The organism is Methylacidiphilum sp. Yel, assembly GCF_004421185.1.
In the GTDB taxonomy this organism is placed as follows: domain Bacteria; phylum Verrucomicrobiota; class Verrucomicrobiia; order Methylacidiphilales; family Methylacidiphilaceae; genus Methylacidiphilum.
Genome location: NZ_LXQB01000067.1, coordinates 1 through 57,671, shown reverse-complemented (window position 1 = coordinate 57,671; position 57,671 = coordinate 1). Strand labels below are relative to the sequence as shown.

Annotated in this window: 51 protein-coding genes and 3 tRNA genes (1 of these 54 running past the window's edge); 40 read left to right on the top strand and 14 right to left on the bottom strand. The window is 38.6% G+C overall.

Annotated elements, in window-relative coordinates:
- Positions 1 to 195, bottom strand: the beginning of a protein-coding gene (locus A7Q09_RS09170; protein ID WP_134391151.1) for a CHASE2 domain-containing protein. Its footprint begins 1,155 nt before the window's first position; only the first 195 of its 1,350 coding nucleotides appear in the window; its start codon is at positions 193 to 195; its stop codon lies off the left edge, out of view.
- A 135-nt stretch (positions 196 to 330) separates the two neighbouring features.
- Positions 331 to 1,275: a hypothetical protein gene (locus A7Q09_RS09165; RefSeq protein ID WP_134391150.1), complete on the bottom strand. Its 945-nt coding sequence runs from the start codon at positions 1,273 to 1,275 to the stop codon at positions 331 to 333.
- A 171-nt stretch (positions 1,276 to 1,446) separates the two neighbouring features.
- On the opposite strand from A7Q09_RS09165, the gene A7Q09_RS09160 reads away from it, so the two are divergent.
- From A7Q09_RS09160 to A7Q09_RS09120, 9 genes are all read left to right on the top strand, one after another.
- Entirely contained in the window at positions 1,447 to 2,181 is a 735-nt protein-coding gene (locus A7Q09_RS09160) for a MotA/TolQ/ExbB proton channel family protein (protein ID WP_134391149.1), read from the top strand.
- Between the two features lie 22 nt (positions 2,182 to 2,203).
- A complete protein-coding gene (locus tag A7Q09_RS09155; protein ID WP_134391148.1) occupies positions 2,204 to 2,620 on the top strand; it encodes a biopolymer transporter ExbD in 417 nt (138 codons plus the stop codon).
- A 334-nt stretch (positions 2,621 to 2,954) separates the two neighbouring features.
- Positions 2,955 to 3,527, top strand: a complete 573-nt coding sequence (locus A7Q09_RS09150; protein WP_208526731.1) for a TonB family protein — start codon at positions 2,955 to 2,957, stop codon at positions 3,525 to 3,527.
- Positions 3,528 to 3,585: 58 nt separating this feature from the next.
- Positions 3,586 to 3,918 (top strand): hypothetical protein, encoded by a 333-nt coding sequence (locus A7Q09_RS09145; RefSeq protein ID WP_134391146.1) that lies wholly within the window; start codon positions 3,586 to 3,588, stop codon positions 3,916 to 3,918.
- A 77-nt stretch (positions 3,919 to 3,995) separates the two neighbouring features.
- Positions 3,996 to 5,141: a DPP IV N-terminal domain-containing protein gene (locus tag A7Q09_RS09140; RefSeq protein ID WP_134391145.1), complete on the top strand. Its 1,146-nt coding sequence runs from the start codon at positions 3,996 to 3,998 to the stop codon at positions 5,139 to 5,141.
- 118 nt (positions 5,142 to 5,259) lie between these two features.
- Positions 5,260 to 5,799 (top strand): OmpA family protein, encoded by a 540-nt coding sequence (locus A7Q09_RS09135; protein ID WP_134391144.1) that lies wholly within the window; start codon positions 5,260 to 5,262, stop codon positions 5,797 to 5,799.
- Between the two features lie 66 nt (positions 5,800 to 5,865).
- Complete coding sequence (locus A7Q09_RS09130; protein ID WP_134391167.1) at positions 5,866 to 7,236, top strand: replication-associated recombination protein A; 1,371 nt, start codon at positions 5,866 to 5,868, stop codon at positions 7,234 to 7,236.
- A gap of 69 nt (positions 7,237 to 7,305) precedes the next feature.
- Positions 7,306 to 9,069 carry a VWA domain-containing protein gene (locus A7Q09_RS11045; RefSeq protein WP_244228635.1) on the top strand — a complete coding sequence of 588 codons (1,764 nt, stop codon included), beginning with the start codon at positions 7,306 to 7,308 and terminating at the stop codon, positions 9,067 to 9,069.
- Complete coding sequence (locus A7Q09_RS09120) at positions 9,029 to 11,749, top strand: BatD family protein (RefSeq protein ID WP_244228639.1); 2,721 nt, start codon at positions 9,029 to 9,031, stop codon at positions 11,747 to 11,749. The genes A7Q09_RS11045 and A7Q09_RS09120 overlap by 41 nt, the downstream gene beginning before the upstream one ends.
- Here the strand turns inward: A7Q09_RS09120 and A7Q09_RS09115 are convergent.
- Both A7Q09_RS09115 and A7Q09_RS09110 read right to left on the bottom strand, forming a co-directional pair.
- Positions 11,746 to 12,912 carry a glycosyltransferase gene (locus A7Q09_RS09115; protein WP_134391143.1) on the bottom strand — a complete coding sequence of 389 codons (1,167 nt, stop codon included), beginning with the start codon at positions 12,910 to 12,912 and terminating at the stop codon, positions 11,746 to 11,748. The two genes, A7Q09_RS09120 and A7Q09_RS09115, sit on opposite strands and share 4 nt — an antisense overlap.
- A gap of 38 nt (positions 12,913 to 12,950) precedes the next feature.
- Positions 12,951 to 13,259 carry a non-heme iron oxygenase ferredoxin subunit gene (locus A7Q09_RS09110; RefSeq protein WP_134391142.1) on the bottom strand — a complete coding sequence of 103 codons (309 nt, stop codon included), beginning with the start codon at positions 13,257 to 13,259 and terminating at the stop codon, positions 12,951 to 12,953.
- A 356-nt stretch (positions 13,260 to 13,615) separates the two neighbouring features.
- On the opposite strand from A7Q09_RS09110, the gene A7Q09_RS09105 reads away from it, so the two are divergent.
- Positions 13,616 to 14,653, top strand: a complete 1,038-nt coding sequence (locus tag A7Q09_RS09105) for a L,D-transpeptidase (RefSeq protein ID WP_134391141.1) — start codon at positions 13,616 to 13,618, stop codon at positions 14,651 to 14,653.
- 105 nt (positions 14,654 to 14,758) lie between these two features.
- Positions 14,759 to 14,914 (top strand): hypothetical protein, encoded by a 156-nt coding sequence (locus A7Q09_RS10560; protein WP_166791972.1) that lies wholly within the window; start codon positions 14,759 to 14,761, stop codon positions 14,912 to 14,914.
- Between the two features lie 147 nt (positions 14,915 to 15,061).
- Here A7Q09_RS10560 and A7Q09_RS09100 read toward each other — a convergent pair.
- Positions 15,062 to 15,139, bottom strand: a tRNA-Pro gene (locus A7Q09_RS09100).
- 353 nt (positions 15,140 to 15,492) lie between these two features.
- Between A7Q09_RS09100 and sufC the strand changes: the two genes are divergently transcribed.
- From sufC to sufT, 4 genes are read left to right on the top strand one after another with little or no spacing between them, the layout of a single operon-like run.
- Positions 15,493 to 16,251: a Fe-S cluster assembly ATPase SufC gene (gene sufC / locus A7Q09_RS09095; protein ID WP_134391140.1), complete on the top strand. Its 759-nt coding sequence runs from the start codon at positions 15,493 to 15,495 to the stop codon at positions 16,249 to 16,251.
- Positions 16,252 to 16,293: 42 nt separating this feature from the next.
- Entirely contained in the window at positions 16,294 to 17,718 is a 1,425-nt protein-coding gene (sufB, locus tag A7Q09_RS09090; protein WP_134391139.1) for a Fe-S cluster assembly protein SufB, read from the top strand.
- A gap of 56 nt (positions 17,719 to 17,774) precedes the next feature.
- Positions 17,775 to 19,058 carry a SufD family Fe-S cluster assembly protein gene (locus A7Q09_RS09085; protein WP_244228634.1) on the top strand — a complete coding sequence of 428 codons (1,284 nt, stop codon included), beginning with the start codon at positions 17,775 to 17,777 and terminating at the stop codon, positions 19,056 to 19,058.
- Positions 19,059 to 19,091: 33 nt separating this feature from the next.
- Positions 19,092 to 19,646 carry a putative Fe-S cluster assembly protein SufT gene (sufT, locus tag A7Q09_RS09080; RefSeq protein WP_134391137.1) on the top strand — a complete coding sequence of 185 codons (555 nt, stop codon included), beginning with the start codon at positions 19,092 to 19,094 and terminating at the stop codon, positions 19,644 to 19,646.
- A gap of 22 nt (positions 19,647 to 19,668) precedes the next feature.
- Here the strand turns inward: sufT and A7Q09_RS09075 are convergent, their stop codons facing one another.
- The gene (locus tag A7Q09_RS09075; RefSeq protein ID WP_134391136.1) at positions 19,669 to 20,955 is read right to left on the bottom strand and encodes an N-acetylmuramoyl-L-alanine amidase; all 1,287 of its coding nucleotides are present in this window, start codon (positions 20,953 to 20,955) and stop codon (positions 19,669 to 19,671) included.
- A gap of 28 nt (positions 20,956 to 20,983) precedes the next feature.
- On the bottom strand, positions 20,984 to 21,562 hold the full coding sequence (locus A7Q09_RS09070; RefSeq protein ID WP_134391135.1) for a hypothetical protein: 579 nt from the start codon (positions 21,560 to 21,562) through the stop codon (positions 20,984 to 20,986).
- An 86-nt stretch (positions 21,563 to 21,648) separates the two neighbouring features.
- Here A7Q09_RS09070 and A7Q09_RS09065 point away from each other — a divergent pair, with 86 nt between their 5' ends.
- Positions 21,649 to 22,824, top strand: a complete 1,176-nt coding sequence (locus A7Q09_RS09065) for a complex I NDUFA9 subunit family protein (protein WP_244228633.1) — start codon at positions 21,649 to 21,651, stop codon at positions 22,822 to 22,824.
- A gap of 5 nt (positions 22,825 to 22,829) precedes the next feature.
- Here the strand turns inward: A7Q09_RS09065 and A7Q09_RS09060 are convergent, their stop codons facing one another.
- Together A7Q09_RS09060 and epsC are read right to left on the bottom strand one after the other, a co-directional pair.
- A complete protein-coding gene (locus A7Q09_RS09060; RefSeq protein WP_134391134.1) occupies positions 22,830 to 23,966 on the bottom strand; it encodes a cysteine desulfurase family protein in 1,137 nt (378 codons plus the stop codon).
- Positions 23,967 to 23,981: 15 nt separating this feature from the next.
- Positions 23,982 to 24,854, bottom strand: a complete 873-nt coding sequence (epsC, locus tag A7Q09_RS09055; RefSeq protein WP_134391133.1) for a serine O-acetyltransferase EpsC — start codon at positions 24,852 to 24,854, stop codon at positions 23,982 to 23,984.
- A 138-nt stretch (positions 24,855 to 24,992) separates the two neighbouring features.
- Here epsC and aroE point away from each other — a divergent pair, with 138 nt between their 5' ends.
- The 7 genes from aroE (at position 24,993) to A7Q09_RS09020 (ending at position 31,453) form a co-directional block, all read left to right on the top strand.
- Entirely contained in the window at positions 24,993 to 25,880 is an 888-nt protein-coding gene (gene aroE, locus A7Q09_RS09050) for a shikimate dehydrogenase (RefSeq protein ID WP_134391132.1), read from the top strand.
- A 325-nt stretch (positions 25,881 to 26,205) separates the two neighbouring features.
- Positions 26,206 to 27,561: a chromosomal replication initiator protein DnaA gene (gene dnaA, locus A7Q09_RS09045; RefSeq protein ID WP_134391131.1), complete on the top strand. Its 1,356-nt coding sequence runs from the start codon at positions 26,206 to 26,208 to the stop codon at positions 27,559 to 27,561.
- A 209-nt stretch (positions 27,562 to 27,770) separates the two neighbouring features.
- Positions 27,771 to 28,886: a DNA polymerase III subunit beta gene (gene dnaN, locus A7Q09_RS09040; RefSeq protein ID WP_134391130.1), complete on the top strand. Its 1,116-nt coding sequence runs from the start codon at positions 27,771 to 27,773 to the stop codon at positions 28,884 to 28,886.
- 12 nt (positions 28,887 to 28,898) lie between these two features.
- Positions 28,899 to 29,285, top strand: a complete 387-nt coding sequence (locus A7Q09_RS09035; protein ID WP_134391129.1) for a hypothetical protein — start codon at positions 28,899 to 28,901, stop codon at positions 29,283 to 29,285.
- Positions 29,286 to 29,319: 34 nt separating this feature from the next.
- Complete coding sequence (gene lspA / locus A7Q09_RS09030) at positions 29,320 to 29,871, top strand: signal peptidase II (RefSeq protein ID WP_134391128.1); 552 nt, start codon at positions 29,320 to 29,322, stop codon at positions 29,869 to 29,871.
- Positions 29,872 to 29,879: 8 nt separating this feature from the next.
- Positions 29,880 to 30,806: a quinolinate synthase NadA gene (gene nadA / locus A7Q09_RS09025; protein ID WP_134391127.1), complete on the top strand. Its 927-nt coding sequence runs from the start codon at positions 29,880 to 29,882 to the stop codon at positions 30,804 to 30,806.
- Between the two features lie 38 nt (positions 30,807 to 30,844).
- Positions 30,845 to 31,453 (top strand): RNA ligase partner protein, encoded by a 609-nt coding sequence (locus tag A7Q09_RS09020; RefSeq protein WP_134391126.1) that lies wholly within the window; start codon positions 30,845 to 30,847, stop codon positions 31,451 to 31,453.
- Here A7Q09_RS09020 and A7Q09_RS09015 read toward each other — a convergent pair.
- Entirely contained in the window at positions 31,415 to 32,515 is a 1,101-nt protein-coding gene (locus A7Q09_RS09015) for an RNA ligase (RefSeq protein ID WP_134391125.1), read from the bottom strand. The two genes, A7Q09_RS09020 and A7Q09_RS09015, sit on opposite strands and share 39 nt — an antisense overlap.
- Positions 32,516 to 32,815: 300 nt before the next feature.
- Between A7Q09_RS09015 and A7Q09_RS09010 the strand changes: the two genes are divergently transcribed.
- From A7Q09_RS09010 to A7Q09_RS08960, 11 genes are all read left to right on the top strand, one after another.
- Positions 32,816 to 34,105: a UDP-glucose/GDP-mannose dehydrogenase family protein gene (locus A7Q09_RS09010; protein WP_134391124.1), complete on the top strand. Its 1,290-nt coding sequence runs from the start codon at positions 32,816 to 32,818 to the stop codon at positions 34,103 to 34,105.
- Between the two features lie 10 nt (positions 34,106 to 34,115).
- Positions 34,116 to 35,384, top strand: a complete 1,269-nt coding sequence (locus A7Q09_RS09005) for an adenylosuccinate synthase (RefSeq protein WP_208526730.1) — start codon at positions 34,116 to 34,118, stop codon at positions 35,382 to 35,384.
- Between the two features lie 140 nt (positions 35,385 to 35,524).
- Complete coding sequence (locus A7Q09_RS09000) at positions 35,525 to 36,319, top strand: isoprenyl transferase (RefSeq protein ID WP_134391122.1); 795 nt, start codon at positions 35,525 to 35,527, stop codon at positions 36,317 to 36,319.
- A 49-nt stretch (positions 36,320 to 36,368) separates the two neighbouring features.
- Positions 36,369 to 37,259 carry a phosphatidate cytidylyltransferase gene (locus tag A7Q09_RS08995; protein WP_134391121.1) on the top strand — a complete coding sequence of 297 codons (891 nt, stop codon included), beginning with the start codon at positions 36,369 to 36,371 and terminating at the stop codon, positions 37,257 to 37,259.
- Between the two features lie 30 nt (positions 37,260 to 37,289).
- Positions 37,290 to 37,937, top strand: a complete 648-nt coding sequence (locus A7Q09_RS08990; RefSeq protein WP_134391120.1) for a phosphatidylserine decarboxylase family protein — start codon at positions 37,290 to 37,292, stop codon at positions 37,935 to 37,937.
- Positions 37,934 to 38,833 carry a CDP-diacylglycerol--serine O-phosphatidyltransferase gene (gene pssA / locus A7Q09_RS08985; protein WP_244228632.1) on the top strand — a complete coding sequence of 300 codons (900 nt, stop codon included), beginning with the start codon at positions 37,934 to 37,936 and terminating at the stop codon, positions 38,831 to 38,833. Before A7Q09_RS08990 ends, pssA begins: the two co-directional genes overlap by 4 nt.
- 68 nt (positions 38,834 to 38,901) lie before the next feature.
- Positions 38,902 to 38,984 (top strand) — tRNA-Tyr (locus A7Q09_RS08980).
- A gap of 134 nt (positions 38,985 to 39,118) precedes the next feature.
- Positions 39,119 to 40,252: a KamA family radical SAM protein gene (locus tag A7Q09_RS08975; protein WP_134391164.1), complete on the top strand. Its 1,134-nt coding sequence runs from the start codon at positions 39,119 to 39,121 to the stop codon at positions 40,250 to 40,252.
- 29 nt (positions 40,253 to 40,281) lie between these two features.
- On the top strand, positions 40,282 to 41,475 hold the full coding sequence (locus tag A7Q09_RS08970; RefSeq protein ID WP_134391118.1) for a class I SAM-dependent rRNA methyltransferase: 1,194 nt from the start codon (positions 40,282 to 40,284) through the stop codon (positions 41,473 to 41,475).
- A 221-nt stretch (positions 41,476 to 41,696) separates the two neighbouring features.
- Positions 41,697 to 44,135 carry a phosphoenolpyruvate synthase gene (ppsA, locus tag A7Q09_RS08965; protein ID WP_134391117.1) on the top strand — a complete coding sequence of 813 codons (2,439 nt, stop codon included), beginning with the start codon at positions 41,697 to 41,699 and terminating at the stop codon, positions 44,133 to 44,135.
- Positions 44,107 to 46,899 carry a bifunctional acetate--CoA ligase family protein/GNAT family N-acetyltransferase gene (locus A7Q09_RS08960; protein WP_244228631.1) on the top strand — a complete coding sequence of 931 codons (2,793 nt, stop codon included), beginning with the start codon at positions 44,107 to 44,109 and terminating at the stop codon, positions 46,897 to 46,899. The genes ppsA and A7Q09_RS08960 overlap by 29 nt, the downstream gene beginning before the upstream one ends.
- Positions 46,900 to 46,903: 4 nt before the next feature.
- Here A7Q09_RS08960 and A7Q09_RS08955 read toward each other — a convergent pair.
- Positions 46,904 to 46,975 (bottom strand) — tRNA-Val (locus A7Q09_RS08955).
- Positions 46,976 to 47,133: 158 nt separating this feature from the next.
- On the opposite strand from A7Q09_RS08955, the gene A7Q09_RS08950 reads away from it, so the two are divergent.
- Positions 47,134 to 48,012 (top strand): ParB/RepB/Spo0J family partition protein, encoded by an 879-nt coding sequence (locus A7Q09_RS08950; RefSeq protein WP_134391115.1) that lies wholly within the window; start codon positions 47,134 to 47,136, stop codon positions 48,010 to 48,012.
- Here A7Q09_RS08950 and A7Q09_RS08945 read toward each other — a convergent pair.
- Positions 47,963 to 48,565, bottom strand: a complete 603-nt coding sequence (locus tag A7Q09_RS08945; protein WP_166791971.1) for a CAP domain-containing protein — start codon at positions 48,563 to 48,565, stop codon at positions 47,963 to 47,965. The two genes, A7Q09_RS08950 and A7Q09_RS08945, sit on opposite strands and share 50 nt — an antisense overlap.
- Positions 48,566 to 48,639: 74 nt before the next feature.
- Between A7Q09_RS08945 and mutL the strand changes: the two genes are divergently transcribed.
- The gene (gene mutL, locus A7Q09_RS08940; RefSeq protein WP_134391113.1) at positions 48,640 to 50,433 is read left to right on the top strand and encodes a DNA mismatch repair endonuclease MutL; all 1,794 of its coding nucleotides are present in this window, start codon (positions 48,640 to 48,642) and stop codon (positions 50,431 to 50,433) included.
- Between the two features lie 9 nt (positions 50,434 to 50,442).
- Here mutL and ychF read toward each other — a convergent pair whose 3' ends face one another.
- Positions 50,443 to 51,543: a redox-regulated ATPase YchF gene (gene ychF, locus A7Q09_RS08935; protein ID WP_134391112.1), complete on the bottom strand. Its 1,101-nt coding sequence runs from the start codon at positions 51,541 to 51,543 to the stop codon at positions 50,443 to 50,445.
- Between the two features lie 152 nt (positions 51,544 to 51,695).
- Between ychF and A7Q09_RS08930 the strand changes: the two genes are divergently transcribed.
- The 4 genes from A7Q09_RS08930 (at position 51,696) to A7Q09_RS08915 (ending at position 57,129) form a co-directional block, all read left to right on the top strand.
- On the top strand, positions 51,696 to 52,247 hold the full coding sequence (locus A7Q09_RS08930) for a transcription termination/antitermination NusG family protein (RefSeq protein ID WP_134391111.1): 552 nt from the start codon (positions 51,696 to 51,698) through the stop codon (positions 52,245 to 52,247).
- A gap of 142 nt (positions 52,248 to 52,389) precedes the next feature.
- Positions 52,390 to 53,295, top strand: a complete 906-nt coding sequence (locus tag A7Q09_RS08925) for a sugar nucleotide-binding protein (protein ID WP_134391110.1) — start codon at positions 52,390 to 52,392, stop codon at positions 53,293 to 53,295.
- A 16-nt stretch (positions 53,296 to 53,311) separates the two neighbouring features.
- Entirely contained in the window at positions 53,312 to 54,553 is a 1,242-nt protein-coding gene (locus tag A7Q09_RS08920) for a DegT/DnrJ/EryC1/StrS aminotransferase family protein (protein WP_134391109.1), read from the top strand.
- 68 nt (positions 54,554 to 54,621) lie between these two features.
- Positions 54,622 to 57,129: an LPS-assembly protein LptD gene (locus A7Q09_RS08915; protein WP_244228630.1), complete on the top strand. Its 2,508-nt coding sequence runs from the start codon at positions 54,622 to 54,624 to the stop codon at positions 57,127 to 57,129.
- Between the two features lie 307 nt (positions 57,130 to 57,436).
- Here A7Q09_RS08915 and A7Q09_RS11540 read toward each other — a convergent pair whose 3' ends face one another.
- Positions 57,437 to 57,655 carry a zinc ribbon domain-containing protein gene (locus A7Q09_RS11540; RefSeq protein ID WP_394346631.1) on the bottom strand — a complete coding sequence of 73 codons (219 nt, stop codon included), beginning with the start codon at positions 57,653 to 57,655 and terminating at the stop codon, positions 57,437 to 57,439.
- Positions 57,656 to 57,671: the final 16 nt, after the last annotated feature.

Sequence of the window (57,671 nt, the reverse complement as noted above, 5' to 3'; positions counted from 1 at the left end):
TTCTACTAAAACGAACTGTGCGTCTTTGGCAGGAGTGGGTAAGTATTCCTCTAAATGAACAATCTTTTCTTCTATAGCATTGAAGAGCCCTACCCAACAAAATGTGCCAATGGCAGAACCCCAGAAAAATCCTAAAATAGAAGCAAGTAAAAGCCTTTTTTCTATTTCGATAGGAACTCTATTTAATACAGCCATTTAATAATGAAACCACATTGAAAAAACAGTTTTCTAAGAGTTTTGACCTGTTTCTTTCTGTTTACTTAGGAAACCACCAAGTGATTTAATTTGAATAATTAGAACCAAAATGTCCAGAAAATAACGAGCTAATCTTTATTTTTTCTTTGAGAGTTTTTTCTTACTACGCTTCTTCTTTGTTTTATTTTTAAGAAGGAGGCGATTGGCTTCTAACTTCCAACCCCTCATTTTATCATTCAATCTGTTAAATTCTTTGTTCTTTTCCTTTATCTTTTCATTGATCCAAATTTTTATTTTTCGAATATACTGCCTGTCGATTTGGCACAGAGAAAATCCCCAAGCTGGATGGCCCAAACATCCTTCCAATTCTTTCTTTTTTTTTTGAAGCGTTTTATCCAATACGACAATTCTTTTTTGAATGATAGCGATTGGGAGAGCCTCGGGTTGCTTTTCTTCCAAGTAACAGAGAGATTCTAGTAATTCTAAATCTTTTGCTTTGTAGGCCATCTGAGCAGCATACCACCTTTCCATTTTCTCTGGAGAAACGGAGTTGTTAGCGTCAGGATGAAGAAGCCGAGCTATCGTCCTAAATGCTGCTTTAATCTTGGAGTCGTGAGAATTTCTTTTCCAATTATTGTCTGGGATCTCATCTGTTTTTTCGTTGTTTGGAAGACTATCTGCACAAGCAACATGTGAGACTATATTGGGTAATTTCTTATTTTTTTTCTGCAAAAGAAAATGATACGAAATAGCTACACTGCGGTTATGCAACAAACTATCCAGTTCCACTTCAAATATAAATTGTTTTAAGTCATTTATTTTTAGTTCGATATCTTTTAATTTGGCTGTTTCTTTGGGAAAGGTCGACTCTAGCCAAATGGTATATTGGGGCTTTTCAACAGATAGAAACTTTTGCAGTTTGCTTTGGACAGTCTCCAGTTCTTTCTGGAGATACAAATATCTGATTTGCCAATTTTGCCTGATATTTTGGTCGTCTATAGCAACAAGAGAAAAAGAGCCTTTATTTTTATTTACACTCAGATGGTAGAATGGATAAATGATTGGTTTTTTCCCTTTCATCAAAGGAGATTTAAAACAATCTCCGAGGCAAAAAGATTAAAATGTTTTAAAAAAAAAGCAATCAAACAATTAAAAATCTACCAAAGTAATTCATGTCTTGAGAAAAGAAGGATCTTTGCTTTATTTTTTAAAAACCTTTCTCTCTTTGACTACCCACTTGCAACAAAAAGAATGAACGCGGTTTTTTTTCAAACCTCTGGTTTGGTTTTTGCTTTTGAAAAAGCAACCATAGCAACTAAGCTCATTCTCCTATTCCTTTTGGGTGTTTCCTCTATTAGCTGGACCGTACTTTTAATAAAACTTTGGCAAATCCACTCGGCCAAAAAACAGAGTCGAAAATTTTTGCGTAAGTTGAAAGTCTCCTCAAAATGGCTAGGCATTTTTTTAAGTAAAGAAAGTTATCCAGGCTCTCCCCATCACGCCATATATATGAGTGGATGTAAAGAATTGTTTAACCTATACCATGGACTATCTGATCCCATAGAGGGATATTCTGAAAAATCTCTTTTAAAAATAAAAATTCCAGAAAAATCTCTCAAATTAATTCAAGGAGCTATTGAAAGAGAAATTGGCAATCAGCTACTCCAGTTAGAAGACCAAATGATTCTACTTGCTACTGCAGCCAGTGGGGCCCCCTTTATAGGCTTATTAGGAACAGTGTGGGGAGTAATGGACGCGTTCGGCGATCTAGCTCTTTCTGGGAAAGCCACTTTGGCTACGATGGCTCCTGGGGTTTCAGGCTCTCTATTGTCTACTGTAATGGGTCTTTTAGTTGCTATCCCTGCACTTTTCGGATATAACTTCATTGTCGCTACTATCAAAGCCCTGACTATCGATTTGGAAAATTTCGGAACGGAAGTCTTAAGTGAAATAGAAAAAAGATTTGTGGCGGAGGACTCCATCTGATCTTGTAAGAGAGCCAGATAAGATGAAAAAATTCTCAAGTAAATGGCGCTATACTGGATTTTCAGAACTGAATGTTACCCCAATGCTTGATTTTGCCTTTACCTTAATGATTATCTTTCTTATTACTACTCCGTTACTCGAACAAAATCTCGACATTTCTCTGCCATCTCTCAACTCCAAAAAAGAATCCACTTTTTCTAAAAATCCCTTAGTTTTAGAAATAAACAAAAATGGGAAAATAGTATGTAATAATATCCCAGTGGATAAGCATAATCTAGAGAAGATACTTTTGGAAAGAATACAAAAAGATCCTGAGTTGACTGTATCTCTTAAAATGGACAAGGATCTAAAGTATGAAGAATTTTTGCCTTTTGTAGAAATACTTGAAAAAGCTGGAATAAAAAGAATAGGCCTTGTTCACAATGTCGATGAAAAGTAAACAATCCGATAGTAGAGAAAAAAACTACCATTTGGGTTCTACTCTGTTGGCCTATATTGTAGTCTTATACATTGCTCTCTTTTGTTTCTTTACCTAATAGCCTATGTATGTAACGCATAGTCAAAAAAATAAAAATTTGCACAAAAGACACCATTTTTGGAAAATATTTCTCCTAGTTGCTAGTCTTCATCTTGCTATCATTTTTTGTTTTTTTTTACTCCATGCTTTTAAAAAACCTACTCAACCAAAAACTTCCTATTTCCAATTCATGCCTTCTTCTTCTTCCCATGAGCCCTCAGATGTAAAATTGCATGCAGACAATATCCCAAAAGAAATGACTAAAAAAGCAGAAAAAACCAACGCTTCTTCTTTTGGAATCGCAGAAGAGAGTCATTCCAAATTTTCATCTAACAGAAACCCTATCAAAAGTTCTCAACGGAAACATTCCGTTGCCGACAAAGAATTAAAAAGATCCGATTCTTTGCCTCAACTGAAGCATACAGTTGTGCCCGATCTAACCGAAGTCACGAGAAAAATCCCAACCCATCCTAAAACTAGTTCACTGGAAGAAAAAGGAAACAAAAACCAGAATTTAGCTAAGAATGAATCGGTAACGCCCGGCTCCGAATCAGGGGATTATGAACGATATTATTTGCTTATTCGTGAAAAATTATATTCTCTATGGGACCAACCAGTAGAGTTTTTGGGACTTGGACTTTCTGCTACTATTGAAATGATAGTGGAGAGCAATGGGAAGGTTCGACAGTTTAAGCTTCTTCAAAGTTCCGGAAACGAAAAATTTGATCAAAGCGCCCTAGAGGCAGTAAAAAAACTCGAAAGCATAGGCGAACCAAGGCCCTCTTCTATACCAGAAGTAATCACTGTCAAATTCCAAATGGCAGAATGAATCTTTTCCTTACTTGGGGCTCATCGCCTATCGTCTCATCCTACATAGGATAGTTGAAATGCGCTTGACAAACTGGAAGGAGGATATAAAAAAACTAAAGAAAGCTATTCAGGGTATCAGTCAACACTTGACATTAATAAACACTCAGTTCTTTCTCCTTTTCTACCGATTTCTTAAAGTGGAAATGTCTAAAAGAAAACGCATTCCTCCAATTAGAGGACAAGACTTAGTGCATGACTGTAGAAATTGTTCTATACTGCCAAGAGTGTTTTTTCAAACTCAAGCAGAAGGGATTTTTCTTATCGAATCAAACATCTTTGGAAGGCATACCTTTCCAAGAAAGAGAATCAACTCCCAACTCTATAGACAACAGCCTATCAATCCATGGTAAGCATACGAAAGAACAAAGGGTTTACGCAATGGAAAGCCTATTTTAGGCCACATAAAAATAAGGATCTTTTTTTAAAAATGACCCCACTTTTTTTAATTTTTTATTTTTTTATTATCCTTTTTGGTAAGCTCTATGCGCAGGTTGAAGTAACCGGTGGCAAAGTTAAACTATCCTTGGGATCATTCGTTGGGAAAGAGGCTGAAGCCTGTCAAAAAATAATCTCAAAAGACCTGCTTCAGACCATGCTTATAGATGTTAGTACTGCGGGTAACGAACGCTATATAGTTTCAGGGAGAATTTCTGGTAATGTTCTTGAAGGCATCCTTCTAGATAGAACCAAAAAAGAGGAACTCATTCATAAAACTTTTGCTGGAGGAGATATTAGGCAATCTTCCCATCTATTCTCAGATTCCATTTTAGAAGCATTAACCGGGGTTAAAGGCTTTGCTAACTGTAAAATAGCCTTTATATCATCTGATACTGGATTTAAAGAGCTCTACTTGATGGACATGGATGGAGCAAGTCTACAGCGGCTAACCTCTGATAAAACCATTAGCGCTCATCCGCGATGGAGTCATGATCGTACGATGATCGCCTATACTTCCTATAAAAGCGGTTATCCTGACGTCTACTTAATCAAACTTTCTAAGCATTCCAGGGTTCGATTCGCCTTTTTCCCTGGAGTCAATTCCGGTGCTTCCTTTTCCCCAGATGATAAAAATTTGGCTTTAACCCTGAGCAAAGATGGCAATCCAGAAATTTATATCATGTCCATAGAGGGAGGTACTCCAAGACAACTTACTCGGAATAGAGCCACAAACACATCCCCCTGCTGGTCTCCAGATGGGAGTCAGATCGTTTATACCTCTGATGAAAGAGGAAGTATTCAGCTTTTCATAATTCCATCAGAAGGAGGAACCCCAAGACGACTGATTACAGGCAACACCTACAGTTCAGAGCCAGACTGGTCAAGGGATGGGAAAAAAATTGCTTTTAGTGCAAGGATTGGAGGTCAGTTTCAGATTGGAGTTTATGATTTAAACAAACAGGAAGCGTCGATTCTTACAACGCAAGGGGGAGAAGATCCATCATGGACTCCAAATTCACGCCATCTTGTTTATGAATCACATGGCTCTTTGTATTTATTGGATACAGTCAGCCGACAAACTCTAAAAATTGATTGTGAACTGAAAAATTGTTATCAGCCGGCGGTCTCTCCATAATTTTCAAAAAGTCTACTCTTTTTGCCTTTACAAGGTTTAGTGATTAGCCATAAAAATCATAAAAAATTTGAAAATACACCCCTTTATCCTCTCTCTTTTTTATTCCTCAGGCAGTATTATGAAAAGACTTCTCCGTTTTGCTAAAAGCAACCCTTCTTTTCTTTTTTTCTTGTTTGCTTGTCTTTTTGTTATCAGCTGGACAGGATGCGCCAAACACCCTAAAGGAAAAGAAAAACCAACAGCAGAAGAAGAATTTCTTGAAAGTTCTCCTTTACCAACTCGAGGAGCATTCAATCCCGATTTTGATGTTGATTATTCACCATTTAAAGACCAAACGATCTATTTTGCCTTCGACAGTTCTGCTATTCCTGCTACCGAGAGAGGAAAAATTGAAAAAATAGCCCAATGGATGAATGAGCATCCAGGAGATTCAATTCTTCTTGCTGGACATTGTGATGAAAGAGGAACAGAAGAATATAACCGTGGACTAGGGGAAAGAAGAGCCATTGCCGTTAGGGAATATCTAGTGGGACTAGGAGTGGCTCCGGAAAGAATACATACCATATCTTATGGGAAAGATCGGCCTGCAGCCATTGGACATACGGAAGCCGATTATGCCAAAAACCGCCGAGTCGAAACTGGAGTGATTCGCAAATAGGCTTTTTTTGTCTGCTCAAGAAATTCTTTTTTGCATATTCTATTTTCTTTGATTCTATTTCGATTAATGCAAGAATTGTTTGACTGGCAGGAAAACGAAGAGAGACATTCCATTAGTCCGACAGCTCCTCTAGCAACAAAAATGCGTCCTCGGTCATTAGAAGAGCTTGTTGGCCAGGAAGAGATTCTTTTGCCCGGGAAGCCCCTTCGAAGACTAATAGATGCAGACAGGATTCAATCGATCATTTTATTTGGCCCCCCGGGAACAGGAAAAACGACACTGGCAGAAATTATCACTAAAAAAACGAAATGTTTTTTTGAAAGACTCAACGCGGTGGAATCTGGGGTAGCTGATTTAAGAAAAATTCTAAACAAAGCCTCGACACGCTGGAAAGAACAAAAAAGGGGGACACTGCTTTTTATCGATGAGATTCATCGATTTAACAAATCGCAACAAGATGTTCTCCTTCCAGATTTGGAAACAGGCATCATTAAACTAATAGGAGCAACTACTCATAATCCAAGTTTTTACTTAACAGCCCCATTGCTTTCCCGTTCCCAACTTTTCGAATTTAAAGCTCTATCAAAAAAATCGCTAGAAATTCTCCTAAACCTTGCTCTCACTGATAAAGAGAGAGGACTTGGCAACTATGAAGCTAAAATTGATAAAGCAGCCCAAGAATTATTATTGGATATTTGTGAGGGAGACGCAAGATGCCTACTTAACTACATTGAGGTGGCTGTTCTCTCCTCTTTTCAAGAAAATAAACAACCCTTAATCATTGGTATTGATGTCATTGAAAATCTAATCCAGAAAAAAACTCCACGCTATGATCACGGCGAAGATGAACATTATGACACAATCTCGGCCTTTATTAAATCAGTGCGTGGCAGCGATCCAGATTCTGCTATTTATTGGCTTGCCAAAATGCTTGCAGCAGGCGAAGACCCTAGATTTATTGCTAGAAGGCTAGTGATCCTTTCGACCGAAGATATTGGGTTAGCAGACCCCAATGGCTTAACTGTGGCAATGGGGGCCTTCGATGCGATTGAAAAAATTGGCATGCCTGAGGGAAGGATTCCCCTTGCTTTTGCAACTATTTATCTTTGTTTGTCTCCGAAAAGCAACTCTGCCTACAACGCTATAAATAAAGCTATGGAATGGGTGGAGAAAAAGGAGAGAGTTGAAGTCCCTCAATTTTTAAAAGATACCCATTATTCTTGGGCAACCAAAATGGGTCGAGGTATAGGCTATCTCTACAGCCACGATTTTAGGGAAGCAATCAGCCCTCAACGATACGGGATTAATCCAGGAACTTTTTACTCTCCAACGAATCACGGAAAAGAAAAAGAATTTTCAGAAAGATTGAAATACATAGAAAGCTTAAGAAAACAAAACAATCCGATGAATATTGCTGCAGAGGATTCGATTAGGTAGAGCGACTTTTTTTACAACCGTTGTTGACTAAATTGATGAGCGTTCATGGAAAATTGTTAAAGAAATAAGATGCAGTTTAAAAATCCCCAAATCCTTTTTGGTTTGCTGCTTTTGCCTCTTTTTTTATTTTTATATTATCATCAAAACTCCGTCTCAAAAGCCACTTTTGCCCACTTATTCAAAGTTTTCTTTTCCCGTCAAGGAGTAGAAATCAAAAGAGAAGTGAACCAAAAGATTCCTATTCCCTGGTTCTTCCTCCTTTCTTCAATTCTTTTTATTATTGCTTTATCAAGACCCCAATGGGGTCAAACAGACATAGAGCTGCTTCAATCAAACAGCGATTATCTCTTGGCTATAGATGTGTCCAAAAGCATGTTAGCAGAAGATACCGTTCCTTCTAGACTGGAAAGAGCAAAATTGCTTGCTTCCAATTTTGTTGCCAAACTTCAAGGGGAAAGAGTCGGATTGCTCGCTTTTACTAGAAATGCATTTATAGAAGTCCCCTTTTCAACTGATTATGATTTGATCCAAGAAATGATTTCTGGATTGTCCCTAGATGATTTCCCAAATGGAGGAACAAGTTTTGCTGCCATGATGGATGAAGTGCTCCTTTTTTTCTCTTCCGAAGAAAGGCATAAAAAAATACTTATTCTTTTCAGTGACGGCGAAGATCATGGAGGGAAATGGGAACAAAAACTTACTGAATTGAAAAAATATGGTGTTCAAGTGCTAGCCATCGGCATTGGTTCCTCTAACGGGGCATTAATAAAAAATACCAATGGGTCTCTCTATAAAGATTACAATGGTCAGCCTATAGTCAGCTTTTTCAATCCTTCTTCATTGGAACTTATTGCACACTCTACTGGTGGTATCTATGTCCAGGCTGATAAGTGGCTTGACATTGTCCCTTTGGTTCAAAAGATGGTAAAGAGTCCAGAGTATTCAAAAAATAAAGAAAAAATGAAAGTACTTGCAGAACAATATACTTGCTTCCTTTTACCAGCATTGTTGTTGGCCATAGCAAGTTTTTATTGGGAATTTCCTCGTCATGAAAGATTCATTATGGTTAATAAACTCGGTGCAAAAGGGAAAAAAATTAAAGGCCATTTTCTTCTTTCCTTGTTGTTATTTTTATTTTTTTTCTGCTCGGCACAAGGAGCCAATATAGATAGAGAACTTTACTCTACGTTCATTGCTAGAATAGAAGCAGTGAGTAAAAAGGCTGAATTGACAAAAAATGATTGTGTGATGATTGCCCAGTCAACCATTGAGCTCGGGAAAAAAAGCAAACTGCCCACAGGGGTGATTGAAGATGGAATAAAAGCTGTGGAATTGGGGAAGTTGCTCGATCCCAATTTTCCCTATTGGGAAAGCTATTTAAAAGAACTTTTAAAACTTCTTGAAGAGAATGGCTCTTCTTCAAACATGGCAAATAAAAAGACAGAGCCAGCCCAGAATCAAAAAGAAAATAACGCTCTGTCCGAACCTATGTCCGACTCGAATCTCAGGAAAAGGGGGTTGGATCTAAAAGAAAAAAAACAAGGCTTTTCGAAAGATAATCTTTCTTTAGGAAAAAATCCCTCTGCTTTTCCTTCTTCTAAAAAGGAACAAAAAGAATCAACAGTAACTAGCGAATCAAAACAAACTCAAAACTCTCCTCTTACTCCTGATAATCTCTCTTCCGATTCAGAAAATTCAACTGGAGAAGAGACAGAAAAAGAGATAAAATTAAGGCAAATCAAACAGCTAGATAACCCATCAACATTCTTCAAAAGAATGCGTCAAATTGAAAGTGAGACAAACGATTCTTATTTGGAAGATCCCGATTGGTAAGATCCGATTGGTTGTCCTAGCTTGTTGTTTTTATACATTGCTCAATGTCATGACGCTAGGCAATGTAATGGCCTTTTCTGCTCATTGGTTACCCCTAAATGACAAGTTGGAACCTGGGGTATCTGCACATCTCTTGCTTGTTTTCGAAAATTGTTCTCCTCAAGATGAAGTGAAACCACCAAAAGTCGCCTTTTTGGAAATAGAGGCTCCATCCATCAGCCGAAATAGCCGTAAAGAGCTTATATACGACTTTCCTATTATTCCCCACCAACCAGGCAATTATATTATTCCTCCGTTTTTAATTTCCACAGACCATGGACTTGTGGAAATCCCCCCCATTTCCTTTACAGTAAAAGAAGTAGAAATAGCTCCTATATCGGCTGATGGCGTAGATGCTCAAGTGCTTGTCCCCCAAAGAACCTTATGGAAAGGCGAGCCTTTTGTCATAGAATATAGACTCTTAACCCGCTCAGGAACTTTTTTAGATATAACAAGTCAACCTGAATGGGATCCAAAGGATTTTCTTTCCAACCGATGGGGCAAACCTCAACGAGTGATTTTAAATGCCAACGGAACGTATGCGAGCGGTATACGCTACACAACCACTTTATTATCCTTAAAAGCGGGCAAAATTGTTTTGCCTCCAATCAGTCAGCAACTTACTTTGGAAATAGAGAGATTCGGGCGCGGTCTTTTTTCTCAACCTATTGTCAAACCTATCCACTCCACAACCGAACCCAAAGTCATTGAAATAGCTCCACTCCCAGCAGCGCCTCCTGATTTTTCTGAAGCAATAGGAACCTTTAAACTTTCCTGTAAGGTAAACCCCGTTGAAGCCATTCAAGGCGAACCGATTTCTCTCTCGATACGAATAGAAGGGACAGGGAATTGGGCAGTTCCCTGGAAACTACCGGAATATCCCCCTTGTAAGGGTATAAGAATTATAAATTCTTTGCCGTCTCGTCAAATAGACCCCGAGTCTTTGTTTACTGGGGTTCTGAAAATGGAGTTAGTTCTTATACCTGATATTTTTGGAGAAATAGATCTGCCTGCCTATTCTTTTACCTATTTTGAGGTGACGCAAGGGGAATATCAAACAATAAAATCTGATCCTATCCATTTATCTGTGAAAAAATCCTCCCTTTCAAACCAGACTCCAGATAATAAATTAGAGCTCCTGACTGATCGCTCTCAGCCGATTAATACAGGCTATCCTCTAGATATGTTACCAACAGGCCCTCTCCTTGGTATGGAAAAAGGCTTGGCTCCTTTTCCCCCATGGGACCTTGGCAAAGAAAGCCTACTCTTTGCATTTATATTCTTATTTCTTTGGTGTTTGCTTTGCTGGGATCGTGTTGCCCACAAACCCTTACTGCTCCAGAAAAAAAAAGCGAGTCATTGTTTAAGGACAATCCCCCAAGCGATTGCTAAAGCAAAGACCAATGAGGAGATTTATAGGTATCTCCTACTTTGGCAAAAAGCATTTAAAGAGTTTTGGGATATTCCTTATCCTTTCCCAGATGAGGACTCTATTGAAAAACAGCTTATAAAGGACTATCTAAAGAACTCTGTCATGGCTAAAAAATGGGCAGCTTTGTGGAATCAGTCCCAGCTTTATTTGTTTGGTCGACTCTCTACTCCTTCATCACAATGGATTGATGAGGCACAAGAGCTAGCTCGAAAACTGCCCAAAGCTAAGATTCCCTTAAAAGAATTCTTTACCACGGCAAACTTCCTTCCCTTCCTTTCCCTGAGTATTTTCGTCGGGCTGTTCTCTAGTATTTTAACAAACAATTTAAAAGGATCAAAAAATCCAGGTGGTCCGCTGCCCTTTTCTTTTACAAGCAACAAAAGGCTTCCTTCTTCTGCTTCTTCCCTTCTATTTTGTTCATTGGCTGATCCTCCTTCTGATTCAAAGGTCGAATCGTTTACTTCTGAAGAGGCTTACCGCTGCTATGAAAAAGGGGAGTTTTCTAAGGCTATTGACATTTGGAAGAAAAAAACCCTAGTACAACCTCTGGATTGGAAAACAAGAAATAATCTTGGGTTAGCCTTTTCACAACAAGAACAATGGCAAAGAGCCTTAGGAGAATGGACAGCAGCTTTCCTATTAGCCCCTCGCAATGCTTCTGTTAGATGGAATTTGACTGTCGGAATCAATAAAAACCCTGAGGCTGATACTCATATTCATTCTTTCAAGAAAAAAGGCTATTTCAACAGCTTAAAAATCTTTCTATCTCCTGGAGAATGGGAAAGAGTAGCTGCTATAAGTATCTTTTTGTTATTCTTTTTCTTATGTATTTTGCTTTTGCATCTGTACCAGAAAATCAGAATTCCAGCCTTTTGCTTTAGCATTGTATTGGTGTTGGCTTTTATAAGCAGTCTTTCTTTATTAGAATTTTTTTCATACGGTATTTTTGCAACCCCCAATGCCGGGATGCTTGTTGAGGATACCCCTTTGCGGTCGGTTCCAACAGAAGTCCAACAACAAAGCCTACCCGTAAAAGCAGGTTCAGTGATTAGAGTCATAAAAGCCTATTTAGGATGGTACAAAATTGAATTTATGAATGGCCAGAATGGCTGGGTAAGGTCCCAATGCGTGACTCTCTTTTACAAAACTCCTCATGCGTTCGTTTCTGAGAAAGAAAAAGCTTTTTATTTATCCATTTTTCATAACTAAACAGGCATTCCTTTCTCTGATCCTTCTATTTGTTCAACCATTTTTTGAGCTACTTTGACCGAATCAAATAGGCTTTCGGCTAATTCTCTGGCTTTCATAGAATGGTAAGCGTAATCTTTTTCAATCCTTTTTATGGCCTCAATCGCTTCAGAGATCGTCGTAAAAGCCAAAAGACCCGCTCCGGTAGGGATGATCCTTGACCAACCAGTATCCTGAACTACTGCTGGTTTTCCCATTGCCAAATAACATACTGTTCGATCGCTAAACCAACCACAATCGCTTAACCAGTAGCCATTTTTAACTACAGAAAATTCTCCCCGAGAGGCGCCGATAAAATTTCTATAACTTTCAAAATCTGAGGCTATAGCTGAAACACTGAGCATATCCCAGTTTTTGGAAAGAAAACGGTTGCGAATTTCGTGGTCTTCTTGCAGATCCGAAGCAATCTGAAAAAGAACTTTCCCATCAAAAAAAAGAGGAAGCTCAATAACCTTTTCGAACTCACTGGCTTTGTTCCCGTACACCTTACCTTCCCAATTTACTTCAGGATAGCCACACCAATGAGTGATTGTTGACCATTTTTTGCCGCCTAGCCACTTGTGCCACAGCTCTAAACATACTGGGGGAAAAGTAGGAATCCAATTGATCCCCGTAAAAGGTATTCTCTTACCATCCTCTTTTAAAGAAAGGCCAACTGTAAAAAAAATGTCATGGGCTTCCAGATTCATATCACAGCCATACCCCTTAGCCCATATCTGTGTAAAGGTAGGATCCAAATCCAGATAAACCCTTTTTTTAAAGGCAGAAAGAAGGTTCTTATTACGTATGAGCCCTGAAATATTTAAAAGAAAAGAACTTTCCCTTGCAAAATGCAGAAAGGCATCGAGATTTTCTGCTTCCCCATTGATAAAAATCGTAGATTGCTCGACAAAATCAAAATAGGAAGTAATTAATTTCCAATGGCTTAAACCTAATTTCAGGATTTGTTTGGGATTATAATTTTTAATTTTTGGCAAACTCTCTTGGGTGATCTCTTCTAAAAGCCAAACATCCCACCCAAGGTTCCGAAAGGCATATGCCCATTGAATAAAGACCAGATTAATCCCAATCGCTGAAATCGGATAACCAGCAATACGACATCCGATGACTACCTTTTTGGCCATGTATCATTCAAATATCATTTTGAGGCCAAAAAATAAATTCAAATCTCCACCTCTAAGTCTTCTCCTATTTTCTGACAATGATAAGCTGTTACTCCTTTAGTTGCTGGGCCACAAAGAACATCTCCTGTCTTTAAACTAAACCGTGCACCATGCCACGGGCATTCCACTTCCCCCTCTTCCAGAAATCCTTCACTCAGAGGACCTCCTTCGTGGGGACATGTATCATCAAGAGCATAATATGCTCCCTTATAACAAAAGATAGCTATTTTTTTTCCCTCCAGTTCGATGCATTTAGCCCCTCCTTCAGGAATTTCAGAAGCTTTAAAAGGACATTTAATTTTAGCCATGCTCCGATTTTTAATGTGCTCTATACAGTTGTCAATGAAATTTGAGAGCCTGCTGAATGCTATGTTTTTAGCCCTTAAAAATTCTTACAAATGATATGTCCCAAGTTAACTGCCATTGGCTTCTCTTCCTTTTCTTTGGGCTAAGCTCTTTTTGCCTGATAGCCCTTTTGGCTCCACACACTTGGCTTCTCTCTGTCTTACTTTAAACTTACTAGTGTTTCTAAGCTACAAATAGCCTCTTTTCCCGCGTTATCTTTTCTCTTCCTTGATCCGTATGGCCTTAGGCTCGTCGAGTCAGGGAAAAAACTTAGACAAATTCATTGCCAAATGGCATTTATTCCATAAAATGAGTAAAAATGCAAAAATCTTCTTTCCCACGTTTTTTTTATGCAACCGTTCTATCCGCTTTGTTTTTGGGAGGATGCGCTCTAAATAACACACAAAAGTCAAAACAACTTTCTTCGGCACTTCCTTCCAATTTGATCCGGGTGAGCATTCATGATCAAAAAATGGAACTGATTCAAAATGTAGGCAAAAATGGAGAATCCCACCGTTATTATCTTGTATCCACCTCTAAATACGGTATTGGGGATGAATGGAATAGTTATAAAACCCCCATTGGGAGGTTTGTTATTGCAAAAAAAATAGGGGATGGCATTCCTTTGGGCGGCAAGTTTTACCATAGGAAATTTACTGGGGATGTCATTAAATTGACTGCTTATGATCCTTCAAATCCGGCTTTTGATCATGACAGCATATTGACAAGAATTCTTTGGCTTAGAGGTTTGGATTCTCAGAATAAAAATTCCTTTTATAGAGGAATATTTATCCATGGGACGAATCAAGAACCGCTTGTCGGACAGCCTGTCAGTTATGGGTGTATAAGAATGAAAAATAGGGATGTCCTTGAACTTTACGATTTGGTTGGAGAAAACACTCCAGTATATATTCAGAAAGAATCACTCAAAAAGCCGGTTCCTAAAGAGATTTTAGCAAGTTTTCATTTTTATAATCAGCCAAGAATTCAATCAGTGGCTTCTTTCCCTATCCAAGAAGAACCTTCCATCAAGGTTGTACCAGCAATAGCAGTAGCTTCTGAGACAAGATCAAACACAGCTATTTCAGGAACGATTCCTCAAAAAACTCTAACCCAAAGCAATTATCTCCTTGTCCAACAGCATCCTAGAAACATGGCTCCAACTACTAACTCAAAGGGTCATTCCCAATTGGCTTCCAAAAGGCTAGCCACTACCCATAGTTCTAAACATCCTCATTCGACAAAACCCTTGGTCCACAGCAAGAAAAAAATAAGCGCTATAAAGTTAGCAAGCCATTCAACGAAATCCACTACTGTTGATCCTTCCCCTTCAAAAAAGAAAAAGCCTCTTGAGTGATAGTTTCGAAAAACAGAGCCAAGCTCGGCCATTCAATGAAAAAAGCCTTTTCCACTCACCGAAATTTTGAAATGCAGCGAATGCCCAGCGGCAATAACGGCATCAATGGATACAGCAACAGCGGAACTTATCGTTATTATCATTGCCTCAAATAACTTGGTCCTTGCTTGTAGAGAGGCAAAAGGGAAACAAAATTGGATCAATCCATTGAGAGAATGGATTTTATCCGCTCTCCTCACACTGAAAAACTGCCTTCGTTAAACGATTTTGATGAAACCAAATCGTATATAAAATTGGACCAAGTCGACGCCTGTTGGACAAAACACTAACTTCTGATTTTCAAAAGCTCTTCTCTCTGGGAAAGCAAACGCGTAAATATCTTCCTCTAGAAACGTTAAAAGGCTTTTTTGGTCGGGGCGACAGGATTTGAACCTGCGACTCCCTGCTCCCAAAGCAGGTGCTCTAGCCAGGCTGAGCTACGCCCCGTTGTCTCCCATCTTTCCTAAAAAGGGTCCCCTCCTCATACCCTACATCCACACACTGAACAGGTGACTTGGCTAGAAGAATAGAATCGGTTGGCCAACCCTCTAAAACTTTGCGCGTGGAGTTAGCATGCTTTATATTATCCGATCGTCAAGCAAAAACAATAACCTCATTGTTTAGAAAAAGAAAAAGAGAAAAAATATAATAAATAAAAATGATAAAGTAATTTCTTTTGTAATGTTATTTTCTATACATTGTACATAATTGTAGTATTTCTTCCATTCAAAATTAAGAAAAAACCTGAATAATTAGAGGAAAAACTTGGCATGCTTTTAGCTCTATAGTAGGAATAGATTATGAGCTTAAAAATAGAAAATCTTCACGGAGGCATTGGAGGAAAAGAGATTGTTAAAGGCGTATCTTTGGAAATCAATCCAGGAGAAGTTCATGCTATCATGGGGCCGAATGGGTCAGGAAAAAGCACCCTTTCAAAATTGTTAACGGGACATCCCGATTATGAAGTCTATTCGGGAACAGTATTGTTGGATGGAGAACCCATCCTTGATCTTGCCCCAGATGAAAGGTCGAGAAAGGGATTGTTTATGGCCTTTCAATATCCTTGTGAGATTCCTGGAGTGACGGTAGCTAACTTTCTTCGTGCGGCTTTACAAGCAAGGCTTCCTGAAGGAAAGACGCTTAACATCACCGATTTTTACAAAGAGCTGTATGCCGCTATGGAAAAACTAGCTATGGATAGGAAATTTAGTTCCCGATATGTTAACGAAGGTTTTTCTGGAGGAGAAAAAAAGAGGAGCGAAATTCTTCAAATGGCTATCTTAAAACCAAAGTATGCTATTCTTGATGAAACGGATAGTGGTTTAGACATTGACGCCCTTAAAATCGTTGCTAACGGAGTGAATTCCTTGAAAGGCCCTCATATGGGTATTTTACTCATTACCCATTATCAAAGACTTCTTAATTATATTTTTCCAGATCGTGTCCATGTAATGGTCAATGGAAGGATAGTGGAAAGTGGAACAAAGGAGCTAGCTTTAAAACTAGAAGAAAAAGGATACAGCCAATTTGAAGAAGAATTGGCAGTGCAAACTCCATAAAGTTGAACTACATTTCATTATAAACAAAAAAGGGGGAAACCTATGCAGACTGTAAAAGAAATGAATAAAGAAGAGGTTGTGTCAATCAATTCCCTTGTAGAGGATTTCTCTTATGATATTGAGTATTCTTATGATGCTGGCATAGGGCTAAATGAAAAAACCATTGATTATATTTGCGATGTAAAAAATGACCCCGATTGGATCCGTGCTTTTAGGAAAAGAGCCCTTCATATTTTTCTCCAAAAGCCTTTGCCTGTGCATTGGGCAAGCAAAGAGCTCGAAAAAATTGATTTTGATAAAATCCGCTATTATCTAGCCTACAACAAGGCTCCTCAAAGAAGTTGGGACGATGTGCCTGAGGAAGTTAAAAAAACCTTTGAAAGATTGGGGATTCCGGAGCAGGAAAGAAAGTTTCTTGCTGGCGTTGAAGCTCAATTTGACAGCGAATCTGCTTATTCCAACATCAAAGAATCATTAAGTAAACAAGGGGTTATATTTGTTGGCAGCACAGAGGGATTACACAAATATCCAGAAATTTTTCGAAAGTGGTTTGCTAAAGTTATACCCCCAGCCGATAATAAGTTTGCGGCTTTGAATAGTGCCGTCTTCAGTGGTGGAAGCTTTATATATGTCCCTCCAGGAGTTAAAGTTCAACAGCCGCTTCAAGCTTATTTCAGAATCAATGCCGAAAGTTTTGGTCAGTTTGAAAGAACTCTTATCATTGCTGATGAAGGATCAGAAGTGACATACATGGAGGGATGTACGGCGCCTCGGTTTGAAACCTCCACCTTACACAGTGCTGTCGTTGAGTTGGTCGCCATGCCTGGTGCAAAAATTCAATATATAACGGTCCAAAATTGGAGTTCGAATGTTTTCAATCTAGTAACCAAAAGAGCCATTGCCATGGAAGAAGCCGAAGTCCGATGGCTCGACTGCAACATCGGCTCCCGCTTGACAATGAAATATCCAGGGGTTGTCCTTAAGGGGAGAAAAGCGAGGGGAGAGGTCCTTAGCATTGCGCTAGCAAATAGTGGTCAGCATCAAGATACAGGTGCAAAAATGTATCATGCTGCCGATGAAACCACCAGTAATATTATTTCCAAGAGCATTAGTATTGGCTCAGGAAGAGCCAGTTACCGAGGGCTTGTTAGCATGCCTAATCATTTAAAAAATTGTAAGAATAATACCGAATGTGATGCCTTACTTATTAACTCCTCTTCACGGACAGACACTTATCCAGCAATAACAGTGATTGGCAATAAAAATGCCACTCAACATGAAGCAACTGTTAGTAAGATCAGTGCTGAACAACTCTTTTATATGCAACAACGTGGACTACCTGAAGATGAAGCTATGAGCTTATCAGTTAACGGATTTATCAATGAACTAGTGAGAGAATTTCCCATGGAATATAGTGTAGAATTAAAAAGGTTGATCGATTTGGAAATGGAAGGTTCTGTTGGTTAGGCTTCCTTAAAGATCTGTCATTCTAATAGACAATGGAGTAGTTTCCCATGCACCTTATGCAAAAGAACTCTGTAGTAACCAAGGCAGAAAAAAATATCATCCCTTCCTGGTGGGAAGATGTCCGAAGGCAAGCCCTTTTGGACTATGAGAGGCTTTCCCCTCCACAAAAAAAAGATGAAAAATGGCGATTTACCACTATAGAGAAAGTAAAATGGGAAGGTTACCCTCCAGAGATTCCAGTGAGTCCTTCGGATCTAGACAAGATCTGTCAATTCTTCCCTTATGAAAATTCACTTGGTTCGATTGTCTACGGAAATGATACCTTGCTTTTTTATTCTCCAATCTCTGAAAAACTTCAAAAAATGGGAGTCATTTTCTCTCCTTTATTTGACGCCATAACCTTATATCCTGACCTCTTAAAAGAGTACATTTTTAAAGAAAAACTTTCTATGGGGAGTGACAAATTAGAAGCTCTCCATCGATCGAATACTCTATCTGGCGTTTTTCTTTATGTTCCTAAATATGTTGAAATTCAGGAATTTTTTGAAGTATGGTTTTGGCTTTCTGAGCCTAACACAGGAACCTATCCACACTGCTTATTCGTTTTGGAAGAAGGTAGTAAGGCAAGAGTACAATTAAATTTTAGATCTATCAATGAGAGAGGAGGCTTTAGTTGCTCAGCAATAGAAAGTTACCTTCGGCAATCATCTCATTTCGAACTTGTCTCTGTACAACAATGGGCCAAAGAGGTTAATTCTTTTCTATTCAGCCTTACCGATGTTGGCCAAGACGCTCAAAGTTCTTCTCTCTACGTCAATGTTGGAGGGGCATACAATCGATTTGAAGGCAAAACACGCCTCAGTGGTGCCGGAGGCTCAGCCGAAGTTCTTTCAGCTACTATAGCAAAGAATAATCAAGAATTTGATCAACGAACCCTCCAGATTCATTCCGCTCCTTATACAACCAGTAATCTATTGTTTAAAAATGTATTGTTTGATTCAGCAAAAACTATTTTTTCTGGCATGATCGATGTTTCTCCAGAGGCACAGAAAACGGATGCCTATCAAAGTAATAAAAATTTGATATTGGGAGAAAACGCTGAAGCCAATTCCTTACCTGGTCTTGAAATTATGGCCGATGATGTTCGATGCACTCATGGAGCGACAACTGGAAGCTTAGCAAAAGAAGAACTATTTTATAGTCAACAAAGAGGGATACCCAAAGTGGTTTTTGAAAAGCTTTATTCGGTTGGGTTTCTTGCTGAGTGTGCCCAAAGATTAAAAAATACGCAAATAGCTGATCGAATTCTTGACTTTTTCCACAGTTGCTTGCAAGTATAAACCAAAGGTGTTATCTATACTCTATACTGTGAAATGAACCTGAACAGTTCCCAATCCAAGTTGACCAGAGATCTAGAAGCTATTCTCATTCCCAGCGGCGAAAAAGTACAGCTTCAGAAGGATAAACCCTTCCAGATTACCCAATCCTTGGGAGGCTCATATACTCTCCTTTATGATAATAGGCTATTGGTGAGAGTTGACTCTAAAGATGCCGATGCCCTTGGAATCCAACAAGAGCTTTCTTCCCAGAAAGAGATTTTAAGCGAACATGAAGAACTGACCGAAGAAATTATATACAGCCGCCTAAAAGAAGTCTACGACCCAGAAATTCCTGTAAACATTGTAGATCTTGGATTAGTATACGACTGTCAAATTAAAAGTAAAGAAGACGGTAGTTATTCAGTAGCTGTTAAGATGACATTGACTGCACCTGGATGTGGCATGGGGACTATTTTAGCACAAAACGCTCAATCAAGAATCCTTGAAATACCAGCTGTTTCAGAAGCCCAAGTGGACTTGGTTTGGGACCCTCCATGGAATCCCAGTATGATTAGCGAGGAAGGAAAAATGATCCTTGGTTTGGTTTAAGAGAACCGTTTTTTTCTTGTTCCTATTCTTGAACAACAATTCCTTGCTTGGATGTAGCCCAGGATATTATTCCCTGAGTGATGATTTCTGCATACTCAACAAAAATGCTTTTAACAGATTTTCCATTTATATTTTTATTGCCATCATAATCCCCAGCAATGATCCTATCATAGGAATCATGGGAGTTCATATACGGACCCTCAATAAACACAACTGGGCTATGATAGATTCGATTAGCCAATAAATTTCTTGCAAAAACATAAGGACTTTTCCCGACTTTATAGGCTGCCGACCAATTCGTATACGTTTCAGGTGGGAAGTTCCATACGACTTCCATTTCTTTGGCTACAGCTTCAGAAATTTCCAACTCAGGTAGAGCTGTCCGAGACAAAAGCTTGTAGAGCATATCCCATTTCTGATCATCAAAAACTAGCTCTTCCTCCGAATAATTTCCATTAACGAATACCACCAGTTTACTTTTGGGAACAAGCTCTTCCCGTGTTGGATGGTCTGACCATTTGTCGGCATTGAAATGGACACAAATTGTTATATCCGGCCTCAAACGATCCACTATCTCGGCTCTCGCTCTTATTTCTGCATTTCTATAGAAAAGTCTTTCAGCGGTTAATGAAATTTTTTTCTCTATTTCATCTGAAAAACGATATGGCAGATTGTCTTGGTTTTCGAATGGAAAAAGAAGCGCAATGGCGTCCTTCCTTAGATTGGCTGGCCGTAGTTCTGTCACAGGCTCATAATCTTTTTTTGTCCAGACAACTCTTGCTCCAGCATCTTCCAACAATTTCGCTGCTCTTTTACAAACATTCATATTGAGCTCAGCTTCTATGACAGGAGGATCAGAACCAATTTGAAAAAACCTTTCTTCCATTTTCGCCCATTTCCCTCCAATATGTCCGGGATCCAAGCAGATAATGAGGCCTTTTAGTGGCTTAGTTTCTAGAGGCTCTTCTCCTCTAGTTTTTATATTAGATACCCAATTTGCCTTTAGAGGCACCTGTGATTCTGGATCGGGAGCAAGTCGCAATCGATATAACAGTTCGTTATGCTCCGTATCTGAATATATAGTTACTTCGTTGCCATTAATGATTGTATATCGCCAAAAGGATCCACTTGGAGAATAAAGCGTGTTTATCAATTGAACAAACTCATCCCTTGTAATGGTTTCTTGAAATTGATCTAGACGTGACCAATCAGGAGAGGGGGCAAGGGGAGATAATTTTTGCACAGCAAAAAGAGGGATCAAACTCTGAAAGAAAAAAAAAACAATCGCTAGAAATAACCCATTTTGCATAATACCTCAACCATCGATGGTGCCTCTATCAATGTAAAACTTTTGAAAAATTTAGTTTCATCTTATATACCTTGCCGGTGATTGCCCCTATAATAACATAGCCAATGGAGTGCTCCAGCCCGTTTTTGTCTGCAAAAAAGTCCAGAATCCAACACGCTTCTTCATGCTCTTTAAGTGAGGCGAGCCGAAAGGTTACTGTGCTCAGCCTAACGGCTTTAAACATCTCGTTAGATTTTGTGGCAATGTCTAAAGCTCTATTCGAGTCTATTTTTAACTTAGAAGGATTAATCGTATTTTCTTTTTTATAAGGCAAAAGGTGTAAGTTTCCAAGGGAAAAAAGACCATCTTTAATTTCCGTTACCTGTCCTCCAGCAACTGTAATTTGTTCGGAATGGGACCATGAATGCGGATTCCAATAAATAAACTGCCAACTGACTGGAGTTAAAGTTGTAGGACTGCGTTGGCCAATGATTCCATACAAATACTGTTTGGAATCTGGACTGACTTGCTTTTCAGCAATTCTAAGGGCTTCAAAAGCCGTAGGAGTTTTTGCATATAAAAAAAGAGGATAGAATAAAAAGGCAAAAAGGAGTATCGATCGTTTCATGTTTTTTTCTTTCCTTTATATAGAGATTAGAATTTCGCTCACTCAATAACAAAGAAACAAAAAGATCATAAGCAAAAGTAATAAAGATGGAAAAGTTTCTTTTTTATTTAGTCCTTGATTTACACTATTTTTTTATCGATTCCTTTGAAATTTATATTCAAGCTATGGCAACCATACTAGTCACCGGAGGCACAGGATTTATTGGTAAAAGTATCGTCAAGCTTCTTTGCCAGCTAGGATATAAGGTGAGAGTGTCGACTCGGAATTTAAAGCAAATAAAAGCGCTTTACGAGCTATCTTGTGAATTCTTAGCGGGAGATCTTTCGGATCTGTCTTTTGCTAGAAAATGCTGTTCGGGAGTCGATGCCGTTATTCATTTGGTAGGAATTATTGTTGAGCAGGGGCAGGATACTTTCAAGAAAGTGCATGTTCAAATTACCAAAAACATGATTCAAGCTTCTAAGGAAAACGGAGTGAAACGATTTCTTCATATGAGTGCATTAGGGACTCGTCCTAATGCGAGAAGCCGTTATCATCAAACAAAATGGACTGCCGAAGAACTGGTAAGAAATAGCGAGCTGGATTGGACAATTTTTCAGCCCTCTGTTGTCTTTGGAATTGGAGATGACTTTACAAAAAGATTATATAAAATGCTTTTTTTTCAAAATAATCCTCTGCTGTTATTCCCATTGATTGATGGTGGAAAAAGCAAGCTTCAACCTATATTCGTTGAAAATGTAGCAGAAGCCTTTGTTCGGGCCATCCCCAATCCTAACACCTTTCATAAAACCTACACACTTACTGGGCCTGAGGTCTACTCTTTAAAAGAAATTCTATTATTGATTTTAGATCAAGGTCAGATACCCTACAAAATTGAATCTTTCCCCTTTTATACCCTATCAAGAATTGCGATGGCACTCTTAAGCTTTTTAGTTTATCCTCTTATCGGTCTTAAGGCCTTAATTGAACATTGGCATGGAGACTTTTGGGCTCCATATCTGCTTTCTTGGCTTTTCCTCACACTGCTGTTTCGTAAGAGTATAGAAAAGAGATTACTATTTAATGTGCCTTCTGCTGTTGCTTTACCTCTTGTGAGAATTGTTGAAAAACTGATCAAAAACCCACCTATAACTAAGGAAATGCTTGTGATGCTGCAAGAAGACTCCATTGCTGATAGCTCTGAAACAATTAAAGAACTTGACCTTCAATTGGTATCTTTTACAACGGTTCTTCCTGATATCATCAATGCAATGGCTATATAAAAGTTTCAAGACAATGCTTTTTGTTGTGAGAGAACTACCTCTCTAATTCTTTGGGCTGCTTCGGTAATTTCTTCTTCCGTGGTAAATTTTCCGATAGAAAATCGAACCGAAGAGATGGCTTGAGAAGACCCATATCCCATCGCCATAAGGACATGAGAAGGCTGACTGCTGCCAGACATACAGGCTGAGCCGCTAGATGCTGCAATGCCGGCAAGATCAAGCCCTATTAAAAGATCATGTCCACTGAGTCCTGAAAAGAGGACAAGAAGCGTATTAGGTACCCTACGATTGGGATCTCCAACACGCTCTATACCTGGAAGATCAGCTAGGGATTCCCACAGTCTTTCGATGAGTCGAAATTGTCTTTCCTTTTGTTCCTCCATCTCTAGGAGAGAAATTTCTAAAGCTTTTGCAAGTCCAATGATTCCTAACAAATTCTCTGTCCCCCCTCTCTTTCCTTTTTCTTGATTGCCGCCATAGATCAGTCTTTCAAAAGGAACCCCTTCTTTGATAAAAAGGATTCCTACTCCCTTGGGTCCATAAAATTTATGAGCTGAAAGGCTAGCCAAAGACAATCCTTTTATATCTATGGGAACTTTACCGATGCTCTGGACAATGTCGGAATGAAAAAAAATTTCTTTTTGTTTGCACAGATTCGCTATTTCTTCAATTGGCTGGCAGACACCTGTCTCATTGTTTGCCGATTGGATAGAAACAAGAATAGTTTGATCTGTAAGGTAAGAAGCTAATTTTTCTACATCGACTATCCCTTGCTTAGAACAGGGAACGAAACTGATTTTGCATCCATTTTTTTCTAAGTAAGAGGCTGTTTCTAAAACAGCATGATGCTCTATTGCCGATAGAACAATATGGTTTTTCTTTTTCTTGTTTCCATAGACAACCCCCATGAGAGCCAAGGAATCACTTTCTGAACCTCCAGAAGTAAAAATAATTTCCTTGCTTTTAACTCCAAGAAGCTGGGCCACTTTTTCACGGGCTTTTTCTATGAGAAAGCGCGCCTGTCTGCCCTCTTCATGGATGCTGGAAGGATTACCCATGACGGTCATCCCAGAGGCTATTTCTTTGATAACCTTTGGATCCATAGGGGTTGAGGCATTGTAGTCAAGGTAAATGCGTTTCATTACCTATCTTTTTAGCTATTCGTTCTTGGTTCTTACGCGAATTTCTTGATTTACGAGAGTGACAATCGAATTGGGAGCGACTGGATGTGTCAACCAGACATTACCGCCTATGATGCTGCCTGCCCCTATTACTGTTTCTCCTCCAAGAATGGTCGCTCCTGGATAGATAGTTACATAATCTTCAATTGTAGGATGCCTTTTTTGTCCACGCAATTTTCTTCCACCCTTGGTGGATCGAGCGCCAAGAGTAACTCCATGGTAAATTTTCACATGATGTCCAATTTTGCAGGTTTCCCCTATGACAATACCCGTTCCATGGTCTATGAAAAAATCTGAACCAATCTCGGCTCCAGGATGGATGTCAATTCCTGTTCTTGCATGTGCCCATTCGGTCATCATCCTTGGAATCAATGCTACATTTTCCTGATAAAGCACATGAGCTAATCTATAGACAGCTATGGCTTCAATTCCTGGATATGCCAAAAGTACTTCTTCAATGCTTGCTGAAGCTGGATCTCCTTCATAGGTGGCTTTTAGATCTGTAGCTAAAATCTTTCTGATTTCTGGAAGTTTAGATAAAAATCTCTGGCATATTGAGGCAGCGGTTTGATCCTTTATAGGAGAGAAAAGCAAGCTTTTTTCCAGCTCCGCTAGTAAAGCTTGATACACTCTTTTTAAAACTTCCAAACAAAACGCTCCTACTTTGTCCTGAGAAAGAGAAAGAGAAATATAAAATCCAGGAAATATAAGACTTAGAAGGTCTTCAGTGAGTTTTGAGACGGCTTTTTTTGAAGGGAGATTCTTCCCATCAGCACAGTTGATTCCGCCATGAATCTTATAAGAGGTAAGAAGCTCCTCTAAAATCAAATTGAAAGAAAAATTTTCCATTTTTTCCCCTTATCTATTAAAATCTAATTTGATCCTAATGAAAACTTTCAATTTTTAGCTATCGCTATTCCATCTATTCTCCATCATATTAGCTATTAGTAGCTATTATTCATTGGAAAATATTGTTTGTTTTTTACTATGAGGGACCAAAAATATTTTACTTTGGAAACAATTGCTGCTTTTCATCCAACAAAACCTAGTTATGCAGTCTTAGGAAAACCAATTGCTCACTCCTTATCTCCCATTTTCCAAAAGGCGGCCTTTGAAAAATTATCCATCGATTCAGAATACATACGTATGGAAGTTTCAGAAGAAGAATTAGAAGAGGCGGTAGGCCTTTTGGTTAAAAAAGGTTTTTTAGGTTGGAATTGTACTTCCCCTCTTAAAAAAAGGATGATGGAGTTGTGTAACCAATTGGACCATTCGGCAATAGCTCTTGGATCAGTCAACACCGTGAAAAGAAGGGAAAATGTGTTATTGGGCTTTAATACCGACGGCCTCGGATGGGTAAAGGATGTTAAAAAAAACTTCTTTATTGACTTCCAAAAGTTATCCATTACCATATTAGGCACTGGAGGGGCAGGGAAAGCTATTGCCATACAATCAGCCAGAGAAGGTGTCCAAAAACTCATATTAGTAAATAGAACTTATGGTAATGCTTTAAATTTAGCAAATCTTTTAGAAAGTCAGTACAAAACTAAAGTTCAAGTATTGGCTTTAACGGAAGCTAATGTCAAAAAAGCAATTGAGCAAAGCGAGCTTTTTGTTCAAGCCCTCCCTTTTCAACATTTTAACTCTCTTGGATTTCATTGGGAGAATATTCTGCGGGCTGGAATCCTTCTTTATGATCTTTTATACTTTCCAAATCCCACCCCCCTTGAATCAATAGCAAAAAAATTAGGTTGCAAGGCATTAAATGGCTTGGGGATGCTTATCGAACAGGGTGCTCTTTCATTTTCAATATGGACCGGCCTTCCTGCACCTATTGAAATAATGAAAAAATCAGTGGCTTCTTCTGAAGCTTAAATATTTGATTTAGAAAAGGGAAAAACCTAAAAGGCTTTTTCTATCGGAAGATAGAAAAAAATTATTCATGTCAATATTTAAAAAATTTATTTTTTTAAAATGTCAATTTTCTTGTGAGAGAAAAAAATTTTAAAAAGAATAAAAAATCCATTCAAAGAAAACATAATGATAATGTGAATAACTTTAGTTACCATTTCTATTTTTTGTCATTAAGCAAATATTTTCCTTATAAAAAAAATATTTAGGCTATGATTATTAATGAGTTATAAAAATTGAGACAAAACAACATATCTGAGAAATAAAAAAAAATAATTGTTAATAACTTGTGAATAAAGTGGCTACTGAATATCATTCTCTTTGGAATGGCATTTGTTTAGAACTTCAAAAAGTAATATCCAGAGAAGCGATCGAAAAATGGTTTTATCCCATAGAATTGATAGGAATAGAGAATGATATTTTAATACTGAAGGCTCCCGATCCGATTTATCAATATTGGATAGAAGAAAATTATTTACCCCAAGTTATCGGTGCTTCTTCTAGGATTCTTGGCAAAAATCTGAAGGTCTCTTTTTATCATGATCAAAAGCAAATGGGGATAATAGAAAAATCTACTAAAGAGCCTATTCAAGAGGAAAAATCAGTCATTGAATCAAAAGGATTAAATTTAAAATTTTCCTTTGAAAACTTCGTAGTAGGACCAAATTGTGAGTTTGCTGCAGCAGCTGCAAAAGCAGTAGCGGAATCTCCAGCCAAAGCTTATAATCCTCTTTTTTTATATGGAAAAGTTGGCTTAGGAAAGACACATCTGATGCAGGCTATAGGTAATTATATTTTTAAAAAGAATAAGAGAATCCTTCTTCAATACGTCACCTCGGAGCAGTTTACTAATGAATTTATTGAGGCTATACAAAAAGGAAATCTTGTGCAGTTTAGAAAAAAATATAGGCAAATCGATGTGCTTTTGATTGATGACATTCAATTCTTGGCTGGGAAAGAAAGATCACAAGAAGAATTTTTTCACACATTTAACTGCCTTTTTGATGGGAGCAAGCAAATTGTTTTAAGCGGAGATGAAGCTCCAAGTGCTCTTCAGAACCTGGAGAAAAGGCTTATATCAAGGTTTGAATGGGGATTGACAGCCGAAATACTTCCTCCTGGAATTGAGGTCAGATTAGCTATATTAAAAAATAAATTGAAAAATTATTCTATTTCTATCGAAGAAAAAATTTTGGAATTTATTGCAGAAAGAATAAAAACAAACGTGCGGCAACTGGAAGGAGCCTTAAATAGACTTTGTGCTTATATTTCCATTCATAAGCGGGAAATAGTTAGTTTGGAAGAAGTCGAATCGCTTCTCAAGGATCTTATTTCCATTCAACCATCAAAAACCATTACAATTGAAATGATTCAAAAAATGGTCTGTGAGGCTTATGATATTAGGTATTCGGATATGGTTTCAAAAAGAAGGATATCTTCGATAGCTTTTCCCAGAATGGTAGCTATGTATTTAGCTAGAAAGCTGACCAATTTTTCATTATCCCAGATCGGTGAAAGCTTTGGAGGAAGAGATCATGGAACAGTCCTCCATGCACAAAGAACCATTTCAGAAAAAATGACTCAAGATCCTGATCTAATGCAGCTGATAAAAAAAATCACCGAAAGATTAACTTCTTCTCAATAAAGTGTGAATGGTTGTGAAAAAAAGAGGTTTTTAAAAAAAAAATTTGCTTAAAGTATGAAATTATTAACAAGAATTGATAAAATATTCAAAATAAAAGAAGGGAACAAACTCCTTGTCTTATAATGATTAAGAAGCTCTTTCCCTTTTTTTATTATTCTTATGAATACTATGTATAAGAAAAAACAGAGTGTTATTATTGGAGAATAAGCATGAAATTTTGTGTGGATAAAAACCAATTCATTGAATCTTTATCGCTGATTCAAAGTATTATTAATCCTAGATCAACTCTTCCTATTCTTAGTCATTTGCATTTGACAGCACAGATTCCTGATTTGGTTGTTTTGTTTGCTACCGACCTACAAACAAGCTTAAAATTAAACCTAAAAGCAACGGTTACAGAAAATGGAATAACTACTTTGCCCGCCCGAAGACTATTGACCATTGTCAGAGAGCTAGAGTCAAATGAACTCACTCTAGAAACGGATTCCAATCACCTCACAACACTTTCTTCAGCCAATTGTTTATTTAAGTTACACGGGTTGCCAGAGGATGACTATCCAAAATTCTCTCCAGGAAAGTTTAACAATTCTATGGAAATGCCTCAAAGCAAATTACGGAAGATGCTGAAAATGGTCGAGTATGCCATGGCTGACGAAAGTAGGCCTGCATTAAATGGGGCGTGGTTTTCGGTCAAACCAGGTCGTTTTGAAGTGGCGGCTACCGATGGGAAAAGGTTAGCTTATGTTTTTGATGACTTTGAGACAGGTAGTTTGGAAGCTGAAGGGATTGTTCCAGCCAAAGCAATTTTAGAAATTTCTAGGATACTAGAAAATTCTGACAAGGCTCTAAAGATGTTTTTGGATCCAAATAAAATTTTTTTAGAATACGACAATATTCTCTTTTTTTCTAAACTCATCGAAGGCAAGTACCCTAATTTTAAACAGGTTATTCCTAAAGCTACAACAGAAAAAGCGGTTATCGATCGTAACAGCTTTATGCATTCTATCCGTAGGGTTTCCTCCATTGCTTCTAGTGGTTCTGGATCGATTCCAATTATCCTTAATTTCGTAGGGAATCAAGAATTAGTCCTTTCTTGTCAGGCTCCAGAAATTGGACAAGCCAAAGAAACCCTCATTATAAAAGAATTTAAAGGGGAGCCATTTTCAATTCCTTTTAATCCTTTCTATCTCTTGGATCCTTTAAAAGAAATGGAAAAAGAAGATGTCATTTTAGAATTTGTTAATCCTTCAACCAAAGGCAATCCATGCCTGATAACCGAAGGGACGAATTTTGTCTATGTTTTAATGCCAATTAAAAATCAATAAGAGCCTGCTTTTATGATACAACGGAGTGGATACATTGGTGTTTTCTTACAACCTTTTACAAAAGAAGAAATTGAGAAGTTTGTGGCACATTGGCTGGAGCGTTTTGAAAGAGTTGAGCAGGTAATTCCTGGACAGGGGAACTATACGTCAACTATGGTAATAGAAAAACTGGATGATATTTTTTATGAAGAACATCCGCAATTTCGAATCATTCAGGGGGATGAATTTGCTTGGGTATATCTTTCCAATAACCGACAAATCATTGAAACCACTAGCTTTTTCTCCGATCAAATTCCACTTAGTCTTGAAGTTCTTCTGGAATTACCGAATCTTGTAGAAGTCGTAGAAGAAACTAACGAGAAAAGACTGAAGGAACTTGAAGAAGATCATTATTTTTGATTATTTACTTTACCCCCAAATCCTATTTTTATCTATGAAGGGGTCTCCATCGACGTCATCTCATTATCTATCAGCCTTGAATAAACCGGAGATTTTCAAATGCTATTTATTCAAAGTCTTTTTCTTTATTCTAAACTTGAGTCTTTTTCTATTGCTTGATTGGATAACAAAATCTTGGGTTTCTTCTTTTTTTAGAAATTCCTTTAATAAACAATTAATTCCAGGTTTTTTAGATCTTGTCTTTGTTGAAAATACAGGTATTGCTTTTGGATTATTTGCTGGAAACAATGGATTTTGGGAATATTTTACACTATTATTAATTTTAATAGGCTTTATTTTTTTTAGAAAAAAAATTTTTACCAATATTTTTCATATGCTTGTTAGCTCTTTGATTTTTGCAGGTGCCTTAGGTAATTGGATAGATAGAGTGATTCATGGCCATGTGATCGATTTTATAGATGCTCATATTTTAGAGTATCATTGGCCAGCTTTTAATCTAGCTGATGCGTATCTGACTATCGGTTTTGTTTGTATTTTATTGGAATCGGCATTGTCTTCTAAAAGAACATTTAAAAAAACAACTTAAAACAAAAAATGGATTTAAGGGAAAAAAAAGAAACTGTTTTAAAACTTAAAAAAGAAAAGCGCGCTATTCTTTTGGCCCATAATTATCAGTTGCCTGAAATTCAGGAAGTAGCCGATTATATAGGGGATTCCCTAGGACTTTCTTTTAAAGCCAGGGATACTACGGCAGAACGGATTGTTTTTTGTGGGGTTCATTTTATGGCTGAAACAGCCAAGATATTAAACCCAAATAGAAAAGTAATCCTTCCTGATTTGGAAGCGGGTTGTTCTCTTTCGGATACATGTTCTTATGAAGAACTTCTTGAATACAAAATAAAAAATCCAGAGGTTTTTATTGTAGCTTATGTCAATACCTCTGCGGCGGTAAAATCACTAAGTGATTGTATTTGTACGTCTGCTAATGCCATAAAAATCATCGAAAAAGTCCCTCTTGATAAGAAAATTCTTTTCGTACCTGATCAAAATTTAGGGGAATGGGTACAAAGCAAGACGGGTAGACAGATGGACTTGTGGCCTGGAGAATGCTATGTGCATGTAGAATTTACGCATCAATCCCTCTTAAATTTGAAAAAAAATTATCCTACTGCTCCAATTGTGGCTCATCCGGAGTGTGAAAGAGCAGTAAGAATGCTTGCCGATGAGGTCTGTTCGACGGAACAGATGATCAGGTATTGTAGAAACCATCCGGCTAATACGTTTATAATTGTGACGGAGGTTGGGATGACCACTAGGCTTAAAAAAGAAATTCCAGAGAAGAATTTCATCCCGGCTTCGACACCCAGATGTGCTTGCTCTCAATGTAAGTTTATGAAAAAGATCACCATAGACAAGGTTATCTCTTCTCTTGAAAGGGATTATCCTGAGATTGATCTGCCAGAAGAAATCCGTAAAAAAGCTTTTATTCCTATTCAACAAATGTTGGAGTGGAGTGAATAAAAGAATCAAGATATAATGATCCTTAAGTACAGAAAAGAGTGAAAAAGTTTGTTCTGGATACAAGTGTCTTTACAAATCCAGATATTACGCAACAATTTGGAGAGGACGATCCAACGGTTTTTTCAAATTTTCTTTCCTTAGCGACCAAAGCCGATGCTCAATTTTTTATGCCCTCATCTGCCTATCAAGAACTGAAAATTATGAAAGGAGCCGGTTTTTTCTCTTCCGATTTTGAATTGACTGTCCACATTCGTTCTCCTCGAAAATTTAACCTGCTCATTCCAGGTTTCGTTCTTTATGATTTCATTGAAGAAATAAGGAAAAGAATTGATCATGGACTAAGGATAGCCGAGGAACATTTGAAACTTGCAGGGCCAAATGGAGGAAATCCCATTCCTTTTGATCAGTTGGTAAACCGCTTAAGAAATCGTTATCGCGAAGCCTTAAGACAAGGCATCCTTGATAGCAGGGAGGATGTGGATGTCATTCTTTTAGCTTATGAATTGGAAGGGATTTTAGTAACAGCTGATGAAGGCATGAAAAAATGGGCTGATAAGATGGGTATTGAAATAATGAATGCAAAATTTTTAAGAGATTGTTTAAAAAATCTAATCAAACCGGAGGGCTCCGGAGAGCCAGTTTCTTAAAGTGTCGCTAGTCGAAGGAAAAGTCTTTTCAAACTCCAAAACCCAATAGCTGTTCTCTTTGTATACTTTCTTTATGATTACATGCTCTTGATGTCCTGGAATATGTTTAAGATGTTCGATAAAATATTCAGCATTTTTCAATTCCCTAAATCGACATCGAAAAAATCGGGAGGATCGACCATCTGCTTGCACCTTTTTGAGTACTTCTTTGATTCCACAAACAAAGGCTTTTCCTAGTTTTTCTTCCCAGTTGTTTTCTTCGATCAGTCCCAGTTCTGTTAAAAATAACACGTACCGTATAATTCTATCGATAAAGTAGTTAGGGCTCACATCTAAAATCTTTTGAGAAAAAACGGCAATATCGTTCAAATCAGAATTTGCAGTGACGTATTTTGTGCGCCGGCCAAATGGTTCTTCTTTAAAAATAACCCCTTCTCTGTATTCGTTGTGAAGCGATAACAAGATTTTTTTTATTTGCCTCAAGTCTTCAGGTTGGTTTTCAAAAAGACCAAAATTCTTAACTGAAGGCAACGCATATCGACTAATAAGCTCATGTTTTTGTCGTTCAGGCAGAAATTCCATGGTGGAACCTTTTGCAATATCAAAAATAAAAAGCTTGATATCTTCAGAAACTAATGGGGTGGGTCCCTCAATGTAAGGACTTCCAGGCCCAGTAATTTCACCACATAAAACAAGATTGGGATGATCGATGAAAATATCTACATTGAGCAGATCCACTATTCTGTCCGTACTGAATGGGCAGATAAATCCTCCTCGAGTGGCACAATAAATTTGACCTTGATGGTGAAAAATCCGGACGTTATAACCGTCGACTTTTTCTTCCATCCAAAAGGAACCAGAAAATTGTTCTCGTAGTCCGGACTCCAAGGAGTTTATTCTTCCGATTTTAGGAAAACCTGCAATGATAAGATCTTTAAAAACAATGCTTCCCTCTGGCCATCCCCCATAGCTATTTGTCAATCTTATATAAGTCTTATCCTGAAATTTTCCTTGGACCCCCCTTTTTTTGGCAAGAATTTCTTCAATGAACAGTTCAAACATAAGAAAACTATAATAGGATGGAGCCGATTTTTTAAGGTTAATTGCTATCGTTGGGAATTTATTCTAGGAGAGAAATTTTTTTTAAGTTAAGGGAATAAAGCGGGTTTTTTAAAAATTAAAATTGCAAGATATCCGAAAATCACTATATCGTTTTTTTGGTTTTTTCCGCGTGTAAAAATTCACATTTAAAAAAAAGCTAAAATTATCTAAGAAAGACGATAAAAGGTGTCATGGGGTGAATTTTTGTCGACGACAAAAATCGACAGTATCCATCATCACATTCATTGGACAATTTAAAAAATGAAAATCTCAATCATAGGTTCCGGTTATGTGGGATTAACAACAGGAGCTTGCTTTGCTGATATCGGCCATGAGGTCATTTGCATAGACAATGATTCAAATAAAATAAAATCTCTCCTAGCAGGAAATATTCCTATTTATGAACCTGGCCTGGAAGAGCTGGTTAAAAAAAATGTTAAGAAGGGAACGCTTCATTTTACTGAGAGCATCGAGGAAGGGGTTGAAAAGAGTTTAGTCATTTTCATTGCAGTTCCTACCCCCCCCTTGGAAGATGGCAGTGTCGACATGACTTATATCGAAAAGGTCGCCAGACAAATTGCTGCTGTTTTAAAAGATTATAGAGTCATTGTTGATAAAAGTACTGTTCCAGTCAAGACCGGAGAAAAAGTCTATCAAACGATCAAAAGATATAATAGCCATAAAAGCGAATTTGATGTCGTAAGTAATCCTGAATTTTTGAGAGAGGGCGTTGCCATCCATGATTTGCTTCATCCTGACCGTGTTGTAATTGGTGCTACCAGTGAAAGAGCTATTAAAATAATGAAAGAAGTTTACGCTCCTTTTAAGGCTCCGATCCTCATCACAGATCTAAATTCCGCAGAACTTATCAAGCATGCCTCCAATAGTTTTCTTGCTTTAAAGATTTCGTATATCAATGCCTTATCAAGGATATGCGAAGCAGCTGGAGCCAATGTGCAAATGGTGGCAGAGGGAATGGGATTAGATCACAGAATAGGCAAGCATTTTCTTAAAGCTGGCATAGGGTGGGGAGGGTCCTGTTTCCCAAAGGATGTGGCTGCTTTTATTAAAATCTCACAGGAATTGGGCTATGATTTTAAGCTGCTCAAAGAAGTCTCTCAAATTAATAATGATCAAAAGGAAATATTTTTACGAAAAATTCGCAATGTTCTATGGGTATTAAAAGATAAAAGGATTGGCCTTTTGGGCTTAGCCTTTAAAAACAACACCGATGATGTAAGAAGTAGTGTTGCTATGGATCTTGCAAGAGTTTTTTTGAAAGAAGGAGCAATTGTGCAAGCTTTTGATCCAAAAGCTATGGGAAAGGCAAAAGAACTACTACCTTCGATTCATTATTGTTCCTCGGCTTTAGAGGTCGCTGAAGAAGCTGACTGCATAGTTCTTGCGACGGAATGGGAAGAGTTTATAAATCTAGATTGGAAATCGATGAAATCAAAAATGATCAGCCCGATCATTTTTGATGGTAGAAATCTACTCGACAAAAAAAAGATGATCGAGATGGGGTATCATTACGTTGGGGTTGGAAACTAAAGGCTGAATCATGAATTCTGTTCTTGTTGGAGCTCAGTGGGGAGACGAAGGGAAAGGAAAAATAATCGATTTTTTAACCCAAGATGTGGATGTCGTTGTCCGATGTCAGGGAGGGGATAATGCGGGTCATACGGTAGAGGTTCATGACGAAAAGTTTATACTCCATCTTATCCCTTCAGGGATCTTATGGCCTGACAAGTTTTGTTTGCTGGGCGGTGGCATGGTTATTGATCCAGTCTCACTAGTCGATGAAATAAAAAACATAGAAAAAAGAGGTATTGAAATACGCAGCCGACTATTTATTTCAGAGACAGCTCACATGGTCTTTCCTTATCATAGGATTATTGATGAACTTCTTGAAAAAAGACGTGGGAAAGGCCGGATTGGTACAACAAAAAAGGGCATTGGACCAGCCTATGCAGATAAAGTAAGCCGAGTTGGGCTTCGTATCCTTGATCTTCTTGATAGAAAGAAGTTTTCTGAAAAGCTCAAGATACTTGTTGAAGAAAAAAACCGCTATATACATTTTTTAGGTGGGGAGCCTGTGTTATGGAATGAAATTGCGGATGCTTATTTAGCAGCAGCTGATGAAATTGCTTCAATGGTTACAAACACTACTCTTTGGCTGCATGAAGCTTCCCTTTCAAGGAAAAAAATTCTTTTTGAGAGTGCACAAGGAACATTCCTTGATATCGATTTTGGAACCTATCCTTTTGTAACCTCATCCAACACCACTGCTGGAGGCTCTATTACCGGTAGTGGATTGCCTCCACATAAAATCTCTCGAGTCATAGGTTGTATGAAAGCCTATACCACACGTGTTGGAGAAGGTCCTTTTCCAGTAGAAAACGCTGAGCTTTCCAATATACTCCATTCGACAGGCAGAGAGTTTGGGTCGACAACGGGTAGAGCTAGACGATGTGGTTGGTTTGACGGCGTTTTGGCTAGATATGCCTCGTTGATTAATGGCTTTCACGAAGTGGCTGTTACCAATCTCGATGGGCTTGATACTATAGAAAAGATCCCCATTTGTGTGGCCTACGAATATAAGGGAAAGATTTTAAAATATCCTCCCAACTCTGTAGAACAGTTAGAAGAGTGCATCCCTATTTATGAGGAATTGCCAGGATGGCTCGAATATACAGGAGGAGTCAGATCTTTTAAAGAGCTACCTAAAGCCGCTCAAGAGTATTTGAAGAAGTTGGGAGTTCTTGTGGGAGCTCCAATTAAAATTGTCTCAGTTGGGGCTGATAGGAAACAGACTTTTTTTGTTGATTAATTCATCTTAAAAAAAATGAGGGTATTATTCAGAATAAATTTTTTTTCAATAAAAATCTGAGCATCTTAGTCTATAACATGTTTTATCCTTAAATTCGGGAAAAGAAAAATTGGAGAAGGAAAATTCAAACTTTTATTTAGATGAATATTACAATTGAAAACGAGCATCAAAAAAATAATGGAGTAGTCAATACAGAACTTAATTCTTATTTGCTCGATGCGAAGAATATTCCAAACCATGTGGCAATAATCATGGACGGTAACGGCCGATGGGCTGAAAAAAGAAATTTGCCTCGAATCGAGGGACATAAGGAAGGGTTGAATGCAGCCAAAGAAGTGGTTCAAACAGCCTTAGAAATAGGAATACAGTTTTTAACTCTTTATGTCTTTTCCATTGATAACTGGAAAAGACCTTATTTTGAGATTCGAGCCTTGATGACGATGTTTCAGGATTTTCTTTTAAAAAACGAGAATGAGTTAGTAGAAAGAGGTATAAAATTATTAACGATTGGCAGAATGACGGATTTGCCAAGAAGTCTACAAAATCAGTTGATGGCTACCTGCCAAAAAACAGAAAAAAATTTCAAGCTTATCCTTACTCTTGCTTTGAGCTATGGTGCACGACTTGATATTCTCAATGCTGTGAGGGAAATAGCTAAAAAAGCTCAGTCTAGAGAAATCAACCTTAACGATATCGATGAGAAATTTTTCAAAGCGCATCTTTCTACACATTTTTCTCCAGATCCAGATTTGTTGATACGGACAAGTGGGGAAATGCGACTGAGTAATTTTCTTTTGTGGGAGTCCTCTTATACAGAGTTTTATTTTACAAGTACCTTTTGGCCAGATTTCCGAAGAGAGGAGTTTTTAGAAGCCCTAGCTATTTTTGCAAAAAGGCAGCGTAGATTCGGACAAATCACTGCAAAAAAGAGATAACTGAAGCTTTTCTGTTGTCTATTCCCTCTATTTCAATTCAATCCTACTAATGACTATTGAAATGTTAAAAGAAGAATCCAATTTTTATTCGAGATTACTTTCCTCGCTTGTTCTCTGGGGTGTTATTCTTATAGCCCTTTTATACAGCTTAAAAATTCTTGAAATGATCATTTTTATGTGTTTTGGGCTTGTAGCCCAGGAAGAGTTTTATCGGATGCAACAAGCCAAAGGCCATAAGATATTTCGCTTGGCAGGTTTTACAGCTGCTTTCTGTCTTTACCTAGGGATATGGTTTTTTCAGAATGTTCATGCTGCTGGTTATTCCTTTTATCCTTTTTTTGAGCAAATCTTGTATTTTGGATTGTTAACCATTCTTTTTGGTCAAGTAATTTGGCATTGGGATAAGCTAACCAATCCAATAGCATCGATAGCTCTGACCCTTTTAGGATTTTTTTATGTTGCTTTTCTTTTTAGTTTTCTTGAGCGAATCTCCTTTTGTAAAGGCCTACCATTTAATGCCGATGCTGCCTTATTTTATATCATTGCGGTAACAAAACTGAGCGATACGGGTGCTTTTCTTGTAGGAAAAAATTTTGGCAGCCATCTGCTTATTCCCCATGTAAGCCCTAAGAAGACGTGGGAAGGTTTGGGAGGAGGCATTTTTTTCTCTTTTTTGGCTGGGACATTATTACCTATTGGATTTTCAAAATTTTTTGTTGGATTTCCTTTGATCGATTCGATTCTTTTAAGCGTCGTGATAGGAATTATTGGAGCGGTAGGTGATTTAGCTAAAAGTGTGGTCAAAAGAGATGCTCATGTGAAGGATTCAGGGCATTTCATTCCAGGGATTGGAGGACTATTGGATCTAATAGATAGTTTGCTTTTAAGCGGCCCCTTCTTTTATTTTTATTGTCTTTTCCGATACCATATATACCCATAGCTTCTTGTCCAAATTATAAACATTCCAATTATGAAAGATTCCCTTCTTTTTCGTGAGGCATTTCCCATTGCTTTTACCATGGCAATGCTATCTTTGATTTTCTTGTTTTTACCCTTCAAACCAGCAAAATTTGTAGGAGTCTTTTTTTTATTTGCCCTTCTTTTTCTCTTTTATTTCTTCAGAAATCCAGAAAGAACTATCCCTACTGACCCTCATTATATTTTGGCTCCTGCAGACGGCAAAATCGTGGAAATCAAAATGGAAGAAAAATCCCCTTTCTCTGAAGGGAAAGCAACAAAAATATCTATATTTCTTTCTATCTTTGATGTGCATGTGAACCGTTCTCCCGTTGATGGCAAAATTATTAAGAAAGAGTACCATAAAGGGATCTTTTTGGATGCACGCAATCCAAAGGCCTCTTTATTAAATGAAAGACAGGATTGGTGGATTCAATCGACAAAAGGATGTATTGTAGGAATAAGACAGATTGCTGGGTTTATTGCACGCCGGTTGGTTTCTTGGAAAGAAACTGGTGATACGATTAAGATGGGGGAAAGAATTGGCATGATTAAGTTTGGATCTAGAACAGAACTTTATCTTCCTAGCGACTGTATTGTTGTAGTACATAATGGAGAGAAAGTAGAAGCTGGAAAAACTGTAGTTGCAAAATGGCCATGAACGGATGGGACGCAAAAAAAGAGGAAAAAATATATCTTTTGCCTAATTTGCTGACAGCGGGCAACTTGATTTGTGGTTTTCTTGCCATTCTAAAAATTCTCGAAGGAAGCATTCTACGAGACAGCGATACGGCAGGATGGATTCATACATACGAAAATAGTTTAGATTTCATTTTAGCGGCATTTGTATTTGATGTTTTGGATGGAAGGCTCGCTCGGTTTGGAGGTAAAGAAAGCATGTTTGGAAGAGAATTTGATTCTTTGGCCGATCTTATTTCCTTTGGCGTTGCCCCGGCCTTGTTGGTCTTCGAGATAGTTCTCTATCAATTCCCTCATAAAATAGGGTGGATTGTTGCTTCTATTTATCTGGTTTGCGGAGCTCTAAGACTTGCTCGTTTCAATGTGTTATCTACTCAGTATAAGGGATCGAATCTGGAATTTACTGGTTTTCCTATTCCTGCAGCTGCCGGACTAGTATGCTCCATTACTTTACTGATGCTTTATTTTTATGAAACAGATAGGGAACTGGAGAAAGGTTGGGGAAAATACATATTGGTTGTCCTTTTGCTTTTTCTCTCTATCATGATGTTTAGTAAGAATCTTTATCCTAGCTTCAAAGGCATTACCTGGAAAACGAAGTGGACCGTTCCTAAATTTTTGTTTGTGGTTTCTATTTTAGGATTGACCATAGTTTATTATAAGTGGATGTTGGCAGTTGATTTTTTGGGATATCTTTTGTATGGCTTCTTTAGACCTTTTATTTCGAAGCCATTGAGAAAAGCTATTGAAGAAGAAGAAGGCGAAGAAGAGGAAGAAGGAGAAGGAAAAGAGGAGGGAAAAAACAACCATTTGAAAATTATTCAGAAAAAGGAAAACTCTGATAGAATTCCTCTTTAAAACTTACATGATTGAAAATAAGCTTGATAAAGATTGCCAATGCTGGAGGTTAGAAGATTTTTAAAATTGGGCAGATACCCAAGTGGCCAACGGGGGCAGACTGTAAATCTGCTGGCGTATGCCTTCGCTGGTTCGAATCCAGCTCTGCCCATTTTTTTTTCTTTTTTATCCTTCTCTCCTTATTGACAACTACGGTCAATTCCTTAGGCTAATAAACAAAAAAATAAGGTATTTGCTTTGAGTGTTTCCCATCGAGATTTCCTTTCTCCAGGGAAAGGTTGTTGGATGTCAATATCCGATAAGGATTGGAATGATTGGCACTGGCAGCTGAAAAATCGATTGCATTCCCTAGAGCAAATTGAAAAGCAACTAGCTCTAAGTCCTGAAGAACAGCGTGGTCTTAGATTTGCTTCAAAAGAAAAGCTTGCCTTTTCCCTTACCCCCTATTTTTTCAATCTCATCGATCCACAAAACCCTGATTGTCCTATCCGTAGGCAGGTAATACCAAGGGTTGAGGAGCTAGTTAGCTTGCCCTATGAAATGTCAGATCCTTGCGGAGAAGATAAAGATATGGTAGCTCCGGGACTGGTTCATCGATATCCCGACAGAGTTCTTTTCCTTGTGACAGATAGATGCGCTAGTTATTGTCGATATTGTACAAGAAGCAGGATTGTCAGCGGGGTTAGTGGGCAAAAACTAGAAACCGACGATAAATTAGCTTTTGAGTATTTGAAAAACCATCGAGAAGTTAGAGATGTGCTTATTTCCGGAGGAGACCCACTTTTACTATCTGATAGTCGGCTTGAAAAACTTCTTAGACAATTAAGAGAGATCCCTCACATTGAAATTATTAGGATTGGAACACGGATTCCCATATTCCTCCCACAAAGGATAACGGATGGTCTTTGCAAAATGTTGAAGGCTTATCATCCTTTGTGGCTCAATATCCATGCCAATCATCCCAAGGAATTGACAATGGAAGTGAAAATAGCTTTGGAAAAATTAGCGGATGCTGGCATCCCACTAGGCAATCAGTCTGTGCTTTTAAAAGGGATCAATGATGACCATCAGATAATACTGGAGTTAGTTAGAAAGCTGATCCGATGCAGAGTGAGACCTTATTATATTTATCAGTGCGATCTTATTCAGGGAACGGACCATTTTCGTGTGCCAATCAAAAAAGGATTGGAAATCATGAGAAATCTAAGAGGTTTTACAACCGGTTTTGCCGTTCCGCAATATGTGGTGGATGGACCGGGAGGGGGCGGAAAGATCCCTTTGAATCCAGATTATGTTATAGGATATTATGAAGATAAAGTACTGTTACGAAATTATGAAGGTAAAATTTACTCCTATCCCGGAGGTCAAGATACAAAACAAGACGAAAACTATGATCGACAGTCTGGGACCTGCATGTAAAAATAAATCATAAAGTCTCGATTATCTGTATGGAGCCATCTCCCTTTTCTGGCAAAGTTTATTTGATAAAGGAGGGAAGGCATAGAATCTTAGAAGGTCATGTCTGGGTATATCGAACAGAGATTTCCCATTTTGATGAGCATCTTCAAAATGGGGATGTTGTGGAAGTAATTTCTGCCAATGGTCAAAATTTGGGTGTTGGAATTTGGAATAGTCAATCTCAAATTTCTGTAAGGATTTATTCTAGGGAAAGAGTCCCTCTGGATAAAAATATTATTGTATCCTTCCTAACTAACGCTTTCAAATATAGGGAACAGATTTTTTCGGGCAAAAGGAGCAACGCTTATAGGTTGTTCTGGTCTGAATCAGATGGATTTCCTGGATTGGTCATAGATCGATATGCCGATTGGTATGTTGTTCAACTGTTAACATCGGGAGCTGATCGAAAACGAGGGGAAATTCTAGATAGCTTACAACAACTAACCTCTTCCACTAATATTATAGTTCGAAATGACGCTCCAGTGCGGCTGCTAGAAGGATTACCTCTAACAAAAGAATGCTTAGCACAACAGGCTCCAGGGCTCTTTTCTGTTACTCTGGATGGGGTGACTATTTTGGTTGACATTCTTAACGGACAGAAAACCGGCCTCTATTTGGATCAAGCTGCCAATTATCGGCTGATTGCCAATATGGCCAAAGATAAAAGAGTGCTTGATTGTTTTTCGTATCAAGGTCTTTTTTCAATATTTTGTGCCCTTCAAGGCGCCAAACATTGTATTGCTGTGGATCAATCTGCTGCTGCAATCGGTATTGGGAAAAAAAATGCCGATTCGCTCGGCCTGCGAATAGAGTGGGTATGTGAAAATGCTTTCGATTGGCTGCGGAAAAAAGAAAAAGAAAAGCAGAAATTTGATTTGATTATTCTCGATCCTCCTTCTTTTACCAAAACAAAAGTTCAAAAAGAATCGGCTTTTCGCGGCTATCATGAGATCCATTTGCGAGCATTAAATTTGTTGGAGGTGGGAGGCTATTTAGCTAGTTTTTGTTGTTCGCATCATATTATGATGGAAGAATGGAAAGAGTTGATTGCCAAGGCTTCCTGGGAGACTCATACCAGACTTCGCTATCTTAATTGTTTGCCGCAAAGTGCTGATCATCCTATTTTATTTAATATTCCTGAAACCGAGTACCTCAAGGGAGTTTTAGCTCAAAAAATAGATTAGAATTATCTTGGCTAAAAACCCCTTTCTCCAATAGGAAAAAGAGAGAGGCGGGTCAAAGAAATATCCTCTTAAGTGGAATTCTATGACCACTCTACCTAAATATGCTTAAAGAGACACAAGGGTTGTTTTTGGGCAAAGATCCCTTTATGTTCCTCCTGTGCGATAAAAGCTTCTTTTTTTTAATACTAAAAATAACAACTTTTACAAAAAAGAGGTGATGCATGCATCCGACGCCTAATAGTCTAAAAGACAATAAACCTTTCGTCTTATGGTTCGATCAGATAAGTCTCAAAGATGTTCCTCTTGTTGGTGGCAAAAATGCTTCTTTAGGGGAAATGTATTCTCATCTTTCTTCCAAAGGCATAAAAGTGCCAAACGGTTTTGCTACAACAGCCCAAGCCTATCGATTTTTTTTATCTGAAAACAGGCTTGAAGAAGAGATAAAAGAGTTGCTTTCAGGTTTAGATCCACATGATCTTGAGAATTTGAGGGAAAGAGGTAGGAAAATTAGAACCTTAATAATTGATTCTCCAATGCCCAAGGAACTTGAAAATGAAATTATAAATGCCTATGCAAAACTGAATAAAGAGGCTAAACAGCAGGCTGTGGATGTAGCGGTTCGCTCCAGTGCTACCGCTGAAGATCTCCCTGGTGCTAGTTTCGCTGGTCAGCAAGAAACCTATTTAAATGTTCGGGGTAAGGATAATTTACTGCATTCAATTAAAAAGTGTTTTGCTTCCTTGTTTACTGATAGAGCCATATCTTATCGGTCAGACATGGGATTTGAACATACAAAAGTAGCTCTTTCTGTTGGGGTTCAAAGAATGGTTAGATCGGATTTGGCTTGCTCGGGAGTGATGTTTTCTATTGATACGGAATCAGGTTTTCGCAATGCGGTTTTAATCAATTCTTCTTATGGGTTAGGAGAAAATATTGTACAAGGAATCGTCAATCCAGACGAATTTTATGTTTTCAAGCCCACTTTGATGCAGGGTTTTCAGCCAATCCTACAGAAAAGGTTGGGGGGCAAAGAAATGAAACTCGTCTACGATATTGGAGGAGAAAAAATTGTAAAAAATATTCCTGTGCCCCCAGAAGAGAGGAAAAAATTTTCTTTAACAGATGAAGAGATCCTTACCCTTGCCAAGTGGGCTTGTATTGTGGAAGAACATTATTCTCAACTCAATGGTCGATTTACTCCCATGGATATGGAGTGGGCAAAAGACGGACTGAGTGGAGAACTTTTTATGCTTCAAGCTAGACCAGAAACAGTACATGGAGGGAAAGTCAGGAACGTTTTAGAATTTTATCGACTCAAAGGCACTGGCCCCGTTCTGGTTGAAGGAAGAAGCGTGGGAGAAAAAATTGTTCATGGGAAAATCAAGGTTATCAAAAGCATTCAACAGATAGATCGGTTCGAGCCAGGCGAAATTCTTGTGACTGAAAAAACTGACCCTGATTGGGAACCTATAATGAAGAAGGCCAAGGCGATTGTGACGAATCGGGGCGGAAGGACCTGTCATGCGGCTATTGTTAGTCGAGAGTTAGGGGTTCCTGCTATTGTAGGTACAGAAAGAGGGACGGAGGTTTTGAAAGATGGTATGATCGTAACCGTGAGCTGTGCAGAAGGAGAGGTGGGTAAAGTTTATAATGGAGAAATTCCTTTTGAAATTGAAAAAGTGAATTTGGAAAACATCCCACGGCCACGGACAAAGATCATGATGAATGTAGGAAATCCTGAAGAGGCCTTTGATCTTTCTTTTCTTCCCAATGATGGGGTAGGGTTAGCACGGGAAGAGTTTATTTTGACCAATTATGTCAGAATCCATCCAATGGCTTTAGTGCATTTTGACCAGTTAAAAGAAGGGGAAGATAAAAAGAAGATCATAGAAATGACAGAAATCTATCCAAAAAAAACGGATTTTTTTGTGGAGAAACTCGCCGAAGGAATTGGGATGATTGCCGCTGCCTTTTATCCAAAGGATGTCATAGTCAGGCTTAGTGATTTTAAGACCAATGAATATGCCAATTTGATAGGCGGTCAAGACTTTGAACCTATAGAACGCAATCCGATGATTGGATTTAGGGGTGCTTCTCGTTATTATAATCCAAGGTATCAGGAAGGTTTTGCTTTGGAGTGCCAGGCTATACGGAGAGCGAGAGAAACCTTTGGCCTTTTTAATATCAAGGTCATGATTCCAGTCGTAAGGACGGTAGAAGAGGGCAAGAAGGTGATAGCCGAAATGGAGAAAAACGGTCTTAAAAAAGGAGAAAAGGGGCTTGAGATTTACATGATGTGCGAAATTCCCAGTAATGTCATTCTGGCCGAAGAGTTTTGCGAGATTTTTGATGGTTTTTCTATTGGCTCGAATGATTTGACTCAACTTGTCCTTGGGGTAGATAGGGATTCTGAAATTATCGCTTCCCTCTATGACGAAAGAAATGAGGCGGTCAAGCGTATGATTTCTTCTGTAATAAAAACGGCAAAACAGAAACAGAAAAAGATTGGGATTTGTGGAGAAGCTCCCAGTAATTATCCTGAGTTTGCCGAGTTTCTCGTCAAAGAGGGAATCGATAGCCTCTCATTGAGTGCGGATGTCGTTATTAAGACGACTTTAAATATCTTGGAGCTTGAAAAGAACCTTTTTCGAACATCATAAAATCAAAGATACTCTTAGCGATATGCAAATCAGCTCCAAACTCATTGTGGGAACTTACGGCATAAGGAATTTTCTTCCTCCCAAGCGGGTAGCCCTCGTAGGGGCTTCAGAACAACCCTTTTCTGTCGGAAGGGCTTTGATGGAAAATCTGATCAAATGGGGAGGCATATTTTATCCGGTTAATCCTAATCATACGGAAATTTTTGGAAGAAAGTCTTATCCCACCATCAAAGATATTCCCAGTTCTATTGACCTAGCGATTATCGCAACTCCGGCTATCACTGTTCCTCAGATCATAGAAGATTGTGTGCATGCCTCTGTTAAAGGAGCAGTGATTATTTCGGCTGGTTTTAAAGAGATCGGAGAGGCAGGAAGGTTGTTAGAACAAAAGGTTGTCCAAACAGCCAGGCGAGGGGGACTTAGAATCATTGGTCCTAATTGTGTAGGGATCATGCTTCCTTCTGTTCGATTCAATGGCACATTTTTACCTCAAATGCCTAAAGTGGGGCATATCGCTTTTTTGAGTCAGAGTGGAGCACTAGGGGCTGCTGTATTGGATTGGAGTTTAAGTCGAGACATTGGATTTAGCGCTTTTTTTTCTTTGGGTTCTTTAGCTGATGTAGATTGGGGAGACATTCTTTTTTATCTGGCTGAAGACCATTTAACCAGGGTGATCCTTATATATATGGAATCCATTGGGGATCCAGCATCATTTCTTTCTGCTGCCAGACAACTGAATTTCCAAAAGCCTATTTTGGTATTGAAAGCTGGAAGATCAAAAGAAGGTTCTCAGGCAGCGCTATCTCATACGGGTTCAATGACAGGTAGTGATGCCGTTTTAGATGCTGCTTTTCTTCGGACGGGTGTGCTAAGGGTCGACTCTTTTTCTGAATTTTTTTCTCTGGCTTCTTTTTTCAGCCAAAGACCTCTGCCGTTAGGTCCGAAGCTTGCAATCTTAACAAATGCTGGAGGGGCTGGCGTCTTGGCAACCGACAAGCTTGTGCTTACTGGTGGCAAACTTGCTGAACTTTCAGAGGCTACCATTCGTAAATTAGAGGCTTTTCTCCCTCAAGCCTGGAGTCATGCTAATCCCGTGGACATATTGGGGGATGCGGATGTGGAACGCTATCGAAAGGCTTTAGAGGTCCTCTTAGAAGAGGAAAATGCCGATGGTCTGCTTGTTATTCTTACAAAACAAGCTATGACTAAACCAAAAGAAACGGCTCAAGAAGTAGCTTTGCTAGCGAAACATTACTCTAAGCCACTGCTTTGCTGTTGGATGGGAGGAGAATCTGTCTCTGAAAGTAGGAATATTCTTGAAAAAGAGGGAATACCAACTTTTGATTTTCCCGAAGAAGCCGCACAATCTTTTTCTTTTGGTTGGCTCCATAGGAAAAATTTTTCAGCGATCTATGAAACTCCTATCCTTGTTAGTTCATCAGAAGAGATACTTAAAGCCAAAAAAAATACGCAGGCACTTCTTTCGCAACTGAAAGAAAAAAACCTAACGCTTTTAACAGAATATCAATCCAAAGAAATCCTCCGTTTTTATGGGATTGGCGTCAATGAAACTTTCCTGGCAAAAAACGAACAGGAAGCCCTCTCTATTGCAGAAGAAATTGGCTATCCAGTGGTTGCTAAGTTAAATTCGACAAAAGTCTCTCATAAGAGCGATGTAGGAGGGGTGATCCTTGGTATATCCGATAAAGCTTCTCTGGAAAAAGCCTTTCGAAAAATTAGGGATAATACAATAAAACATGCTTCCGAAGATGCCTTTGAAGGCATAACGATTCAAAGAATGATTTCAGAAAAAGGGATTGAACTGATCTTGGGAGGAACAACTGATCCTCAGTTTGGGCCAGTCATGCTCTTTGGATCTGGAGGGATGTTTGTCGAAATTTATAAAGACAATGCCCTTGCCCTTCCGCCTCTGACTACGGCCCTTTCTTCTATTCTTATTGACCGGACTAAAATAGCGAAAGCTTTTCATGGATTTAGGGGCATTCCGCCTGTGGATATGAGAAAACTTAATGAAACTTTGGTCCGTTTCAGTGAACTACTCGTATATGAAAGCAGAATAAAAGAAATAGATATTAATCCACTATTAGTCTACGGCTCTATGGTTATAGCTCTAGATGCAAGGATTGTTCTTCATCCATTTATAATCGATGAGAGCACTATTCGTTCTCCTGCAATTCGGCCTTATCCTTTAGAGTATATATGGAAGGAGAGGCTTTTAGATGGTACAAGCGTTTTGATTAGACCAATTAGACCTGAAGATGAACCATTGATGATCGAATTCCATAAAGGCCTTTCTCAAGAATCGGTATATTACCGTTATTTTCAAAATCTATCCTTTGAAGAAAGAGTAGATCATTTGAGATTATCTCGAATATGTTTTTCAGATTATAACATCGAAATTGTCCTTGTGGCTCAGATACTTGCAGCAGATCAGCCTCGAGAAATCATAGGTGTAGGAAGACTTGGAAAATTTCATGGATTTGAAGGAGCTGAATTTGCCATTATCATCCAGGATCAATGGCAGCATAAGGGGCTTGGAACGCTCCTTTTACGCAAGCTTAAAGAGATTGGTCTAAAAGAGAAGCTATCATGGATCATTGGCAGAATGTTGCCACTGAATGAATCGATGAAAAAAATTGCTGAGAAAGAAGGCTTTGTTGTGTATTTTGATGAATCCTCTCAAGAATATATTGCAGAGTTGAGTTTAGGTAAAATGGATTCCCGAAATAGGGTAAATGAATAAAGTCTGCGCGGTACAGGGATTGAACCTGTGACCTCTCGCGTGTGAAGCGAGCGCTCTACCACTAAGCTAACCGCGCCATTCTGAAGGAATACTTTCAATTTACTTTAGTAAAAGCCTAAAAATCTTTCAAAGAAAATGTCTTTTTTCTTTATTTCTCCTTTAGTTGTTTTAAGAAAAATCTTTTTGATTTCTCTTTTCAACCTATTGAACTTGATGGAAAATAACTGAGAAGATATGTCTAAAAGAAGCCTTGGTAAAGGTTTGAGTGACTTAATCAATACAAAATCACTTTTTTCATCGGTTCCGAGCGAAGAGCTCGGAGAAAAAATTAGTTTGATCAAGGTAGATAGCATTTCTCCTAATCCGTATCAACCTAGAAAAGAGATTCGTGAAGAAGAACTGGAAGAACTAACCCAATCGATTAAAGAAAAGGGATTGCTGCAGCCTGTAATTGTAAGGCAGCAAAAAGAAAATCATTTCGAATTGATCGCAGGAGAGAGAAGATGGAGGTCAGCCATACGCGCTGGACTGGAAACTATTCCTGCGATTATCCGGCGGGCCTCTGATAGAGATCTTATAGAGATTGCTTTAATGGAGAACCTGCAACGGAGCGATCTGAATCCTATCGAAGAGGCTAGAGGCTATGCCCTTATGATCGAAAAATATGGGCTGACCCAAGAGGTTGTAGCCCAGAGGCTTGGAAAAAACAGAGCAACCATCGCCAACTCTTTGCGATTGTTGTCCTTGTCCCAGCCTGTTCAGGATCTTATTGAAAAAGGCAGTTTAAGTCAGGGACATGGCAAAGTCTTGGTTGGGCTTACAGATAGAGAAATGCAAGAAAAAGTGGCCCAAAAAATAGTGAAGGAGGGATGGTCGGTTAGAAAAACTGAAGAATTTGTAGGAAATTATAACGAAAAGAAAAAAAAATCATTAGTGGTCCAAAAAGAAAAAGAAGCAGATTTCCTTTTCACAAACATCGAAAAAGAGCTCTGCGTAAAATTTGGTTCTCCAGTCAAAATTAAGGGGGATAAAAATTCGGGGAAAATAGAAATTACCTTTCGGTCTATTCAAGATCTCCATCGCGTTCTTGGCTTTTTGGGAATATCTTTCTAAGAAAATGAGGTAATGAGGATGGCGAATTTCCATTCATTTGGTTGATTGCCGCTCCATTAAAAACCACATACCCCGCATTATCTGCAAACGCAACTCCAATGCCGGCTATCTGAATGTTATCATCCAGTAGGTTTTTCCGATGCCCGGGACTTTTTTTCCATGCTTCAACGGTTTCTTCTGGATCCGCTCCTTCTGTTGAATAATGCAGATTTTCATTGATTAAACTCCATCCCTCCCTACGGGTTATTTCTTTTAAGGAGTTTAAGGATCGATGGACAAGTTTTCTTTCTTGGGCAATATGTTCAGCCCATTGTTGACTGATTTCGTTGAGTTCCGGACTTAAGTTTAATGCAGAGAGATATTGGTCTTTACGGAAACGATTAATAAGAAAAAGAGTTTTCTCTCTAAATTCTCTGAGGGAGAAGGGTGGAGCCTTTTTGCTAGTTGGAAACGAATTTTCGAAAGCCCATGCAGAGGGGAAAAAAATTAAAATTAAACAGAATAGATGGAATCTTTTAGTTAAGAAAGCTATTTTCTTTTGTTGGAAGTTCATAAAGTTCATAATTAGTAAGGAAAGATAATATACAAAGACAGCTCAATAATTTGAATCCTAAATGGGGATAGATAATGGGAAGGAAAATTCACATTTTGACCGAAGAAGTCTCTAATCAGATTGCGGCAGGGGAGATTATTGAAAGGCCAGCTTCAGTCCTTAAGGAATTGATTGAAAATTCTATTGATGCGGGAGCCACCCAAATCGATGTTGAAACCAGATCTGGAGGGATATCATGGATAAAGGTAAAGGATGATGGCTGTGGGATGTGTAAGGAAGATGCTTTTCTTTGTTTGGAAAGACATGCTACAAGTAAGATTGTCTCGTTGAGTGATTTTTCCAGGCTTACTACTTATGGTTTTCGAGGAGAAGCCATTCCAGCCATTGCTTCAGTTGCTAAATTTAGTCTGGCTACCCAAGAAAAAGGAACTTCCAAAGGAATCGTTATAGAAGTCCATGGTGGGAAAATAGTTCAAGTCAATGAAACGGGCGGATTGGAGGGAACAACAGTTGCTGTCAGCTCTCTTTTTTTCAATGTTCCAGCAAGACTTAAATTTTTGAAATCCCCTAGGACCGAACTGCTACATCTTCAAAAGCAGCTTATTTTTTCTGCTTTGTCTCATCCCGAAATAGGTATTCGATATGATCATAGTCCAGGGGGTAAAGGATGTTGGGAGAAAGGCGAAGATTTTTGGAAAAGAATTTCTTCTGTTTTTGGAGAAACATGGGCAAAAGAACTTTTATGGATTGAAAAAGAAGGAAAGGGATTCAGAATATTTGGGGCCATAAGCAAACCTGGGGTAGGAAGACCTACCAGGGAAGACATGTTCTTTTTTGTCAACAAACGGCCAGTGGAATCTAAAAGTTTCTCCTTAGCCGTCATCGATGCCTATCGAAATTCCCTAATGAAAGGGCTCTATCCTCTTTGTGTTCTTTTTGTCGAAGTTAGTCCTGAGGAGATTGACGTGAATGTGCATCCAACAAAAAAAGAAGTTCGTTTTAAAAGAGAATATGCTTTTAGAAACTTTGTAAGCCAAGTGGTATTAGATGGATTGAAATTTCAAGGGATATCGGTACCTTCTTCGTTTTTTTTTGAGAAAAAAGAGCTAAATCTTCCAACTCTTCCAACTACAGATACAGCGCATAGTGGAGAAAGTTGCCTGAGCTTTGTCAATGAATCTCTATCTGGAGAAGATCTGTTCACAAACTACAGCTCTTCTCATCCCAAAGAAAATCAAGAAACTAACAACCCTTTTGAATACAAAATTGTTGGTCTTTTTTCTTCTCTTTACATTGCTGTTGAAATCAAAGAGGGGATTTTATTAATTGATCAACATGCCGCTCATGAAAGGGTATTGTTTGAGAAAATGATAGAACAGTTTCATGCTTCTCAAAAGCAGGCACAAAAACTTTTGACTCCGATTCTTATAACCCTTTCTGCCACGGAAGCTGAAATTCTTTCAAACTCTTTGAGCCTTTTTGAAGATCTTGGTTTTGAAATACGCTCTTTTGGCATTTCTTCTTTTCTATTGGAGTCTGTCCCAACTGGAATTAAAAGAACAGATTACGAAATGTTTTTGCGAGAAGTCCTCTTGGAACTTGTTGAGTTGGAAAGACACAAAAAAACTGCCCGACTCTACTGGCAAAGAGATATTGCTTTATCAGTTTGTAAAAAAGCAGTCAAATCTGGGGATTTGCTCACTAGGGAAGAACAGGAAAAACTTGTGAGGGACCTATTCCTTTGCAAATTCCCTCATACTTGCCCTCATGGGAGACCCACCTGGATAAAGATTGAATTTAAAGAGCTTGAAAAACAATTTGGTAGAATAGGAGTTCAAGGTTGTGAAATGAAAGGAAAAATTCTTTAAAGATCGGGTTTAAACATTGAAGCGAAATTCAACAATTTCTCCATCGGCAATAACATAGTCTTTCCCTTCTATCCTTAGTTTTCCTGCTTCTTTTGCTTTGGCAAAGGAACCGTACAAAACAAAATCATCGAATCGGAGACATTCGGCTGCAATAAAACCTCTTTCAAAATCCGAATGAATGACGCCAGCTGCTTTGGGAGCTGTATCGCCTGCGTGGATGGTCCATGCACGGGTTTCCTTCGGCCCGGTTGTAAAAAAAGTTCGCAATCCTAATAGCTTATAAACCTTTTGAACGAGCTGGTCACAACCAGAATCCTTTAGACCGAGCGATTGTAAGTACTCTTTTTTTTCTTCTAAATCAAGATCATTTAAATCAGCTTCTAGTTGTGCCGAAAGAATGACATAGTCAAAAAAAGGATGCGTTTTTATATAATCAATGACTTTATGAACGAAGGGGTTGTTTTCACCAAGACTTAGCTCATTTTCCTCGACATTGCAAACAAGAAGAATAGGTTTTGTGGTTAACAAAGAAAGCCGTTTAAGTTGATTCATTTCCTGCTGATCAAGATTTAAGGAAAAAAGAGGGATTCCTTTACTCAAGAAATGAGATGCTTTTTCTAGGAGAGAAGGATCGACAAGGATTTTCCTTTTTGCAGAAGCACTCTTTTTGACTTTCTCTAACTGTTTTTCTATGGTGGAAAAGTCAGCTAAAGACAATTCGGTCAGAAGGATGTCTAGATCCTCTACGGGATCGACTCTGCCAGTAATATGATGCACTTCTGTTCCCTCAAAACAACGGAGCACCAAAAGAATGGCATCCACTTCCCTGATGTGAGCTAAAAATTGATTACCTAGACCTTCTCCTTGGCTTGCGCCTTTTACTAATCCAGCAATATCGACGATTTCAATGGCTGCGGGTATAGTTTTTATTGATTTTGAAATTTTTGCTAGCTCCTCAAGTCTTTTATCCGCTACAGCAATAATGCCGATGTTAGGATCGATTGTGCAGAATGGATAATTAGCTGCCTCAGCTTTTTTGCTTTTTGTCAAGGCATTAAAAAGAGTGCTTTTCCCTACGTTTGGTAGTCCAACAAGTCCAGCTTTTAACATGGTAATGAAATTATCTCAGAAGTTTTAGCACTTCTACTGAACCAATAGAAGTGTTTCTCTGATGCTAAGATAATGTTTTTTTTCTCCCTCGCGTTTTATTAAAATATAAATGAACTATTTTCAGTAGCATAGCCTAACTTTTTGGGAGAACCATGGAAAAGCAATGGACGAATGAATCTTTATGGTATTGTCTTTCTGTTCATCCTAAAAAAGAAAAATTTGCTATAGAAAACTTAAAAAAAGAAAATATTGAAGTTTTTTTTCCTCAGATTCTCTATAAAAAAATTAGAAGTAAAAAATCCTGTTTGGTTTTGGAACCTCTTTTCCCTGGATATATCTTTGCAAAATTTAACCTTTTATCCAAGCTAATTTTCGTTCGTTCTGCTAAAGGAGTAAAGGCCGTTGTCCATTTCGGATCCACCTATCCTGTTGTCCCGGACTGTTTTATCACAGAATTAAAAACACAGTTTGGCGAGAAGGGAATTAAAATGGTTCAAGAAAAAGTCAATATTGGATCGAAGATCAATATTGCTGAAGGACCTTTTAAGGGATTTTCATGCATTGTTTTGGGTTTTGTCCCAGCTAGAGAGCGGATTAAAGTGCTATTGGAGTGGTTAGGGAGAACAGTTCAAACCGAAATAAGATACGATGATATAGGGGGAAAGGATTCGGAAATTTTCAGAAAGAATTTAGAATTGGACTAACGCTGAAGAACATTCTTATCCTTGTTGAGAAAAGGAAGGAGAGCAATGAGGGAAGGAAGCCTAAGTCTTCTAGGTATATTTGATCCTTAGCAGCCAAACAATCGTTCTTGAACGAAAAGTAAGGATTTCATACAAAATTATCATGATAGTCTTGTTTGGATCGAGCGGGTATGTGGGTAGTTTTTATAAAAAGATGCTTCAATCCAAAGGATTGGATTTTATTGCTCCAACCCACAAAGAAATCGATCTGACGGACGAAAAAAAACTCACTGAGTTCCTTGATAAAATTGAAGCTGACTTCATTATCAATGCTGTTGGATATACGGGCAAACCGAATGTAGATGCATGCGAAGAAAACAAAGTTGACTGTCTTTTAGGCAATGTCATTATCCCTGGCATTCTTGCCAAGGTATGCACAAAAAAAGGAATTATATTTGGTCAGGTCTCTTCAGGTTGTCTCTATCAGGGGGATAAGGGAATTGGAGAAGATGGCCAGCGAATAGGATTTCAGGAGGAAGATCCACCAAATTTCTCTTTTAGGGCTTCTCCCTGCAGTTTTTATAGTGGATGTAAAGCTCTTGCTGAGGAGCTTTTAATTGGTGCCTCTTGTTATATTTGGAGATTGCGTATGCCATTTCACTGGCAGGATCATCCCAAAAATTATCTTTCTAAGCTTTTGTTTTATCCACGTTTATTAGATGCCCGGAACTCTCTTTCTGAAATCGAAGAGTTTGTAAGAGCTTCATTTGAATGTTGGGAAAAGAGATTACCCTTTGGCATCTATCACATAACCAATACAGGATCAATAACAACCAGAGAGATCATTGAAAAAATACTTGTTTCTCCATTAGGTAAAAAGCTCAGAGCCAAAGGAAAGCAATTTCTTTTTTTTGAGAACGAAAAAGAATTTTTAAAGCATGTCAAAGCTCCAAGATCAAACTGTGTGCTTGATAATTCGAAGCTACTAAGTTGTGGGATCCAAATCAGGAACATCGAAGAGGCTTTGGAAGAAGATCTTTTGAAATGGCAAGAAAGCTCCTGCCAATAAGAGTTGAGAGGTCAGTGTGGAAGAAAAAAACAGTGGTGAAGTTCCATTCATGGATTTAAGAAGAATGCTCAGCTTTGAAAAAAAGGGCATAGAAGAGGCTTTCTCTCGTGTTCTTGAAAGTGGAAGATACATTCTTGGTCAGGAAGTACGGAGCTTCGAACAATCCGTTGCAAGGTATCTAAATGTAAGCCATTGCATAGGAGTTTCTTCAGGAAGCGATGCTCTTTTGTTAGCGCTCATGGCTTTCGGGGTAAAGGCTGGAGATGAAATAATTTGTCCAGCCTTTACCTTTTTTGCAACTGCTAGTTCTGTTGCGAGGACGGGAGCAAGACCAGTCTTTGCAGATGTTTGTCCAAGCTGCTTTCAGCTTTCTCCTTCTGAGGCACAAGCAAGGATCAGTTCTAATACCCAGGGGATAATCCCTGTTCACCTTTTTGGACAATGTGCCGATATGGAAAGGTTCAAAGCAATCGAAGAAAAAAAGCATCTTTTTCTTATAGAAGATAGCGCTCAGGCATTCGGTGCTTCGATTGGTAATAAGAAAGCGGGGACCTTCGGTTCGGTAGGTTGTTTTTCTTTTTTCCCTACCAAAAATTTGGCTGCTTTTGGCGAAGCTGGTTTAGTCTCTAGCTCTTCAGATGACATAACTTGCAAAATCCGGGCTTTAAGAGTCCATGGTTCTTCAAAAGAGAAATATTCCCATGAATGGCTTGGTGGTAATTTCAGAATGGATGAGATGCAAGCTGCTTTCCTCAGTGTGAAACTAGCCGCTGTTGATAGCCTTATTGCCCAAAGAATAAAAAACGCGCAATTTTATGAGGAAGCTTTCCTTTCTTCAGGTATTGCCATAAAATGCCCCGATCCTTGTCTTTGTCAGACAAGCCAACAAGAGAAACATTCGAGTTGGTTAGAAAAAGAGTGGGGTTATCCCATTTTTCTACCGAATAGGGTTCGTGGCATCCACACATTCAACCAGTATGTCATCAGGGTAAAAAAAGACAGGGACAGACTCAGAAATTATTTGAGGGAAGAGAGGATCCAAACAGAAATCTATTATCCTATTCCTTTGCATCTGCAACCCTGTTTTTCTTTCCTTGGTTATAGAAAAGGGGATTTCCCTATAGCTGAAAAGCTTTCAGAGGAAGTTCTAGCCTTGCCTATTTTCCCAGGACTCCGTGAAGAAGAAATTGAAAGGGTTGTGGAAACCATTCGTCAGTTCTATGCTCACCAAGGGAACAGAAAAAACGCACTGAATTAGGTCTAAAAAACAAATGTTTTGAACTTGTAAAGGAAACTTTTTTGTCATAATCATGGAACTTAAATGCTGTGAAAATTCTACTTTTGCCATTGTTTTCTTTCTTTCTCAAGCTTGTGGCAAGAATGACAAAAAAAGGGCTGTTTTTCATACTGTTAGCATGCCTTTTGATAGCTTTCCCCCTTTCTTCTTTTGCCCAGGATTCAGATGAAACCGAGGAAGAACAGCAAAAGGTTCCTCCTGGACAGATTCCCGTGGAAATTACCGCTGAAGAAACTCACTTTGTAGGCAACATTGCCGTTGCTAAGGGCAATGCGGTAGCCCATTATGGAGCAACAGATATTTATGCAGATGAGATAAGCTATGATTCGGTAAAAAGGGAAGTCATTGCCGATGGCAACGCTAGGGTTTATACCGAAAAAAGGGTCTTTAGAGCTTCTCATATCGTGTATAATTTGGATACTAAGGCCATAACTGCTCTAAATTGGAGCCTCTTTGATACTCCTCTTTTATCCTCCGGTCAAACACTTACCACTCCTGAAGAGGATCATTATCATGTGGAAAATGGCATGTTTACAGTAGAAAATAGAGAGCAACCCTATTTCCAAACAAAAGCCAAAACGATTGATATTTATGCCAATGATAAGATAGTGATGAAAAATGTCACGGTTTATATGGGGAAGATTCCAGTGCTATGGCTTCCAGTTGTCAGCCAGCCTTTGAATAGTGAAGAAAGCAGTTACAATATCATCCCTGGGGAACGCTCTTATTGGGGATGGTTTGTCACTTTTACCTATAACTATAAATTTAGTGAAAAAGCGGCAGCGACTTTTCAACTAGACTATAGGTCCTTAAGAGGCCCTGCTGGTGGAGCTATCCTCAAGTTCATTCCGAGTGAAGGAGGAATGGGATTCTTAAGAACCTATTATGCCAATGATTTCGATTTTCAGCTTAATCCGACATCTATTCCAAGGTTTGATGTGGGGCCAAATCGAGGGATGTTTAATCTGGCTATGAAGATGCCTTTGACTCAAGAATTTACTCTTTCTACGGATTTAAATTACTGGACGGATCCCTATGTGTTAGAGGATTTTCTTTGGAATACCTATATGTATAATAGACAGCCTGACAATGTGGCTTGGCTTAATTATTATAATCCTAATTTTACTGCGGATCTTCTTGTCAGAGATAATTTAATGCCTTTTTTTAATTCGATAAACAGATTGCCTGAACTATCGATTTTGACGAACCGAACGCGAATTTTCAATACCCCAATTGCCTATCAATCCCGGTATAGTGTAGTCAATTTCGAGCAGCAATTTTCAAACCTTAATTTTACACCAGGCAATATCTTCGGCCTTTTTTATCCGTGGCAGCCTCTCAATCGTTTTCTTTTCCCTTTAGCTCAGACTCAAACCTTAACGCCCGCCCAACTCTTGGCTCTTCCTCCACCCTACTTTCTAAGTAATTATGGGGGGTACCGTTGGGATACCTATCAGGAATTGAGCTATCCCAAAGAATATTTCCATTGGCTCTCAGTGACTCCAAGAATCGGATTTGAAGGGACGTATTGGAGTGATCAAAATGTGCTAAGTGCCGTTCCTACGGCTAGTCGATTAGATTTTAGCAGGGCCCTGTTTGTTGCAGGCCTTGAAAGTTCCTTTAAGCTTTCGAAAGTATGGGAAAATGTGGACATCCCTTTCCTGGGGATTCATGGGATACGACATGTCGTTCAGCCTTTTATGAATTTTCAGTATATTCCCAATCCTTATGATAATCCTTATCAAGTTTTAGGATTTGATAATTTTCTCCCAACGATTACTCCTCCCGTAATTAATCTCATGAATTATCCTTCGATTGATTCCCTTTTTGGTATGACGTATCTGAGAAGTGGAATACGGCAAAGGATTCAGACAAAAAGAGATGGGAATACATATAATCTAGCTGAATTTACTGCCTTTGTAGATGCGAATTGGGATAGAAAATATAATCAGCTACTCATTCCCATGAGTGATACGGTCGATGAAGTCTATGGAGTAGTGGATATCAATCCTGTACCTTGGTTTAATTTGCATTCAGATATCGCCTTACCTACCGCTGATTTAGGGTACACCAACTGGACGACAGCCATAACATATCAATTTCATAGAGCCAATGATCTGACCCTCGGTTATTCCTATTTGAATAATGTGGAAGTTCCAGTGAGCTTTCTGACAATACCCCTTGCGGCTACATTCCCTGCTGTGAATCCCACTGGGACTTTGAACTTAAACGGATCGTTGCTAAATGCCTATCAACAAGCTTTTATTGGGCAACAAAACACCGTTTTCATTTCTGATTTTTGGCGAATCAATAAAGACTGGCAGGTCAAGGGCATGTTAACCTATCAAGGAACAGGAGGTTATATTCCTTTTGAAAATTTCACCATTTATAGAGATCTCCAAGATTGGATTTTTTCATTTAACTTTCAAAACATCATGTTCCCTGGAAGCCCTTCCATTCAAATGTACTACATTGCTTTAACACTCAAAGCCTTCCCTTCACTGAAGGTAGATTATGGTTGGGGAAGTGGAATGTAATCACTGTGAAAAACTTAGATATGGATTCTGCTATATAAAAAAGAAATATTTCCTTCTTTTCACGGCTGCAATCTCCTCTTCTTCCTTGCAAAGTGTAGATTTTAAATGCCTATCTAATTCTCCATCTAAAATTACCCAAGACATTCCATCCAAGTTGAGAAAATGTTAAGGATTTTATCGTAGTTTGCATTTTCTCTTTTCAGCCATCAAACGCAGGCTTAAAAAAGCCAAACTCTCCTCTCATGTTATTGCCATTGAAGACAAAGTCAGCTACCTCAGCCCTAAAGGGCAGGGCGTGTGCCTAGCCTTACGGCTGACACGATAGGCTGGCTGACAGCAGCCCGCCGGAAGTGGACATGCCGCCTCCTCCGGCAAGGTATTTCCGAGCAATGTTCCAAGCCGCCTTTAGCCTGGCGTTCAGTTCGAAGCCGCAATTTCGGCACACAAAACCTGATTGTGTTTGGCGATTGTATCGGTGGGTATCCCCACAACACGAGCATATTTGTGAGGTGTAGTGAAGATCGATGTCAACAACGACGCAT

What these genes read in the sequence shown, in the direction of transcription:
- A7Q09_RS09165 (WP_134391150.1), bottom strand. Translation starts at nt 1,275, where the DNA reads ATGAAAGGGAAAAAACCAATCATTTATCCATTCTACCATCTGAGTGTA.
- aroE (WP_134391132.1), top strand. Translation starts at nt 24,993, where the DNA reads ATGAGGGACCAAAAATATTTTACTTTGGAAACAATTGCTGCTTTTCAT.
- A7Q09_RS09115 (WP_134391143.1), bottom strand. Translation starts at nt 12,912, where the DNA reads ATGGCCAAAAAGGTAGTCATCGGATGTCGTATTGCTGGTTATCCGATT.
- A7Q09_RS09065 (WP_244228633.1), top strand. Translation starts at nt 21,649, where the DNA reads ATGGAAAAGTTTCTTTTTTATTTAGTCCTTGATTTACACTATTTTTTT.
- A7Q09_RS11045 (WP_244228635.1), top strand. Translation starts at nt 7,306, where the DNA reads ATGCAGTTTAAAAATCCCCAAATCCTTTTTGGTTTGCTGCTTTTGCCT.
- A7Q09_RS09075 (WP_134391136.1), bottom strand. Translation starts at nt 20,955, where the DNA reads ATGCAAAATGGGTTATTTCTAGCGATTGTTTTTTTTTTCTTTCAGAGT.
- pssA (WP_244228632.1), top strand. Translation starts at nt 37,934, where the DNA reads ATGAACGGATGGGACGCAAAAAAAGAGGAAAAAATATATCTTTTGCCT.
- sufT (WP_134391137.1), top strand. Translation starts at nt 19,092, where the DNA reads ATGAACCTGAACAGTTCCCAATCCAAGTTGACCAGAGATCTAGAAGCT.
- A7Q09_RS09155 (WP_134391148.1), top strand. Translation starts at nt 2,204, where the DNA reads ATGAAAAAATTCTCAAGTAAATGGCGCTATACTGGATTTTCAGAACTG.
- A7Q09_RS09085 (WP_244228634.1), top strand. Translation starts at nt 17,775, where the DNA reads ATGCAAAAGAACTCTGTAGTAACCAAGGCAGAAAAAAATATCATCCCT.
- sufB (WP_134391139.1), top strand. Translation starts at nt 16,294, where the DNA reads ATGCAGACTGTAAAAGAAATGAATAAAGAAGAGGTTGTGTCAATCAAT.
- nadA (WP_134391127.1), top strand. Translation starts at nt 29,880, where the DNA reads ATGGATTTAAGGGAAAAAAAAGAAACTGTTTTAAAACTTAAAAAAGAA.
- A7Q09_RS09150 (WP_208526731.1), top strand. Translation starts at nt 2,955, where the DNA reads ATGACTAAAAAAGCAGAAAAAACCAACGCTTCTTCTTTTGGAATCGCA.
- A7Q09_RS09160 (WP_134391149.1), top strand. Translation starts at nt 1,447, where the DNA reads ATGAACGCGGTTTTTTTTCAAACCTCTGGTTTGGTTTTTGCTTTTGAA.
- A7Q09_RS09000 (WP_134391122.1), top strand. Translation starts at nt 35,525, where the DNA reads ATGAATATTACAATTGAAAACGAGCATCAAAAAAATAATGGAGTAGTC.
- A7Q09_RS08995 (WP_134391121.1), top strand. Translation starts at nt 36,369, where the DNA reads ATGACTATTGAAATGTTAAAAGAAGAATCCAATTTTTATTCGAGATTA.
- A7Q09_RS08925 (WP_134391110.1), top strand. Translation starts at nt 52,390, where the DNA reads ATGATAGTCTTGTTTGGATCGAGCGGGTATGTGGGTAGTTTTTATAAA.
- A7Q09_RS08990 (WP_134391120.1), top strand. Translation starts at nt 37,290, where the DNA reads ATGAAAGATTCCCTTCTTTTTCGTGAGGCATTTCCCATTGCTTTTACC.
- A7Q09_RS08950 (WP_134391115.1), top strand. Translation starts at nt 47,134, where the DNA reads ATGTCTAAAAGAAGCCTTGGTAAAGGTTTGAGTGACTTAATCAATACA.
- ychF (WP_134391112.1), bottom strand. Translation starts at nt 51,543, where the DNA reads ATGTTAAAAGCTGGACTTGTTGGACTACCAAACGTAGGGAAAAGCACT.
- A7Q09_RS08945 (WP_166791971.1), bottom strand. Translation starts at nt 48,565, where the DNA reads ATGAACTTCCAACAAAAGAAAATAGCTTTCTTAACTAAAAGATTCCAT.
- A7Q09_RS08970 (WP_134391118.1), top strand. Translation starts at nt 40,282, where the DNA reads ATGGAGCCATCTCCCTTTTCTGGCAAAGTTTATTTGATAAAGGAGGGA.
- epsC (WP_134391133.1), bottom strand. Translation starts at nt 24,854, where the DNA reads ATGGAAAATTTTTCTTTCAATTTGATTTTAGAGGAGCTTCTTACCTCT.
- A7Q09_RS09105 (WP_134391141.1), top strand. Translation starts at nt 13,616, where the DNA reads ATGCAAAAATCTTCTTTCCCACGTTTTTTTTATGCAACCGTTCTATCC.
- A7Q09_RS09070 (WP_134391135.1), bottom strand. Translation starts at nt 21,562, where the DNA reads ATGAAACGATCGATACTCCTTTTTGCCTTTTTATTCTATCCTCTTTTT.
- A7Q09_RS08975 (WP_134391164.1), top strand. Translation starts at nt 39,119, where the DNA reads ATGTCAATATCCGATAAGGATTGGAATGATTGGCACTGGCAGCTGAAA.
- A7Q09_RS09015 (WP_134391125.1), bottom strand. Translation starts at nt 32,515, where the DNA reads ATGTTTGAACTGTTCATTGAAGAAATTCTTGCCAAAAAAAGGGGGGTC.
- A7Q09_RS09145 (WP_134391146.1), top strand. Translation starts at nt 3,586, where the DNA reads ATGCGCTTGACAAACTGGAAGGAGGATATAAAAAAACTAAAGAAAGCT.
- ppsA (WP_134391117.1), top strand. Translation starts at nt 41,697, where the DNA reads ATGCATCCGACGCCTAATAGTCTAAAAGACAATAAACCTTTCGTCTTA.
- A7Q09_RS09010 (WP_134391124.1), top strand. Translation starts at nt 32,816, where the DNA reads ATGAAAATCTCAATCATAGGTTCCGGTTATGTGGGATTAACAACAGGA.
- A7Q09_RS09060 (WP_134391134.1), bottom strand. Translation starts at nt 23,966, where the DNA reads ATGAAACGCATTTACCTTGACTACAATGCCTCAACCCCTATGGATCCA.
- A7Q09_RS09005 (WP_208526730.1), top strand. Translation starts at nt 34,116, where the DNA reads ATGAATTCTGTTCTTGTTGGAGCTCAGTGGGGAGACGAAGGGAAAGGA.
- A7Q09_RS09035 (WP_134391129.1), top strand. Translation starts at nt 28,899, where the DNA reads ATGATACAACGGAGTGGATACATTGGTGTTTTCTTACAACCTTTTACA.
- A7Q09_RS08930 (WP_134391111.1), top strand. Translation starts at nt 51,696, where the DNA reads ATGGAAAAGCAATGGACGAATGAATCTTTATGGTATTGTCTTTCTGTT.
- lspA (WP_134391128.1), top strand. Translation starts at nt 29,320, where the DNA reads ATGAAGGGGTCTCCATCGACGTCATCTCATTATCTATCAGCCTTGAAT.
- mutL (WP_134391113.1), top strand. Translation starts at nt 48,640, where the DNA reads ATGGGAAGGAAAATTCACATTTTGACCGAAGAAGTCTCTAATCAGATT.
- A7Q09_RS09130 (WP_134391167.1), top strand. Translation starts at nt 5,866, where the DNA reads ATGCAAGAATTGTTTGACTGGCAGGAAAACGAAGAGAGACATTCCATT.
- A7Q09_RS09110 (WP_134391142.1), bottom strand. Translation starts at nt 13,259, where the DNA reads ATGGCTAAAATTAAATGTCCTTTTAAAGCTTCTGAAATTCCTGAAGGA.
- A7Q09_RS10560 (WP_166791972.1), top strand. Translation starts at nt 14,759, where the DNA reads ATGGATACAGCAACAGCGGAACTTATCGTTATTATCATTGCCTCAAAT.
- dnaN (WP_134391130.1), top strand. Translation starts at nt 27,771, where the DNA reads ATGAAATTTTGTGTGGATAAAAACCAATTCATTGAATCTTTATCGCTG.
- A7Q09_RS09135 (WP_134391144.1), top strand. Translation starts at nt 5,260, where the DNA reads ATGAAAAGACTTCTCCGTTTTGCTAAAAGCAACCCTTCTTTTCTTTTT.
- A7Q09_RS09140 (WP_134391145.1), top strand. Translation starts at nt 3,996, where the DNA reads ATGACCCCACTTTTTTTAATTTTTTATTTTTTTATTATCCTTTTTGGT.
- sufC (WP_134391140.1), top strand. Translation starts at nt 15,493, where the DNA reads ATGAGCTTAAAAATAGAAAATCTTCACGGAGGCATTGGAGGAAAAGAG.